Origin of the sequence: Leptolyngbya sp. ST-U4 (assembly GCF_039962215.1) — a bacterium.
In the GTDB taxonomy this organism is placed as follows: domain Bacteria; phylum Cyanobacteriota; class Cyanobacteriia; order Elainellales; family Elainellaceae; genus Leptolyngbya_A.
Genome location: NZ_JAMPKZ010000029.1, coordinates 1 through 43,116, shown reverse-complemented (window position 1 = coordinate 43,116; position 43,116 = coordinate 1). Strand labels below are relative to the sequence as shown.

General features: G+C 50.3%; 29 protein-coding genes and 1 pseudogene. 25 read left to right on the top strand and 5 right to left on the bottom strand.

The features are described 5' to 3' along the window. The first annotated feature begins 215 nt into the window (after positions 1-215). The 11 genes from NDA02_RS23510 to NDA02_RS23460 all read left to right on the top strand — a co-directional run bounded on the left by NDA02_RS23510 (position 216) and on the right by NDA02_RS23460 (position 21,109). On the top strand, positions 216-503 hold the full coding sequence (locus NDA02_RS23510; RefSeq protein ID WP_242067284.1) for a Calvin cycle protein CP12: 288 nt from the start codon (positions 216-218) through the stop codon (positions 501-503). 146 nt (positions 504-649) lie between these two features. Next, complete coding sequence (locus NDA02_RS23505) at positions 650-1,303, top strand: YbhB/YbcL family Raf kinase inhibitor-like protein (RefSeq protein WP_348256036.1); 654 nt, start codon at positions 650-652, stop codon at positions 1,301-1,303. Further along, positions 1,300-2,430, top strand: a complete 1,131-nt coding sequence (locus NDA02_RS23500; RefSeq protein WP_190791566.1) for a HAMP domain-containing sensor histidine kinase — start codon at positions 1,300-1,302, stop codon at positions 2,428-2,430. The genes NDA02_RS23505 and NDA02_RS23500 overlap by 4 nt, the downstream gene beginning before the upstream one ends. A gap of 662 nt (positions 2,431-3,092) precedes the next feature. Next, the gene (locus tag NDA02_RS23495; RefSeq protein WP_348249657.1) at positions 3,093-4,376 is read left to right on the top strand and encodes a response regulator; all 1,284 of its coding nucleotides are present in this window, start codon (positions 3,093-3,095) and stop codon (positions 4,374-4,376) included. A 65-nt stretch (positions 4,377-4,441) separates the two neighbouring features. After that, positions 4,442-4,807, top strand: a complete 366-nt coding sequence (locus NDA02_RS23490; RefSeq protein ID WP_190793234.1) for a response regulator — start codon at positions 4,442-4,444, stop codon at positions 4,805-4,807. Between the two features lie 88 nt (positions 4,808-4,895). Further along, positions 4,896-5,492 carry a chemotaxis protein CheW gene (locus NDA02_RS23485; RefSeq protein WP_190793235.1) on the top strand — a complete coding sequence of 199 codons (597 nt, stop codon included), beginning with the start codon at positions 4,896-4,898 and terminating at the stop codon, positions 5,490-5,492. A 71-nt stretch (positions 5,493-5,563) separates the two neighbouring features. Beyond that, positions 5,564-8,530 (top strand): methyl-accepting chemotaxis protein, encoded by a 2,967-nt coding sequence (locus tag NDA02_RS23480; RefSeq protein ID WP_348249658.1) that lies wholly within the window; start codon positions 5,564-5,566, stop codon positions 8,528-8,530. A 169-nt stretch (positions 8,531-8,699) separates the two neighbouring features. Further along, positions 8,700-12,260, top strand: a complete 3,561-nt coding sequence (locus tag NDA02_RS23475; protein WP_190794477.1) for a response regulator — start codon at positions 8,700-8,702, stop codon at positions 12,258-12,260. Positions 12,261-12,376: 116 nt separating this feature from the next. Continuing rightward, positions 12,377-13,531: a response regulator gene (locus tag NDA02_RS23470; RefSeq protein WP_242067583.1), complete on the top strand. Its 1,155-nt coding sequence runs from the start codon at positions 12,377-12,379 to the stop codon at positions 13,529-13,531. Positions 13,532-13,620: 89 nt separating this feature from the next. Continuing rightward, positions 13,621-16,695, top strand: a complete 3,075-nt coding sequence (locus tag NDA02_RS23465; RefSeq protein WP_190794479.1) for an ATP-binding protein — start codon at positions 13,621-13,623, stop codon at positions 16,693-16,695. A 4-nt stretch (positions 16,696-16,699) separates the two neighbouring features. Beyond that, positions 16,700-21,109 carry an ATP-binding protein gene (locus NDA02_RS23460; protein WP_348256035.1) on the top strand — a complete coding sequence of 1,470 codons (4,410 nt, stop codon included), beginning with the start codon at positions 16,700-16,702 and terminating at the stop codon, positions 21,107-21,109. Between the two features lie 537 nt (positions 21,110-21,646). On the opposite strand, the gene NDA02_RS23455 is transcribed toward NDA02_RS23460, so the two are convergent. The 3 genes from NDA02_RS23455 to NDA02_RS23445 form a co-directional block, all read right to left on the bottom strand. Continuing rightward, a complete protein-coding gene (locus tag NDA02_RS23455) occupies positions 21,647-23,002 on the bottom strand; it encodes a calcium-binding protein (protein WP_348256034.1) in 1,356 nt (451 codons plus the stop codon). A gap of 596 nt (positions 23,003-23,598) precedes the next feature. Continuing rightward, positions 23,599-24,684 carry a class I SAM-dependent methyltransferase gene (locus tag NDA02_RS23450; RefSeq protein ID WP_190794483.1) on the bottom strand — a complete coding sequence of 362 codons (1,086 nt, stop codon included), beginning with the start codon at positions 24,682-24,684 and terminating at the stop codon, positions 23,599-23,601. A 288-nt stretch (positions 24,685-24,972) separates the two neighbouring features. Next, positions 24,973-25,314, bottom strand: coding sequence for a hypothetical protein (locus NDA02_RS23445; RefSeq protein WP_348256033.1), 342 nt, complete (start codon positions 25,312-25,314; stop codon positions 24,973-24,975). Between the two features lie 408 nt (positions 25,315-25,722). On the opposite strand from NDA02_RS23445, the gene NDA02_RS23440 reads away from it, so the two are divergent. The 14 genes from NDA02_RS23440 (at position 25,723) to NDA02_RS23375 (ending at position 42,192) form a co-directional block, all read left to right on the top strand. Next, positions 25,723-32,199, top strand: coding sequence for an AAA family ATPase (locus NDA02_RS23440; protein WP_348256032.1), 6,477 nt, complete (start codon positions 25,723-25,725; stop codon positions 32,197-32,199). Positions 32,200-32,269: 70 nt separating this feature from the next. Continuing rightward, positions 32,270-32,581 carry a DUF4242 domain-containing protein gene (locus NDA02_RS23435; RefSeq protein WP_190794486.1) on the top strand — a complete coding sequence of 104 codons (312 nt, stop codon included), beginning with the start codon at positions 32,270-32,272 and terminating at the stop codon, positions 32,579-32,581. 19 nt (positions 32,582-32,600) lie between these two features. Beyond that, positions 32,601-32,747, top strand: a complete 147-nt coding sequence (locus tag NDA02_RS23430; protein WP_190794487.1) for a hypothetical protein — start codon at positions 32,601-32,603, stop codon at positions 32,745-32,747. A gap of 156 nt (positions 32,748-32,903) precedes the next feature. Then, positions 32,904-33,359: a phosphonate C-P lyase system protein PhnG gene (gene phnG / locus NDA02_RS23425; protein ID WP_348256031.1), complete on the top strand. Its 456-nt coding sequence runs from the start codon at positions 32,904-32,906 to the stop codon at positions 33,357-33,359. Then, entirely contained in the window at positions 33,360-33,932 is a 573-nt protein-coding gene (gene phnH / locus NDA02_RS23420; RefSeq protein WP_348248102.1) for a phosphonate C-P lyase system protein PhnH, read from the top strand. It abuts the gene before it with no gap. 101 nt (positions 33,933-34,033) lie between these two features. After that, on the top strand, positions 34,034-35,263 hold the full coding sequence (locus tag NDA02_RS23415; RefSeq protein ID WP_348256030.1) for a carbon-phosphorus lyase complex subunit PhnI: 1,230 nt from the start codon (positions 34,034-34,036) through the stop codon (positions 35,261-35,263). 7 nt (positions 35,264-35,270) lie between these two features. Further along, entirely contained in the window at positions 35,271-36,173 is a 903-nt protein-coding gene (locus NDA02_RS23410; RefSeq protein ID WP_348248104.1) for an alpha-D-ribose 1-methylphosphonate 5-phosphate C-P-lyase PhnJ, read from the top strand. Between the two features lie 92 nt (positions 36,174-36,265). Beyond that, positions 36,266-37,036, top strand: a complete 771-nt coding sequence (phnK, locus tag NDA02_RS23405) for a phosphonate C-P lyase system protein PhnK (protein WP_348248105.1) — start codon at positions 36,266-36,268, stop codon at positions 37,034-37,036. A gap of 229 nt (positions 37,037-37,265) precedes the next feature. Beyond that, on the top strand, positions 37,266-38,021 hold the full coding sequence (phnL, locus tag NDA02_RS23400) for a phosphonate C-P lyase system protein PhnL (RefSeq protein ID WP_190794109.1): 756 nt from the start codon (positions 37,266-37,268) through the stop codon (positions 38,019-38,021). Between the two features lie 3 nt (positions 38,022-38,024). Beyond that, positions 38,025-39,161, top strand: coding sequence for a phosphonate metabolism protein PhnM (phnM, locus tag NDA02_RS23395; protein ID WP_348248106.1), 1,137 nt, complete (start codon positions 38,025-38,027; stop codon positions 39,159-39,161). An 8-nt stretch (positions 39,162-39,169) separates the two neighbouring features. Continuing rightward, positions 39,170-40,342: an alpha-D-ribose 1-methylphosphonate 5-triphosphate diphosphatase gene (locus NDA02_RS23390; protein ID WP_348256029.1), complete on the top strand. Its 1,173-nt coding sequence runs from the start codon at positions 39,170-39,172 to the stop codon at positions 40,340-40,342. Between the two features lie 70 nt (positions 40,343-40,412). Further along, positions 40,413-41,048 carry a methyltransferase domain-containing protein gene (locus tag NDA02_RS23385; protein ID WP_190794112.1) on the top strand — a complete coding sequence of 212 codons (636 nt, stop codon included), beginning with the start codon at positions 40,413-40,415 and terminating at the stop codon, positions 41,046-41,048. Next, a complete protein-coding gene (locus NDA02_RS23380) occupies positions 41,041-41,568 on the top strand; it encodes a hypothetical protein (RefSeq protein WP_348256028.1) in 528 nt (175 codons plus the stop codon). Before NDA02_RS23385 ends, NDA02_RS23380 begins: the two co-directional genes overlap by 8 nt. Before the next feature lie 48 nt (positions 41,569-41,616). Beyond that, positions 41,617-42,192, top strand: coding sequence for a phosphonate degradation HD-domain oxygenase (locus NDA02_RS23375; RefSeq protein WP_348256027.1), 576 nt, complete (start codon positions 41,617-41,619; stop codon positions 42,190-42,192). Positions 42,193-42,206: 14 nt separating this feature from the next. Here NDA02_RS23375 and NDA02_RS23370 read toward each other — a convergent pair whose 3' ends face one another. Both NDA02_RS23370 and NDA02_RS23365 read right to left on the bottom strand, forming a co-directional pair. Then, complete coding sequence (locus tag NDA02_RS23370; protein WP_348256026.1) at positions 42,207-42,893, bottom strand: O-methyltransferase; 687 nt, start codon at positions 42,891-42,893, stop codon at positions 42,207-42,209. 74 nt (positions 42,894-42,967) lie between these two features. Continuing rightward, positions 42,968-43,116, bottom strand: a pseudogene (locus NDA02_RS23365) (IS5/IS1182 family transposase); the annotation flags it as partial.

Sequence of the window (43,116 nt, the reverse complement as noted above, 5' to 3'; positions counted from 1 at the left end):
GGCGCGATAGGGGAGGGGGGGACGAGGGGCGGTTTTCTGAATGAAAGATTAAACAGAGTTATGGTTTTCCGAACCCGAAATTTCAATTGGTTATGAATATACTGGAAGTATGCAGGAGAGTTAAGAGCTTCAAGTTCTCTCCAATCATGCTTTTTTGCTGGCTTGGCTGGCAGTTTGACTAAGTTCACCATTTCACTTCAAGGACTTTTGCAATCATGGTTCAATCGATTTCTCGTTTTGATCAGTCGGCGGATCGGTTCGATGCTTCTGGGGAAGCAATGATCTCGCTGGATCAAAGAATTCAGGACGCGCTCGACTATGCCCGCACGGTGACGACGGCTCAGGGCATTACTTCAACTGAGGCAGTGGTTGCCTGGGATATTGTCGAAGAACTGATGGCTGAAAAATCTCACCGTCAGCAAAAGGCAAAGCGCGGCACCGCTTTCGATCGCTACTGCGAAGAATTTCCCAGCCGCATCGAGTGTCTGATCTACGACCTGTAGATTGGGATTGAGCGCATCAAGAGCGGATAGCCAGAGTGCGACCGCAGCTTAAATGCCTCGAAATTCGCCTAGTTACGATCGCGTTCAACTCCCCCCAAAATTCGCCTAAGATCGAACCAGAACACTGAATCAGATAGGCAGCAGTAATGATGGGGAGCAAATTCCCTGATGGAGCTATTGGGCGGCGATCGGTTCTGGCAGTCAGTGCTAAGGCGATCGGGCTGGTTGGACTGGGGTTACTAGGCTGTGCGCCGCGATCGAGCCAGTCTAGAAATTCTGCTCAAAATCAGGTGAAAGAAAATCAAGGCAGTGCTGTATCAGGGCAGTCCGGTAAAACGATGACCCTGAGCAGTGCTGCCTTTGCTGCGGATGGCATGATCCCGGCGAAAAATACCTGTGATGGGCAAAACCTTTCACCTGCCCTGAGCTGGGACGAACCTCCGGCAGAGACAAAGAGTTTGGCAGTGGTGGTCACTGACCCCGACGCGGCGGGAAAAACGCACTGGTTGCTGTATGATTTGCCGCCCGATTTGCGCCAGTTGCCCGAAGGGGTTCCGGCGAATCCGCTGCTGAGCCAGGGAGGGACCCACGGCAAAAGTGATTTTGGCAAATTTGGCTATGGCGGTCCCTGTTTGCCGGATGAAACTGTCAGTGGAAGCCACCGCTATGTGTTTAGACTGTATGCTTTAGATAAGTTTCTGGATCTCCCGCCGGGAGCAAGCCCGATCGAGGTCAGCAAAGCAATGGAAGGGCATACGCTAGCACAAGCAGAATTAATCGGTCGCTATCGCCGCCCATGAAAAAACTTAAGACGGCAAAACCGAGTCTAGGATCGCGGCTATTTTTTTCGCACATTATTGTGATGATTGTCGGGCTGCTGACTCTGCTGGCAGTGGGCAAAATTTCATCGCCGCGTTTTTTCGCGCTGTATCTGCGACAGATCGAAGTTGGCGGCTGGCGTGTGGGAGAAGTGCGAACTCAGCTTATTCGTCGGTTTGAAGATGCCTGGAGCCGGGGTGCTCTCTGGTCTGTGGTGGTCGGAGCGACAACGGCAGGCGGACTGAGCTATCTGGTAACCAGGCGAATCGTGAAGCCGCTGATTCAGATGGAGGAGATCACCAAAAAATTTGCTGCCGGACAGCTAGAAGAGCGCGTTCCTAGCAGCGAAATCCCGGAACTTGATCAGCTTGCCACCAGCTTTAACCGAATGGCAGCCACTCTAGAAGGCGTCGAACAGCGGCGGCGCGAACTGGTTAGCGACCTAAGCCACGAGCTAAGAACACCGCTCACGATTCTGCGGGGCTATCTGGAGGGCTTATCAGACGGGACGATCGAACCTTCGACTGAAATCTACGATCGCCTTGCCAAGGAAACGACTCGGATGCAGCGATTGGTGAATGATTTGCAAGAGCTTTCCAAGATGGAGGCAGGCTATTTGCCGATCGATGCGCGTCCGCTCGATTTGCGTCCTTTATTGACAGGAATTGTGCAGCGATTTGCCGATCAGCTCATTGCCGAAGACAGCCCAAAACTTCTGCTCGATGTTCCTGCTGAGGCTCCGATGGTGAACGCCGATCCGTTTCGGGTTGAGCAGATTGTGGTGAATTTGATCGGGAATGCAATCCGCTACACGCCGGAGGGATCGATCGTTGTTCAGTTGCGTTCAGAAGCGGATAAAGTCTGGGTGGCAGTGATCGACACAGGACAGGGCATCGCAGAAGAAGATTTGCCCCATGTGTTCGAGCGATTTTGGCGGGCAGATCGATCGCGCAATCGCAATTCAGGCGGTACGGGAATCGGACTGGCAATTTGTCGGCGACTGGTCGAGCTTCAGGATGGCACGATCGAAGCAGAAAGCCAGTTTGGCCACGGCAGCACTTTCAAGTTTTCGCTGCCGATCGCTAACAAAGTGAATAAGAAAACGTGACTTTTGCTGCCCCGCACAGAGAACTCTATTCTCTTTTAAGAGTTTACTCTTTTAAAATTTACTCAAAATTTACCGATCAGAATCAAGTTCTCATAGAAATCGGGTCATTGCATCTTGCCCATCGCCAGTTCAAGCGAGAAAATGAGGAAGAGTGTGACCGATTCAAAAGCGTAATCACTTTCGTGTAATCGCTTTTTCGTGTAATCACTTTCGTGTAATCACTTTATAAGTAGAAAGCCGTAAAGTAGAAGGCCGTAACCGCTACCTTATCGGAACCGGCTCAAAAATCAGGGCGTTTCAACGATCGTTTTCTACTTTTATCCAGCATTTACCCTTTCGGCATTTGCCGTCTGCCTTTACCCAGTTCATCCATTAAGTAGAAGACACTAAGTAGAAGGCGATTCTTCAAGGTGAGAAGTTTGCCTGATTTGGGCGTCGTGTTTGTTAATCTAATTCAGGCAGAATTGCTGTTGCGATCGCTTCAGCGCGATTTGTTTCCGGGTCTAGATTTGTGTTGCTGTAAAAGTCTATATTACATTCCTCTTTCGATTTACCCTGTTGTAGAAAAGGTTTGGCTGTGTCGTCTTCCTGTTATTTAGTGATTGGTTCTGGTGTTCTTGTTTATCTCTCTTTGATTCACGATGCTGCCAGCAGAAGAAAGGATGCGTCCAAATGCTCTTCCATTTCCTGACTATCAACGACGATACGCTGCAACTAAAATTGTTCGGACTATCAAAACTCTGAAACGGCTAGAATTCAGCGGGCAAGTTGTTTGGCGTGAAGGATCTTCACCCGAAAGAACGGCTTTGTCTGCCGATGGGCGAGAATGGATCGTTTTTCTAGAGCGGGGAAATTTGTGCTACGGGACAGGCGGCAGTCATTCACTTCGACGCTGGCAGCGGCATCTTTTATCCTGTTGTCCGCATTTATTGAATAAGTCGATCGATCGATTGCATCAGGCAAATTCTTTAGAACTCAATCCTTCAGAGCATGCTTCAGAGAACGGAGGAACTTTAGCAGACTGCTGGGAATATCAACAGCTCGATCGCCTGCTGCTTCAGCGACAAATTACACCCCAGAACCACGTTCAGATCATTGAGCAGATTTTAATTGAGCTGCTGTTTGATATTACTCAAGCGGCAAACGTTTCCCACCAGCTCCGGCGATGTCCGCCGCGATCGCCCCTGGGGAACATTGTGGAGCAATCAAGCCCATCGATCGCGATCAAGCCAGCAAAACTGGCAGAAGAAACAATTTTTACCGCAGTTGAAGTGCAGTGGCAGCAGTGGTTTGAAGCAAAGCTCAGCCCCTATTCGCCCAATCTTGCGCCGATCGTCCGTCAGCCCGATTATTTGCAGGCAGAAACGTCTCCACAGGTGTTTAAGACGCTGATGACGCTGCTGGATGGTCAGCACACGCTGCGCGACCTGGCACTCAAAACCCAGCGACCCGTTCAACCCTTTATGGAGGTGCTGTTGCCCTATGTGCAGTCAGGCTGGATTGAGCTATTACAAGCACCTGAGACGCCAATTTCATCTGGGTCAAACCGTTTTGTTTATGCTGCGGAAGTGACTCCGCCAATGGTTGCCTGTATCGATGACAGTTTGATGATTTGCCAGTCGATGGAGCAGGTGATTCGAGCAGCAGGCTATCGGTTTATTGCAATTACCGAACCCGCCAGAGCGATCGCCACATTGCTGACAAAGAAACCAGACATTATTTTTCTAGATCTAATCATGCCCGATACAAACGGCTATGAAATTTGCAGTCAGCTTCGTAAAGTATCGCGGTTTAAGGAAACGCCGATTATTATCCTGACTGGAAATGACGGCATTGTGGATCAAGTAAGAGCAAGACTGCTGGGCGCAACGGATTTTTTAAGTAAGCCAATGGAACCTGCGGTGATTTTAAGCATCATTCAGCGATTAATTAGACAGCGAGTTTAGAGGACATTTGAGCAGTGATAAAGGGTTTGTATCCTAAAGGGTTTGTATCAAAGGAGAACAGCAAAATGAGTACTGTGTTAATCGTTGAAGATAGCTTGACGGATAAGGAAGTGTTGGCAGGCTGCTTAAGAAAGGAAGGCATTCAGGTACAAACAGCACAAACGGCAGAAGAAGCTTTCGATCGGGTGAAACAGCATCAGTTTGACGTGATTATTCTGGATGTGGTGTTGCCCGATCGCAGTGGCTTTGAGATCTGCCGTGAGCTAAAAGCGGAAACGGAAACCAGCAAAATTCCCGTGATTATCTGCTCTACTAAAGGCAGCGATATGGATAAGTTTTGGGGCATGAAGCAGGGGGCTGATGCCTATCTGGCAAAACCGATCGATCAAGATGAGCTGATGCGAACGGTGAATCAGTTAATGGATGCCTGATCGCAATTCTCGATCGATAGCCCCCGTCAAATATTACCCGCGGGACATTACCCAACAGACATTACCTGCCAGATATCACCTGTTAAACATGGCTTCTCAACCCCTCTCTTCTCCGCTTGATTCTGTTCAGTCGTCGATGGCTGCCCCAATGCTTGCCGAAGGGCTATATCTTCAGTTGTTGCTGGATCACTCGCTGCCTGCACTGCTCCCGGCCCCGCATCTGGTGGAAATTCTGACGGTGGCGATCGGTCAAATTGTGCCCATTTTTCATCTACCGCCGTGGGTAATGGGCGTGTATAACTGGCGCGGCGAAGTACTGTGGATGGTGGATTTAAACCATCTGTTGGGATTCTCGCCCTGGTATGAGCAGCCGAACTATGGTGCTAAACATACCGTCGTTGTGCTGCGCGGAATGAACGAGTCAAACGAGAAGGCGATGGTCGGGCTGGTTGTTAATCAGATTGAGGACATGGTGGAATGCACAGCCGATCGTCTCCATTTGCTGTCTGAATTTGATCCTTCGTCAGATCCTTTATCAAATTTTCTTTCCAATTTGCAGCTTGATTCTTTGTCTGCCAATTTGCATCATTTTTTTTGGGGATATTGGCAAAGCGAAACTTCCCCTCGTTACTGGCTGCTCAATAGTGCCGCAATTCTTCAGAGCTTATCTGAACCTTTCTCCTGATCGTTTATCTTCATCTTCAACTAATTGAGTCTGTTCGATCGATTTACCTTCGAGACGCTGAGGCTTTTCTCATGACGCAAATTCCCTTTAACTCTAGCTCTTCTAAGCCGACTGTCGTACAAAACGATTTGCCGCAGGTTAAACCATCCCCTTCTGCTGGAATTCGAGCAATGCTTTCTAGATTTAGCAGAGCAGGGCTTCGCAGTCAGCTTTTGCTCACCGTGTTGCCACTGGCGTTAGCGCCTGTAGCACTTGCCACCTTTGCCGACTATTTGATTACGCAAAATAGAACAGAGTTTGAGTTAACCGAAGATCTGAAAGCAAAGGCACTCCTGTCAGGTGAGGTGATTAGTTCCGGTATCGAAGATGGGCTGGGCATTGCGTCGGTTGTTGCAAAAAATGCTTTTGTGCTGAGTCGAGTTCGCAGCACGAGTAATACGGCAGAATCAGAAAATTTATTAGAACTGTCTACGAATGAACTAGAAGCTCGGCTTAGCCGCACGAAGCTGATTGCCCCAAGCCAAGAACTCAACGATTTTTTGGTAGAGATGGCAAAAGCCGGAGAATTGGCAGAGATTATTGTTACTGATAAGAATGGCTTCAACGTCGGCTTTAATGTTCTGCCGGATAACCTCGTACAGTCCGAGGATGAATGGTGGAAGCAGGGCAGATTTCAACAGCAGTGGATTAGTGCACTAGCCTTTGATGCTTCTGTGCGTCGGTACGGGGTGAATATCAGTCAGCGAATTGTTGATCCCAGCAACAACAGCTTTCTGGGGGTAGTAAAAGTTTTTGCCTCGAATGATACGTTTGCAGAACTTGCTACTCAGCTTGACATTGCTGGCTTTCGTGGTTCCCAGCAGGTTCAGCTCCTTGATACGAGCGCAAACTCTGTGATTGCAGGCTATAGCTCCGAGGGAGAACAGATTAAGATATTCCAGGAACAGCTCCCCCTTGTAGGAGAACAGGTAATTTCAGCCTTGGCAGCGCGTCTGATCGAAGCTCGGCGTTTAGAGGAGAATCTATCGCTCAATGAGCTTCAGCAGCAGCTTCAGAATGACTTTCCGGTGCAAGGACTGGTGATCAGCAGCCGTAATGAAAATGACGAATCGAATGACGAATCGGCACAATCCCGCTCGCTGGTTGCTTCGTTTCGCTATCAGGACAAGCAATATGCTGTGTCCACCGTGCCCCGGCTCGGCTGGGTGTCGATCGCCTCAATGGATGTCGCGGAAATTCAAGGTGCAGGTCGGGAGTTGCTTAACCTCTTCGCGATCATTGCTCTGGCTCTGGCAGCAGTGGGAACAGCCTTGGCAATCGCCCTATCGCGCCGTTTGGCTGCTCCCCTCAACGACCTGTCGGCTAAAGCACAGCAGGTGTCTGCTGGAGATCTAAACATTAGGGTTGATCCGGTCGGCTCGGCGGAAGCCCGCACCCTGGCACTCACGTTTAACAATCTGGTGTTTCGAGTCAAGGAATTTTTGCAGGAGCAAACGCTCAACGCCCGCCGCGCAACTCTGGCTGCTGAAATTACAGGCACAGAACTTTCATCTGCCAAGGATATGTCGTCGCTCTTGCAAAAAACCGTCACCGATGCCCGTGATTTTCTAGGCTCCGATCGCATGGTGATTTATCAGTTTAATTCAGATTGGAGTGGGGCGATCGTGGCAGAATCGGTCGAAGCAGGTCTACCTAGCGCGTTTCTTGAGCAGCTCAGCGATCCCTGCATTCCGGCATCAAGCCGCGAAAAATATCTGGCAGACCGCATTTTGCAAGAAAACGATGTTGTGGAGGCAGATTTTCATCCAGAGCATTTGGCACTGCTGCAAAACCTGAAGGTGAGGTCAATTCTGGGTGTTCCGATTGTGAACCAGGGCAAGCTATTCGGGCTGCTGATTGCCCACTACTGTCACTCGATCCATACCTGGCAGTCCTCTGAAGTTGATTTTATGAAGCAGATCGGACTCCAGCTCGGAATGGTGATCGAACGGGTGCAGCTTCTTGAACAAACCCAGGATCTCGCAGAAGAACAGCGTCAGCTCAAAGAGGCACTTCAGCGCAGTGCCCTCCAGCTTCTCATCGACGTTGACCCGGTGAGCCAGGGCGATCTGACCGTACGAGCAAAAGTGACCGAAGACGAAATTGGGACGGTCGCAGATTCTTACAATGCAACGATCGCCAGCCTGCGAAAAATTGTGCGTCAGGTGCAGGATGCCGCCGAGCAAGTCGCAGAAACCACCAGCACTAACGAATCTGCCGTCCGAACACTGACCACTTCCGCATCAGAGCAGGCAAAAGAAATTTTGGCAGCCCTGGAGCGCGTCGAAGAAATGGCAAGCTCGGTACGGCTGGTGGCAATCAGTGCTGAAAAAGCAGAAGCAGCGGTGCAGGAAGCGGCTCAAACGGTACAGGAAGGTGATGAAGCGATGAACCGTACCGTAGATGGAATTTTAGCAATTCGGGAAACGGTAGCGGAAACGGCAAAGAAGGTAAAACGATTAGGCGAATCATCACAAAAAATTTCTAACGTGGTGAACCTGATTAGCGGCTTTGCTGCACAAACAAATATGCTGGCGTTGAATGCCTCGATCGAAGCTTCTAGAGCCGGAGAAGACGGCAAAGGATTTGCAGTAGTTGCAGAAGAGGTACGAAGTCTTGCCCGCCAGTCTGCGGAAGCGACCACCGAAATCGAAAAACTCGTTGCCAGCATTCAAGCCGAAACAAACGAAGTGGTGCGAGCAATGGAAGCCGGAACCGAGCAGGTGGTCACCGGAACTCGCCTGGTAGACGACACTCGCCAGAGCCTCAATAAAATTACCTCTGCCAGCCGCCAGATTAGCACCCTGGTCGAATCGATCGCCGAAGCCACCGTCACCCAGTCGCAAGCCTCGGAAACTGTAACGGCCACCATCACCACCGTGGCACAAATTGCAGACCAAAACTCTACTGCTGCCGGCCAGGTCTCCGAGTCGTTTGAACAATTGCGATCGGTTGCTCAGGCACTTCAGGCAGAAGTCGGACGATTCAAGATTCGTTGAGATGGAAAGGTGAATGGGTGAGTGGGTAAGTAACCGAGCTAGTGACCCTCTTAGCTATTAGACCGACAACCATCAACACCTGACCTTCCCACCTCCCTTATCTCCCTATCTCTCATATCCTCTCCCCCTCCCCTATCTCTCCCTTCCTTATTTCCCCATCTCCTCCTCTATGGCAATCAACCCTGAAATCCGCGATCAGGCATATCGTTTCTTTGTGGAAGAAGCCCCCGATTTGCTGCAAGCGATCGAATCGGGTTTGTTAACGTTAAGGCAGGAGCACAGTCCGGCAACCATTCATGCCATTATGCGATCGGCGCATTCGCTCAAAGGAGGGGCTGCCAGCGTCGGGCTAGAAGCGATTACAGCGATCGCCCATCGAGTGGAGACGATTTTTAAGGCGTTGTACAGCGATCGGTTAGAGATTGACACTTATGTAGAAAGTCAGCTTTTGCAGGCGTATGACTGTCTTCGCATTCCTTTGACCGAGCAGATTACGCAGGGCCATTTTGATGCGGAGCAGTCTCTTGCAGTAGCAGAGCCAATTTTGAGTCAGCTTGAAGAGCGGTTTCAGGAGGCGATTGCTGAAACGGAGAATTTTATTCCGGGGTCTGCCGATTTGGGCATCGACATGGCAGCTTCGATTTTTGAAATTGATGTGACGCAGGGCTTGGTACATCTGGAACAAGTCTTAGAGCATCCGCAGGACTATGAAGTGGCGGGAGAACTGCGGGCACAGGCAGAAGTGTTTTTGGGATTTGCAGAGCTGCTGAGTTTGTCTGGTTTTGCAGCAATTGCTCAAATGGTGATCGAGGCGATCAATCGCGCTCCCGATCAGGCAGTGGTGCTGACGCGACTTGCGCTGAATGATTTTCGGGCTGGACAGCAAGCCGTATTGGCAGGCGATTCACTGGGGGGCAATCCATCCACAGCGTTACTGGCGTTTGTTGAATCCAGTAAAACGATCGTAATTCAACCGAAGGAATCTAATTTATTAGATTTAGAGTCCCTGGCATATCCAGAATTAGATATTAAATTAAATACCGAATCAAATCCTAAATTGAATTTTGAGTTGAACGCTGAATTAGCAGAGCATCTAAGCGATGTTGAGATTGAAGCAATTATTCAACAGGAACTTTTACAGGGAGAACCCGAGGCTGATCACTTAAAAGACGAATTGCAAACCGAAACTCACACGTTAACATTCAAGGATCAATCAGAACTAGATTCAATTTTTACAGACTCCGTGCCTGCATCCAGCGATCGATCGATCGATCAGTTTTTTGCAGAATTTTCAGATTCAACAGATGAGCAATCAGGTTTCTTAGAAGAATCGATCGCGATCGAATTAGATAATATTCAAAGTAACAGTCTAGAAGAATTAGCCGATATTCAATCAGACTTTAATTTAGACTTTAATTTAACTGAACAAATCTCGCCTGGCTCCCTAAATTCTCTACAATTGGAAAACTTTGAGTTAACTCATGAGGAAAATTGTTCTCCTCAGAATTGGGAAGCCAGAGGAGCAGATAGCGTTTCATTCACAGACATTTCATTCACAGACATTTCATTCATAGACAATGCGACTGATTCTGAAACGGATGCTTTAGGAGACGCTCTACAATCAACCGCTCGTCCAGCAGAATCTTTAGCAGAGCCGATCGTAGCGAACAGCGTAGCAAACAATGCAGAGGTAAATTCTTCGGCGGCAGTGATGGTAAAACTAGCTGCTGGTTCACAATCGGCGGCTTATCCGGTAACCAGTAGTTTGACGGTGCGGGTGGATGCCGATCGCCTAGAGCGATTAAATAAGCTGTTGGGCGAAATGACGATTAATCGAAACGGCCTGGCACTGCAAAACAATCAAACGCGCATGGCACTGCGAGAGCTGCGAAATCGATTTGAACGGATGCAGTCCACGATCGATCAAATCCGTACGCTGTCGGACAAAATGTTGATCGCGCCTGATTCGCCGATCGGTGAAGCTACAACCTATCGTCAATCTGTTGTTGCAGGGGAAGCGCGATCGTTCTTCGGAAAAAATGGCTTTACATCCAATATCACAGCCCTGAGAGACTTCGACTCACTGGAAATGGATCGCTACACCTCGCTGTATGCCTCCACCCAAAGCCTGCTAGAGGAAATGGCGCAGATTGAAGAGGCAGTCGAAGACATTGTTTTGTTTAACCATCAGTCTGAGCAAACGCTAGAACAGCACCGCAAAATGCTGTCTCAGATGCAGGATGATTTAATGTGGGCACGGATGCTGCCATTAGGCGATGTGCTGAACCGCTTTCCGCGAATGCTGCGTGACCTGTCGAACACCTACAATAAGCCGATCGATCTAGTTCTCAGCGGCACTGATTTGCTGATTGATAAAGCCGTGCTGGAAAAGCTTTACGATCCGCTGCTGCATCTGCTGCGAAATAGCTTTGACCACGGCATTGAGTCGACAAAAGTGCGGCGCGATCGAGGTAAACCGCCCACTGGACGCATTGAGATTCAGGCAAGCTCCAGAGGTCGCCAAGTGGTGATCGAAGTGCGAGACGACGGACAGGGAATCGATTTCGATCGCATTCGGCAGCGGGCAATCGAGCTGGACTGGATGACTCCTGTCGAAGGAGCAGCGGCAACTGAGGCTCAGCTTTGTGAACTAATTTTTGCACCCGGATTTTCGACCGCAGCGCAGGTCAGCGAACTTTCAGGACGCGGCATCGGGCTGGATGTGGTGCAGGAACAGTTGCAGTTGCTCAAAGGCTCGGTCACCGTGCGATCGACGCTGTTTCAAGGAACCACGTTTATTCTGACGCTGCCGCTGACCCTGACGATTACCAATCTGCTGCTGTGTCTGGTCAATTCTCGCCCTGTTGCCATCCGCAGCGACGGCATTCGTGAAATTCTAATTCCTCAACCCCATCAGCTCACCCAAACCGAAAACGGACGATCGCTTCAGTGGCAGGATCAGCAAGTGCCAATTTATCGCATGGCAGATCTGCTCACCTATCGCTGCCTGGTTCCCGAACTGCCGCCGAGTCGAGTTCTTGCTGCAGTTCCTGCTCCCTCTAACTGGGAAGCTCCCGTCCTGATTCTTAAGCACAATCAGCAGCCGATTGCCCTGCAAATCGATCGTCTGATCACCGAGCAAGAATTCGTCGTCAAACCCTTCGGTTCTGCGATCGCCCCCCCAGATTACACCTACGGCTGTACTGTCTTAGGCGACGGAATGCTCGTCCCCGTCATCGACGGACAAATCTTCTTAGAAACACTCCTTGCCCCTCCTACTCCCCACCCTTCCCTCCATCCCGCACCCGATTCCACCCTTACCCCATCTACCCTTCACCCCATCCGCCAAATCCGCACCACCACCATCCTCGTTGTCGATGACGCTCTCACCTCCCGCCGAATACTGGCACTCTCCCTCGAAAGAGCGGGCTACCAGGTACTACAAGCGCGAGACGGACAGGAAGCCCTGGAGCAGCTTCAGCAGTCGCAGGGGATCGCGCTAGTGGTCTGCGATATCGAGATGCCCAACATGAATGGCTTTGAATTTCTCACTCACCGTCGGCAGGATACTGCCCTGGCACAGATCCCTACCGTTATGCTCACATCTCGCAGCAACGACAAACATCGCTGGCTGGCAATGCAGCTTGGGGCGACTGCTTACTTTACCAAGCCGTATTTGGAGCAGGAGTTTTTGCAGGCGATCGGGAGAATGGTTGGGGTAGGAGAGTAAGGGGCCTCATGCTACACAATTAAGTATTGTCAACACCAGAATTACCTGATTTCCCTACAATTTACTATGATGAAGCTTACTATTCTGAAGCTGCATGCGAATCAGAAAATTTTTCCTTGAGGAGCGTCAGCTGCCCGTTTGTGCCGTTTATGGACAATGAACAGATTGGACTGCATTTTCAAGTGATCCGGCGATGGATTGCGGCATTGCAACAGGGTGATGCGGTTTCCTGGCAGGAACTTGACGCAGTGCTGGAAGATCTGCAAGTGAATTGTGAGGAGATGCAGAGCAATCTGGAAGCAGCGGAAATCGTGCAGGAAGGGCTGCTCCAGCAGATTCAGCAGCTTGCTCAACGCTATTACCACTATCACGATTTGTTTCAGGCTTTGCCCATTGCCTACTTAACCACTGATTCGGATGGTGTCATTCTGGAGGCAAACGAAGCGATCGCTCAACTCTTGAATGTGCCCCAATACCATCTCCTCGGGAAGCCTTTCACGCTGTACTTATCAGAGAATAATTATTCAACCTTTCGCACTCAGTTGAATGAGCTTTTGAATGAGCTTTCTCATCGGAAGAAAATTCAAGCAATTCCAGAGAGAAATATTCAGGTCTTGCAAATCAATTTATGCCCAAGAAATAGTGAACCCGTTACAGTTAAATTACAGATTGATGCTGTTTGGAGTGACGCTGGTGCAAGTGACGCTGGTGCAATTAAGGAATTGCGAATTGCAGTACAGCCGATGCATCGATTAGCGCATGGCACAACTCTGAAGGAACCGCAACAGGACAATTTCCCAGCTATTCAGCAGCAGTTTCCAGAAGCGATCCGCCTGGAAGGAGCAGGAGGAATGTTTTCCCGGCTTCAGTCTTTGGATGGTTTGCGAGTGCTGGTTGTCGATGACGAAGCCGATATTCGCGAATTTATTACTGCTGTTTTTGAATCGCATGGGATTGAGGTGAGAGCCGTCGCCAGTGCAGCAGAGGCGTTAGCGGTGTTGGAGCCATTTCGCCCAGATGTGCTGTTGAGTGATATTCGGATGCCGGGCGAAGATGGTTATAAACTGATTCAGCAGATCCGCAACCTGGAAGCTGAGCAGGGAGGGCATCTTCTAGCTGCTGCCATTACCGCGTATCAGGATGAGGACAGGGAAAAGTCCCTGAAAGCCGGGTACGAGGCGCATTTACACAAGCTGGCACAACCCAATGAATGGGTAGAGATGGTGGTGCAACTGGCTGGACAGACTTCAAACCTGAAGCTTGATTTCTGAATAAATTTCTGAATGAATCTCTGAACGAATTTCTGAATGAATCTCTGAACGAATCGTGAAAACTGCATCGCCATTAAGGAGAGCTGGGTATGACGATCGCCCCCGAATCCCTCAGTTCCTTGTCTGAAATCCTTTTTGCGGGTGGAGGTGAAATGGGAGCCTTGATGCGATCGCACGCTTGGTTGAACACGCCACTCGGTTCGATCGAGAGCTGGTTGCCCTGCCTTCGGACTTCTCTCAGCACCCTTCTCGCTTCTCGCTTTCCAATGTGTTTGTTCTGGGGGCGTGATTACATCCAGTTTTATAATGATGCCTTCACCTCTATCCTTGCAACAAAACACCCGACAGCGTTAGGACAGCCTGCTTATCAGACGTGGCTGGAAATCTGGGATGTGATCAAGCCGCTGTTTGATCGCGTGATGGACACGGGTGAAGCCGTCTTTGCAGAAGATCAACCTTTTTACCTCATCCGCTTCGGCTACCGGGAAGAGACTTATTTCACCTTCTGCTACAGTCCAGTTCGGGATGAGGCGGGCACAGTCGTTGCGGTATTTTGTACTGCAACTGAAACTACACGGCGGGTAATTAATCAACGGCGTTTGACGATGCTGCGAGAGCTAGCCACTGCCGGAGCGAGGGCAAAAACGCTACAGTCTGCCTGTCGTGCTGCCGCCGATACGCTCAACCCCTACGATATTCCCTTTGCCCTGTTTTATCGGCTTGACCCGCAAAGCAACTCAGCAGAACTCATTGCCTCAACCGGGCTCCCCGAAGAGAGCGTTGCCGCACCCCCCACTATCGCCCTGACCGTGCCTTCAGAAGGTCGAGGATGGTCGCTAACTGAGGTGCTGCAAAGCCATGAGGCACAGCTTGTAACGGATATGGTCGATCGCTTTGGGGCGCTACCGGGAGGAGTGTGGAACGAAAGTCCTAATTCGGCGTTTATTTCTCCGATTCTGATCGGTAACAAACAACAGGTGGACTGTCTGATGATTGCAGGGATCAGCCCCCGGCTTGAGTTTAATGCCGAATACCGCTCATTCCTGGAACTGGTTGCCCAGCAGGTTGAAAGTTCGATCGCCACGGCTCGCAGCCATGAGCAGGAACGGCAGCAGACAGAAGCACTCGCAGAACTAGACCGGGTTAAAACTGCCTTCTTCAACAATGTTAGCCACGAGTTTCGCACCCCGCTGACCCTCATCCTCGCACCGGCGGAAGATGCATTAGCCGATCGCGACAATGCCCTATCGCCCGATCAACGGCAGCGGGTTGAAGTTATCCAGCGTAACGGGATACGCCTGCTGAAATTGGTCAACACCCTGCTCAACTTCTCGCGCCTGGAGAGCGATCGCATTCAAGCCGTTTATGAACCCACGGATTTATCAACCTTCACGATTGAGTTAGCCAGTGTTTTTCGTTCTGCGATCGAACGGGCAAATTTGCGTCTGGTGGTGGAGTGCCCCGCTTTGCCTGAGCCTGTTTATGTCGATCGAGAAATGTGGGAGAAGATTGTGCTCAACTTGCTCTCGAACGCCTGCAAATTCACATTTACAGGTGAGATTACCGTTCGCCTGCACTGGATTGGAGACCAGGTTGAGTTAGCGGTACAGGACACTGGCATTGGCATCCCAGCTACAGAAATCCCGCGTCTGTTTGAACGATTCCATCAGGTAAAAGGGGCACAGGGACGCACATTTGAAGGATCTGGAATTGGTTTATCGCTGGTGCAGGAATTGGTAAAACTGCATGGGGGAACGGTTCAAGTTAGCAGTATTGAAGGAGAAGGCAGTTCTTTTCGGGTAACCCTTCCCACCGGATGCGCCCATCTTCCCGCCGATCGACTTGGAGCAACTCGTCCTCTATCCTCTACTGCGATCGGAGCGGCTCCCTATGTGGAAGAGTCCTTGCAGTGGCTGAGCCAGGAGCATGAAAGCATCGAAGCACCCCAGAACCGGGAAGACGAAAAAATTGCCTTCTCACCCACTGATTCACCCATTACCGATTCACCCATTCCTTCATCCTCTGATAGTCAAACAAAGATCCAAACGAAGCGTCGAATTCTGCTGGTGGATGACAATGCGGATGTGCGCAACTATGTGAAGCGACTGTTGAGTGAACGATGGCAAGTAGAAACTGCTGCCACTGGTGCGATCGCCCTTAATATGATCCAGCAACAGCTTCCTGATTTGGTGCTGACCGATGTGATGATGCCAGAGATGGATGGATTTCAACTGCTCAAGACCTTACGATCTGACCCCATCACCCAAAGTATTCCAATTATTCTCTTATCAGCACGAGCAGGCGAAGAGGCAACTGTCGAAGGACTGGAAGCCGGAGCCGATGATTATTTGATCAAACCCTTCTCTGCCCGTGAACTGATAGCACGCGTGGAAACACAGCTCCAAATGTCCCAACTCCGCCAGGAGGTATCCACAAACCGCTTCAAAAATGAGTTTCTTTTGACCGTGACTCATGAACTGCAAGCTCCCCTAACGGTGATTCTCGGCTGGGTACGCTTCTTGCAAACAAAATCCTTCAACCCGGACACAACCGCACAGGCATTAGCGACGATCGAGCGTCATGCTACCGTTGAGGCAAACCTGATTAAGGATTTGCTGGATGTTTCAAGCATCCTTGCAGGTAAGCTACGCTTGAAATCTCAACTCGTTGATCTGGCTTCTCTGGTACAGAATGTGACGATGACGTTCCGTGAAGTAGTCCAGGCAAAGCACATTCAACTCATTGAAACGATATCGGATGAAGTGCCGAGCAATGTTTTTGCCGATGGCGATCGCCTCAAACAAGTTATCAGCAACCTGCTAGAAAATGCCATCAAATTTACGCCCAAAGGCGGACAGGTCAATATCCGGTTAGAACGCCTCAAATCTAGTGTTCAAATCACTGTCAGCGATACTGGAATCGGCATCCGTCCTGATTTTCTTCCCTATGTTTTCGATCGCTTCACCCAGGCAGAAGTCCCCAGCCGTCATACCCCAGGAGGTGTGGGGATTGGATTGGCGATCGCCCGTCACCTGGTTGAATTACACCACGGTACGATCGAGGTAGCCAGTGAGGGAGAAGGACGAGGCGCAACGTTTACCATTCGATTGCCATTCACTAACTCTGCTCAGCGGAGCGCTAATAACCCTGTGCTGGAGCAATAATGCGATGCAGCGACCTCAGCCTGAAACCATTACCCTCAACGATATCTTGATTACGGAAGAGCTATTCCAACGCTCACCCCGTCTGCCCAACTTGCAGGCAGAGAATCAGGCAATGCGATCGCTGGTTCAGCAGATGGCGCGAGATTCAGAAAGCTTGATGCAAATCTTGGTAGAGACGGCGTTGGAATTATGTCAGGCAGGCACCGCAGGCATTAGCTTACTAGAGACCACAGCGGACGGAGAAGAAACCTTTCGCTGGAATATATTAGCTGGAACTTTAGCGCACTATGGGGGTAGCACTACATCCCGCAACTTTAGCCCCTGTGGAGTTTGTCTGGAACAAGGGACTCCCGTCCTTTTTTCCCATCCCGAACGGTATTTCACCTACTTCCAGGCAACTAACACCCCCATCGTAGAAGGCTTGGTGTTGCCTCTCATTGCGGATAGTCATATCTTCGGCACAATCTGGATTATGTCGCACGATGAGCAGCGGCATTTTGATGCAGAAGACGTGCGGGTGATGACGAGTCTGGCAGACTTTGCAGCCGCAGCTTTGCTCTTGAACCAGCGCCAAACCCAGGAACTGCTGGCAAAAAATGCTCAGCTAGAGGTGGAGGTGGTTGAACGTCAGCGATCGCATGAAGCCTTGCGCGAATCGGAAAAACGTTTGCAGGTGATGGTTGAAAATCTGCCCGGTGGGGCGGTGTTTGTCGTTGACCGCGATTTGCGCTATTTGCTGGCGGAAGGAGAAGCGTTGCTTGCCGCCGGATTCAAACCCGAAGATCTCGTTGGGCGAACCATTTTTGAGGTAATGCCGCCCGAATTGATACCGACTTACGAGGCGCTGTACCGGAAAGCGCTGGCGGGTGAGCCGTTTGAGCATGAACACAATGCTCACGATCGCACCTATGTTTCTCACGGAACGCCGCTTCGATCGCCAAATGGTGAAATTAATGCGGTGCTTGCCGCCTCTTACGACATCTCTGAACGTAAAAAAGCTGAAGCAGCCCTGCGCGAATCCGAAGCAAAATATCGATCGCTGTTTGAGTCGATCGACGAAGGCTTCGCCGTCATCGAGGTTCTTTATGACGAAAACGGTAAGTCTTACAATCACAAAATCATTCAAGCCAATCAAGCATTCTCGTCACATTCCGGCATTGAAGCTCCCGAAGGCAAGCTGGCGAGCGAACTGATGCCGGGCGTTGAGCAATTTTGGAACGAGCTTTATGCACGGGTAATTGAAACGAATGCGTCCGAGCGAATGGAAGTGCATTCGGAGGTTTTTGATCGCTGGTTCGAGGTTATCGTTTCGCCGTTGAATGACGGTTCAACGCACTGCGTCGCTGTCGCCTTCGTAGATAACACCAAGCGCAAGCGGTCGGAAGCAGCCCAGCGCAAATCGGAAGCAAAATATCGATCGCTGTTCGGGAATATCAACGATGGCTTTTGCATTATTGAGCTGCTGTGTGACGACGGACAGCTAACTAACTTCCGATTTTTGGAAGCGAATCCAGCCTTTGAACAACAAATCGGAGTGACGCAAGCGATCGGCAAAACTGCCCATGAGCTTGTGCCCAATTTAGAAGCCGAGTTTTTCACAAACTGTGAAAGGGTTCTGGCAACCGGTGAGCCGACCGAGTTTGAAAATTATTCAGCCGATTTAGATCGGTATTACCGGGTGTTGGCATATCCACACGGCGACCCCCAGAATAAACAACTGGCGCTCTTGTTCAACGACATCAGCGATCGCAAACACACAGAAGTACAATTGCGCCGCGCTGCCGAACTCGATGCTTTTCGCGTCACGTTATCGGATGCGTTGCGATCGCTCTCTGATCCAGCAGCGATCCAGGGAGAAGCGTGCCGATTGGTAGGCGAGCAGTTGAGCATTGATCGGGCCTTCTATACCGAGATCAATGAGACCGAGGGCTGGGCGTTGATCGAGCAGGACTATGTTGGCGACGGCTCGTTTTCGATCGTTGGCGTTTTGTCATTGTCAGACTACAGTTGGGCGCTGCCGGTCTATAACAGGGGTGAGATACTCATGGTCTCAGACGTGGCAAGTTCTGACCTCATTTCTGAGTCCGATCAGAATGCAATGGGTGCGATTCAGGTGGCTGCCGTTGTGGGGATCCCGCTCATCAAAGAAGGTGTGTTGGTAGGAGCCTTCGTTGTCGCTGACTCTGAGCCGCGAGAATGGACAGATCTCGACATCGAACTGACGTGGGAAACTGGCGAACGCATCTGGGCGGCGATCGAACGCGCTCGTGCCGAAGCTGCTCTGCGCGAATCAGAGATTCAGCGGATTCGAGAACAAGTCGCCCGCGAAGAAGAACGCCAACAAGCCGAAACCCTCGCAGAACTCGATCGCGCTAAAACCCTTTTCTTTAGCAACGTTAGCCACGAACTCCGCACACCGTTAACGTTGATTCTGGCTCCTCTGCAAGATGCACTGAAGCATGTGGGAGAGTGGGAGCATACTGATCCATTTACCCATCTACCCATCCACCCATCTACTCTCAAACACGACCTCCAACTCGCCCATCGCAATAGCCTCCGCCTATTGAAACTGGTCAATACCCTGCTCGACTTCTCCCGTATTGAAGCCGGACGCATGGAAGCGGTGTACGAACCGACTGATTTAGCTCTGTTTACAACTGAACTTGCCAGTGTATTTCGATCGGCGATCGAACGGGCAGGTTTACAGTTGATTGTTGATTGCCCACCCCTACCTCAATCTGTCTTTGTCGATCGGGACATGTGGGAAAAAATTATCCTCAACCTACTCTCCAATGCCTTTAAGTTCACTTTTGAGGGCGAAATTACGGTTAGGTTATATTCCACCGAAGGTAATCAAGCCATCCTTCAGATTCAGGACACCGGCACTGGAATCGCCCCCGAACACCTACCCCATCTGTTTGAGCGGTTCTATCAAATCCGAGGGACACAAGCCCGCACCTATGAAGGATCAGGCATTGGTTTAGCCCTGGTGCATGAACTGGTTCGATTGCAGGGTGGCACGATTGAGGTGAGTAGCACCCTAGGAAAGGGAACTTGCTTTACGATCGCCCTTCCTCTGGGGACAAGGCACTTACCCAACGATCGCCTACGGCGCGATGGAGCCATTCCCTTTCAAAATCAAGACGATCGGCTCCAGCCCACTCGCACCCTGGTATCTACCGCAATCAATGCTAATGCCTACATTGCAGCGGAGCTACCCGAAGAGGAAGAGGAGCAAGAGAGCAAGGAAGCAAGAGAACCGGAAGACGTTATCTCCGATGCTCCCACTCCCCGCTGCTCCGCCCCGATTGCCCATGTCCTCCTCGTCGATGACAACACCGATATGCGGCAATACCTCAGCCGTATCCTCAGCGAATACGTTCAAATTCAAGCGGTTGCAGATGGAGCATCAGCACTAGCAGCAGCGCAAGCACAAGTCCCCGATCTAATCTTGAGTGATGTGATGATGCCAGGATTAGACGGTTTCCAGTTACTCCAGGCATTGCGGTCTGACCCTCGTACCCGTGAAGTCCCAATCATCCTGCTTTCTGCCCGTGCCGGAGAAGAGGCGATCGTCGAAGGACTGAAAGCCGGAGCAGACGATTACCTGATCAAACCTTTCTCAGCGCAAGAACTCATTTCCCGCGTCAATGCCCACCTTCAGATGGCACAGCTCCGGGGCGAAGCACTTCAGGAGGCAAGACGCATCATTCGCAGCCGGGACGAAATGATCTCCACCGTTTCCCATGAGCTGAACACACCCCTGGTTTCGATTCTGGGCTGGACGCGCCTACTGCGGAACAATCCTCCTAATCCGGTTATGCTCACGAAAGCACTGGACACGATCGAGCGAAATGCAACACTACAAGCCAAGTTGGTGCAAGACCTGCTCGATATATCGCGGATTACCGCAGGCAAACTGAGTTTGAATCCTCAACCCATTGCACTGGAATCGGTGATTGAAGCCGCGATCGCAACTGTCGCGCAAACCGCAGCAGAGAAAGGAATTCGTTTAACCTGGCAGGAAAATAGGACGGAGCCTGTTGCCGTTATGGGAGATAGCGATCGCCTCCAGCAGGTGATTTGTAATCTCCTGACCAACGCTATTAAATTTACGCTAGTCGCAGGCAGCGTTAGTGTAGAACTGGCAGTGCTTGATAACTATGATTCTGCGAATCGTGCCTATGCCGAAATTCGGGTTATGGATACGGGAATGGGCATCGCGGCTGAGTCTCTGCCCCAGGTGTTCGATCGCTTCCACCAAGCCAGAGCATCTGATGCAGCGAAAGGATTGGGGTTAGGATTAACGATCGCCTGCCATATTGTCGAACTTCATAAAGGCACGATTCATGCTGAAAGTGCAGGAGAAGGACAGGGATCAACTTTTATCGTCCGCTTGCCGCTTCTCTCATGATCTCTCATGAATATTCCATCACGAATCAACTCCACCATTCAACTCCACCACGAATCACCCATGACCTGATTTCCAATCTTGGCGTTGCTGAATAAGCGTGCCCCCCTAGCCCCCCAAAGTTGAGGGGAACCAGAATTCAAAGTCCCCCAGCATTGGGGGATTTAGGGGGCGATGCAGAAGCTAAATTTGCACCGTTCATATCCCGATTCAGCAACGCCCCAATCTTTTAGCATCCCAAGCGTACCCCTGAAACTAGCCCGGAATTTGAAGCATTGAAAGCGCGAAATCATTTTGTCAAGCATTTGATGAAGGGCAGCAATTTTTACGATCGAGAACGGAAATGGTAGGGTTCGTGTCTTTATCAAAGCAAAGGGAACAATAGGTTGAACGAGTGAATGAATTATAGAGGCTATTTCAAGCAATCTAATCGAAAATAGAAAAGAGAGCGTTTGCAGTGGTGAAAATGATGAAAAAATCTGTGATTTGAGTATCTAGATCTGACAGTTTCACACAAAGCTGTTAAATGGAACCGTCCTGTTATCCCGCCAAAGTGGGCACTTCATTTCCCTTAAAACGGGAGAAATCAACCGTGACGAAATCAGCAGCGGTAATCTGATTGGCTTTGATGTTAGAAAGAACTGCAAGCCGCTGATCCCCTACCCCGACGACAACGTTTTTGCCTTGCTGCACCATATCGAAAATCTCAGGGTTTAACCCGATCGCCAGTCCCAGTTTGTCTTTACCGTTCTGAAAATCTTGAATGACCTCTGTGCCGCTGTCGAGGGTCAGCACGAAAGTATCTTTGCCAGAACCACCTGTGTGAGTATCGCGTCCTGCTCCGCCGAAGCTGATATCGTTTCCTGTGCCGCTATTGAGGTTATCGTTGCCTGTACCACCGCAAAGAACATCACTACCACCCCTACCAGAAAGGACATCATGGCCTCCTTCGCCGCAGAGAATGCCGCCAATGCTGCTGCCCTGTATCTGTTGGCTGGTATTGTTGCCCAGCAGCAGCGGAGTTTTGCTGGTGAATGTCGATGCGGATGACGTGAAAACGTTATAGTCTACTCGATAAGTGACGGTTGCTCCTCTGGGACGAAATGAAGCATCTCTGCCTTGAGTCACCAAGCTTTTTCCAGTCGAGTCGCCGCCAGAATCAAAGTCACCCACTGTACCCGTTTGAGAAAAATATTTGGCGGTGAACTTTGACGAGGAGGAGGGGCTGATATCTGCTTCATCATCGCCAACGGGATCAGCATCTTTCACTGCAATTTCAAAAGTGTTCGATTCCCTTAATGGATCAACGGGCTGAATAAAGGTGAAGTTTGGTCTGACATCATCATTATCTTTGTCAAACACGCCGCTGTTACGAGTTTGTCCATTGATCGTAAGCGATGTTTTGAAATCTGCTTTGAACGATGAAGAGAACACCACCTGAGTATCAAAGCGATCGATCGCCGTAATTCGTTCAACCGTAACCCCTAGCTCTGCGCGTGTAATTGGAAGAGCCGCAATACTCAAGACGTAAGGGGAACGAGGTGCGGTGGCAAGGGCATTTACGCCAATCAGATAAGTACCGGGTGCCAAATTTTTGAAGCTGATCGAATCAACCGCAGTGCCAGGTTTAAAGGAGTGGGCGATCGGGTTGCCTTCGGGTGAAGACATCAAAACTAAGTTTGCATTTGCAACCTGCGGGGCAAGTGCTACACCAAAACTGGTGGGCTGAGTGGTAGTGAAGCGATAGATATCAAAGGTATCGGTAATCCGCAGATCAGAGGAACCAATTGGAATGAGTTCTCCCATGTTCCCCTCAACGACTAGACTACCTGCTAATGTTCCAATATTGTTTGCAAAGCTTGGACTATTGTTTGGTTCACGGTCTAGAAATACCATCGCTGAGTTTTCTGAATAAAGGGATACTGGAAATGGGTGGTGAGCGATTTAATGCTGAATTCAAGCAGAGGAACGGTTAGATTGAGTTGAGCTTGACTTAAATGGTGGTCAGATGGTCGATTCATTGGGAACAGCGTTGTTCGAGCCATGCCCGTACTTCTGTCTCTAAATCTCTGTCTCTGAATCAAAGAATACTCTGCGTCCTAGCAGCGGATCGTGAATCGCCCAATAAGGATTGCCAAATTTATCTTTGCGTGAATAAATTTTGGGTTCATTCGAATGCGGCGATCGAGTTAACGATTCCATGCCAAATTTGTTTCAAGATGGATGCAAAGCTAGATCTGGTTAATTCGTCAAATTTTTATCGGCTATAAGTTCTAGCTCTTGGTAATTTGCAGATTGGTTTTTTATAATGATTTTTTCTGAGCGATCGTAACAGGTTGACTTTGAGACGAATCGATTGATGGTTTTCCCGTAATCTCAGCTGCAAATTGACTGAGATCAAAGACAAGCGAATCCTGACGAGCAAGGGTGTACCGTGCCGCAATCGCACAAAGTTTGCACATATCGTTTCTCTGAATTTGCTACTTGTGAATTTACTTGTGAATGATGTAGTAGTCGTTCACGATATCCTGCGGTAGTCGTTTGATTTCCACCTGCTTAAATCCAGCTTCGGCGAGCATTCGCAATGCAGTTTCCTGTCCCCACATTGCTCCTAAACCCATGCCGCCATAAGCAAGCGAAACAGTCATACAGTGCATACAAGAAACCGTGTAGAAGTAGGGAGCCAACGGGTTGTCTAGGTTGTCCTCAACATTCGTTGCACCCCGAATTTCCTGCATCAGGTAGATTCCATCAGCACGTAATGCTCGGTAGATGTTGTGCAAGACCTGATCGGGTTTTGCCTGGTCATGGATGGCATCAAAGGTTGTGATGAGATCGTAGCGATCGCACTCCTCGATCGTGGCAGCATCCCGAACCCGGAACTCGATATTGCTCAGCTTGTGCCGTTGAGCTTCAGCATTGGCAGTTGCGATCGTTTCACCTGAAAAGTCGTAGCCTGTGAATCGACTATTGGGAAAAGCTGCTGCCAAAACATTGAGTACTTTTCCACTGCCGCAGCCCAAATCTAAAACATCAATGCCTTGCTGGAGTGCTTCACCCAGTCCAGAAATGAGCGGCAGCACCTCATCGATTAATGGCGCAACCGTTCCTTGATTAGTCACTTCTGCCATCACCGTATGAAAGCGTTTGAAGGCAGAATAGGGAACCCCGCCGCCTTGATAGAAGCAGTTGATTACTTGGTCTTCGACGGTCGCTAGCATGGGCGGGAACTGGGCGATCAGGGCAAGATTATTGGGTTCCGCAGCACGGGTGAGAAATGCGGCGTGTTCTGTGGGCAGCACATAGGTTTTGGCGATCGGGTCATACTCGACAATGCGACCTGTCACCATCGCATTGAGCCACTCGCGCACATAGCGTTCGTTCAGTCCAGCCGCGTTGGCAATTTGCTGGCTGGTGGAGGGCGGCAGTTCTGCCATTGTGTCGAAAAGTTCGGTACGATGTCCGATCGAGACCATCAAGTCGATCGCACTACTGCTAATAATATCCAGCATCCGTCCTGCAAAGGCTTCGGCTTTAGCGTGGTTGAATTGGGTTGGGTTGAACAGTTGGGTTGTCATGGCTAGCTCCTTCACTAACTAAGGAATAAATGGATCGTGGTGGATCAGTTTGGGGGGTGAAGCAAAGCGGCGTTTCTCCACAGCATTGTGCATCGCTGGGATATTTTGAAGCCTGTTTTTTAGACACTGCCTGAGTCTGTCTAGAATTTTGGATTCTGGTGGTTCAGACAGTGTCTTGGGACAAGAGCGAGCTGTAACATTCGGATCTTCTTTCGATTCAGTTTGCAGCAGTCGCGATCGATTCAGTAACACGGTCAAAAACAACTTTACTGTTACTGGTCGTGCAAGTTAGGCATCCAGTGTATCTTGACGCTCCTTATCAAATCGTGAATTCGTTGCATTCAACGTCTCTTGATGCTCTTGCACCCAACGATTGCTCATAGCATTCAACGTGTCCTGATGCTCTTGCTCGAACCGATCGCTCATAGCATTCAATGTGTCCTGACGCTCTTGATCAAACCGTGAATTTGTTGCATTCAATGTGTCTTGATGCTCTTGCACCCAACGATTGCTCATAGCATTCAATGTGTCCTGACGCTCTTGCTCGAACCGATCGCTCACGGTCAGGGAGGGGGCTGCAACGGCACTGAGTGCCAAAACGGATAGACTTGCAAGGATAAAGCGATTCATGATGTTTTTTACTCCGATTGTGAATTGAGTTGATGTGAGTTAACAGAACTGAAAAGTGGAATTGAAGTGGAACTAAGGAGCCAGGAAGGGAGCGTTGTTTGTGTGCTTCACTTGCTCTCACGTCCTACAGATGCAGATTTGTTTTCCAACCCATGAATACAAGTTAGCGATCGCAGCGTTCCCAAACCGTTCCCAAATCGTTCCCAAATCGTTCTCGTCTCAAAGCCTGTTCTAAAGCTGCATTTAGAGGTTGAGGGCTTGAGCGAACACAAGGACATCGGGGGTACATTGCTCAGGTCTGAATTAAGCTCTGTAATGAAATTTGGAAGATCCGCCGAAAATCCTGTAACTGGGTGTAAGCTCAAGGAAAAATGGACAATTTAGAGGTAAATGGGTGATTTAAGAGCAATGCCTCTAACCTTACAAGTCAGATTGTTAGGTGAATGGTCTATCACCTACGGCGATCGCGTTGTTCCGGGCATCAACTCAGCGCGATCACAGGCATTGCTGGCTTACCTGATTCTCCATCGTCATGCGCCCCAACCTCGTCAATGGCTTGCCTTTCATCTCTGGGCAGACTCTACTGAGACGCAGGCGAGAACGAATCTTCGCAAAGAGCTGAGCTATCTGCGTCGAGATTTACCCGAAGCTGACCAATTTCTTCTGACTGACTCAAAAACGCTGCAATGGTCGCCAACGGCTCGATTCACCGCCGATGTCATTCAGTTTGAGCATGAATTAAAGGCAGCACAAACTGCTGATGCTGGGACAAAGCGATCGCGGTTAGAACAAGCGGTTTCTCTTTATCAAGGGGATTTGCTGCCCAACTGCGAAGACGAGTGGATTATTCCCGAACGCGAGCGGCTCCAGCAAATGCGAGTGAACGCTCTAGAACAGCTCATTAATTTAATGAAAGACCAGCAGGACTATCGAACAGCGATCGTCCATGCTCAGCAGTTACTACGGGTTGATCCCCTGAATGAAGCAACTTATGCCTCGCTGATGCAGCTTCATCATTTGAGCGGCGATCGATCGAATGCCCTGCAACTTTACCACCGCTGCATGACGATGTTGCGGGAGGAGTTAGGCGTTGATCCCAGTGCCGCAACCCGCGATCTTTACCAGCAGATCCTCAACGAGGATGAACCCCATCCTGCCAACAATTCCCCTATTTCCCTTACACCTCCGACCGTTCCCCCTACTCTCCCACCCCCTATCTCTCAGCAGGATTGGGGCGAAGCGATCGATGTTTCTGTATTTTACGGGCGGGAAAAAGAGCGATCGACTTTGCAGGAATGGATCGTCAATTACCGATGTCGGATGGTTCTGCTTCTGGGAATGGGCGGCATTGGCAAAACCTCGCTTGCGGTCAAAGTGGCGCAGGAACTTGTCGGAAGCGAAGGAGCGAAGGATACATCCCCCGATTCCCCCACCTCCTCATCTCCCCATCCCCCTTTCGAGTTTGTCATTTGGAGATCTCTCCGCAATGCGCCTCTACTCGAAACCCTCCTGACAGACTTGGTTCTATTTTTGTCTGAGCAGCAGGACAACAAAGCCGAGACCGGGCGGCTGATTCACTGGCTCAAGTCCCACCGCTGTCTGGTTGTTCTGGACAATGTGGAAAGTATTTTTTTAGAGGGCAATGCGAAGCAGTTTCCGCTGCGGAGTAGTCCAGCTGGTCAATATCGTCCTGGATATGAAAACTATGGAGACTTATTCAGGTTGTTGGGTGAGGTGCAGCATCAGAGCTGTGTGCTGTTGACAAGTCGAGAAAAACCTGCCGAAATTGCGCTTTTGGAAGGAACAGAAGCCGTGCGATCGCTGCAATTGGGCGGAGTTCCAGAAGCAGCATCAGCAATCCTGGAAGCCAGGAAATTAATCGGTTCTGAGGAGCAGAAACAGCAGCTGTGTCAGCGGTATAGCAATAATCCCTTAGCGTTAAAAATTGTTTCTACCTCCATTCAAGATTTATTTGACGGCAGCATTGCAGATTTCTTAACTCAAGATACAGGCGTTTTTCACGGTTTGTATCAGCTTTTGGATCAGCAATGTTTAAGAAGTTCTGTGTTTGAAAAAAGTGTCATGTTCTGGCTGGCAATTAATCGGGAGCGAACAACGCTTGCAGAACTGGCTGCTGATTTCGTGCCCGCTGCTTCTCGTGCCGATTTTTTACAGGCTTTGGAATCGCTAAGCTGGCGATCGCTCCTGGAAACCCAGGCAGGAGGCTACACGCAACCGCCGATCGTCATGCAATACGTGACCGATCGCCTGATTGAATGGATCTGTGATGAGATCGAAGAAATGGCAGCTAGCGAGGAACAGTCATCTCTTGCTCCGGCGACTCATTCGACGACGCAATTCGCCTGTTCCAGATTGCCCAAACCTGAGTTTGCTGTTCCCTTGCTCCATAGCCATGCTCTGCTCAAAGCCCAGGGGAAAGATTACATTCAGGAGATTCAGATTCGCCAAATTGTGCAGCCGATTTTGCATCAACTTCAGATGCGGCTAGGCAATCGCGCTCAGGTTGAGCAACGGTTGACTCGAATCCTGGTCAGCCTGCGTCAGGAAGCACCGCAGCGATCGGGATATGCAGCGGGAAATCTGCTGAACCTGTTGATTCATTTGAAAACCGACCTGACGGGCTATGACCTCGCTGATCTTGCCCTCTGGCAGGCCGATTTGCGGAATGTCGGGTTACATCAGGTCAATCTGGCAAATAGTGATCTGTCGAAGACCGTCTTTACGGAAACCTTGAGCCTGACGCTAGCCGTCGCGTTTAGCCCGGATGGTCAACTGCTGGCAACGGGCGACACGAATCGGGAACTGCGGATCTGGCGAGTGGCGGACGGCAAAAATTTGCTAATTTGCCAGGGGCATACAAACTGGATCTGGTCAGTTGCTTTCAGTCCCGATGGTCGGTTGCTGGCGAGCGGCAGCGACGACAAAACGATCAAGCTGTGGGATGTACAGACCGGGCAGTGCCTCCAGACGTTACAGGAAGCTCCTTATCAGGTCTGGTCGGTTGCCTTCAGTCCCGATGGTCGGTTGCTCGCGAGCGGCAGCGAATCGTCTGTTGTTAAACTTTGGGATCTGAAAACAGGGAAATGCTGCGCCACCCTGGAAGGACATACCAACTGGGTGCGATCGGTTTCGTTCAGCCCTACCGATCAACTCCTGGCGAGTGGCAGTGAAGATGGAACGGTGAAGCTGTGGGATCTCAAATCTGGCAAATGCTGCAAAACTTTGCAGGGACACGAAAAGGGAGTCTGGTCGGTTGCGTTTAGTCCCGCTGGTCAATCCTTGGCAAGCAGCAGCAGCGATCAGACGATCAAACTGTGGGACTTTGAGTCTGGCGAATGCACTAAAACGCTGTGCGGACATACGAACTGGATTCGATCGATTGCCTTTAGCCCGGACGGTCAATTTCTGGCGAGTGGCAGTGAAGATCAGACCGTGAAACTGTGGCAGGTGGACACCGGAGAGAATTTCCAAATTTTGCGCGGGCATACCAGCTGGGTGCGATCGGTTGCCTTTAGTCCCGATAATCAAACGCTAGTGAGTGGCGGCGGCGACCATACGGTCAAGTTTTGGCACTTCCACACTGGACAATGCTGGAGAACGCTCCAGGGCTATACCAATCGAGTCCGTGTCGTTGCGTTTAGCCCGACCGAACCACTGCTCGCAAGCGGCAACGACGATTACACCGTTAAACTCTGGGATAGCCGCACGGGGAACTGCCTGCATACGCTGAGAGGTCATACGAATCCGGTTTGTGGTGTTGCGTTCAGTCCAGATGGTCAGCTTCTAGCAAGCAGCAGCGATGATCATACCGTCAAGCTCTGGAGCATTTCGAGCAAACAGTGTTTGCACACCTTATCGGGACATACGAGCCGCGTCTGGTCGGTCGCGTTCAGTCCAGATGGTCAGCTTCTAGCAAGCAGCAGCGATGATCATACCGTCAAGTTCTGGAATGTTCAAACCGGGCAATGCCTGCACACCTTGCAGGGACATACCAGTTGGGTCTGTTCAATCGACTTTAGTCCCAATGGTCAAATGCTCGCGAGCGGCAGTTACGACCAAACGATCAAGCTCTGGAATGTTCATACAGGTGAATGCCTGAAAATCTTGCAGGGACATCAAAATTGGGTTTGGTCCGTTGCGTTTAGTCCTGATGGTCAAACGCTTGCTAGCGGTAGCGGTGATCATACTGTGAAATTGTGGAATACGATGACGGGAGAATTTTGGCGATCGCTAGAAGAACACAGCAGTCGCATTTGGTCGGTGGCATTTAGTCCTGATGGTCAAACGCTTGCCAGTGTCAGCAGTGACCAAACGGTGAAATTGTGGGAAGTCGATACAGGTTATTGTCTGCATACGCTTCAGGAACACACGAATCTCATCTGGTCGGTGGCATTTAGTCCCGATGGTGAAACGCTTGCGAGCGGCAGCCAGGATGAAACGATTAAGCTCTGGAATATTCGCACTGGAAAATGTTTGCACACCCTGAGAGCCGATCGCCCTTATCAGGGAACTAATATTGCAGGGGCGATCGGGCTAACCGAAGCGCAACGAACGGCATTAAAAGCATTAGGAGCAGTCGACCGGGACAGCACCGTAAACGACTCTCCTACGCCCCACTCCCTCCCACTAATCGGACGCGACCAGGAATGGAGCCTGCTGCACAGTTGGCTAACCTCGGATCACAGTTCAGAAATCCTGCTGCTATTGGGCGAACCCGGCATCGGCAAAACTCGCCTGCTGGAAGAACTGGCTGCCACCGTGCGAGGTCATCAGGGCCAAGTGCTGTGGGGATTTGGATTTGAAGCAGAAATGCTGCGGCCCTATGGAGCCTGGGTGGATGCGCTCCGATCGCTCCCTGCCCCATTCCTGGCAGACTTGCCCTCAGAACTTCGATCGCTGTTTCCAGAAACTTCTCCGAAAGCAGAAGAGCCGACTGATTTAAAGCGATTATTTGATGCGGTGGTGCGTTTGCTGTCGCAGCTTGCGCTCAATAAACCGACGATCGTGATTTTGGATAATATGCAGTGGCTCGATGAAGCCTCAAGCGCGCTGCTGCACTATGCGGCTCGCTTACTGGGTCATACGAGAGTACGGTTTGCCTGTGCTGCCCGTTCCCGGGAATTAGCAGTCAATCAGCCCGTTTACAAACTGGTGCAATCCCTGCGCCGCGAAAATCGGCTGCAAAGCCTGGAACTGCCGCTTTTGAATCAAGCCCAGATTGTACAGCTTGTTCAGCAAGTCGATCGCTCGGTCGACGGCAACCAGATCTTTGCTGAGAGTGGTGGGAATCCGCTTTTTGCACTGGAAATTGTCCATGCCATTGCTCAACACGGAACAGCTTGTTCTGAGAGCCTGGAGGCACTGATTCAGGATCGACTTCAGCAGCTCAGCCAATCCACAAGAGAATTTTTGTCCTGGGCGGCAGTTCTGGGGCGCAGCTTTAACCCCACGACGATCGCTGAAATTGCCGATTGCTCTCCAAACAAACTGTTGATGGCGATCGAAGAACTGGAGCAAGAAGGCATTATCCGTCCAGGAGCAATCATTCAAGGTGAAACCCAATACGACTTTGTGCATGATATTGTGCGTCAGATTGCCTATCACCAGCTTTCCAACCCGCGTCGCCGTTTAATGCATCGGCAAATTGCTCAGGGATTGAAAACCTCTTTTGCCACGGAAGATTCCTTTGCCAGCGAGATTGCTTACCATGCCTCACAGGGCGGCGAACACGGATTGGCAGCATCTGCTTGTATCATCGCGGCGGAACGCTGTTTGCGCCTGTTTGCCTATGCCGAAGCTTCACAGTTAACGCAGCGAGGACTGGAGCACTGCCAATATCTGGATCACTCAACGCAGGTACGCTGCCGCATTGAGCTACTCAAGCTGCATGTTTTAGCAGGCGTGAGCAAAGATCGATCTGTCCAACTCGAAGCTGAATTACACCAGCTGATTGAGGAAGCCCGTGCTTTGGATTTGCAGGACGAAGAAGCAACCGGATTTGAAGTGTTGATTGCGCTGAATTATGAGCAAGGCAATTTGACAAGCGTTCAGGAACATTCACTGCGCGCGATCGAGCGGGGTCGGGCTGCGAGTTCCACCACAACGGCTCGAATGCTGGCTTACACAGGCTGGTGTCTGGCGGAAACCGAGCGTGAGATGTCTCGTGCAGAAGCTTTGCTGCTTGAGGCACAATCTCTAGCTGCCAGAGCTGGCGTGGAGCTCATTGATATTCCCTGCGGGATGGGCTGTGTGCGTCGTCATGCAGCGGATTATGCGACGGCTCGATCGCTCCTGCAACAGGCATGGCAGATGGCGCAAGCAGAGCAAGATCACTGGCGAGAGTGCGCTTGCTTAACCTATCTGGCAATGACGGAGCTAGAAGCCAACAACCCGATCGCCGCCATCACCTATTCGTCTGAATTAGCAACCGTTGCCGCCAAAATTAGCGGAGAGGGGAGTGAAGGAGCCTTTGCTGCCGCCCTCGATGCCCTTGCTCGCTATTCGATCGGACAAAATGGCGCAGAGCTGATGCTGGAGCAAGCCCTGTCCGCCCTGCAACAAATGGATTCTCAGCGAATGCTGGCTTATACGTTGACGTTCGCCGCAGAGATTGATTTAAAGTATCATCGAACAGAACTGGCGATCGCTCGTGCCGAAGCTGCTTTCAGGGCAGCTCAGATTGTGGATCATCCCAGTGAAATCGCCCTTGCAGGAGCAACCCTGGTTTGCAGCAAATTTGGCAGTGGCGATCATAAAACTGCACTCGAATTATTTAAAAATCTACAGCAGAGAATTAATATATATCTGATCAGTGAACGAGCGCGAACCGCAATTCAACAGCTAGCAGAGCAGTTAGAGAATTAAGTCCTTAGGCGACTAGCTAATCAACATCAAAGACGGTTGTGTGAACAGTCAAGAATATGAGGAGAAAGAGATGGTACGAGTTCTAGTTGAAAAAGTTTTTGAGCCGCCTATCACAGAAGAAAAATGGAATCAGGATGTGAAAAAGGCAATTCCCTGTCACAGTAGCCATGATGTACATTGGATTCGCTCGATGATGTCCCGCGATCGCAGTAAAGTGATCTGTGAGTTTGAAGCTCCTGACGCAGAAACAGTACGGCGATCGTTTCGCAAAGTGGGTTTACCGTTTGTGCGAATATGGACGGTAGAAGTGCTGGAACCTGTTGTAATAGACGACGCAGGGACGATCGGCACAAAAGGCTGGCTGGTTTGCGATCGGCATTGAACTTGTCTCCCTACCAGGAATGCGCGAGCGCAGAGAGCGGGTGTTAGCTGTGGTACAAGAAGGGACGCGACCGGGCACCGATGCCCGCAGCCCTGCGGGATCACCCCAGCATGCAGAATTTGTTCTGCGGTTGTCTGCGATCGACGATGCTGCCAAATCCAATTGAAATAACTCACCCCGAATCGTGCCATCCCCTTCGTCTACCGATTACCCCTTACTGATTGTGCAAAAAGTAAGCTGAGCGAGTTGCGAGAAATCATAACTTAGCTCATAATTTGTCTAGATGTCTAGATAAATATTAAGCGTGGGTTAAAAACCGTTCATGAACTCCCTAACACAGCGTCAATTCTGGATAGCAACCCTGGCGAAAGCAGAGCTTAACAATCTGGAGCAACAGATTTCGGGATTGGAATCTTTGCCAGATTATGGGTTCCTCCGTCGTCCGGAAGCTGGGCTTGTCATGGTCAGCGGTCGAGCAGGGGGAACGGGTCAGCCGTTTAATTTAGGGGAAATGACGATGACTCGCTGTGTTGTACAGCTATTTTCTAATGACAACGCTCGGATCGCTGGATTTGGATATGTTGCCGGACGATCGCAGCGTCATGCAGAACTTGCAGCATTGTGCGATGCCCTGCTTCAGCATCCTGATTGGCACAGTGCTGTCTGGGCACAGGTGATCGAGCCACTAAAACAAGCTGCCCAAGCTCAGCAGGAACAGCAGCGGAGACAGGCGGAAGCCACGCGCGTTAACTTTTTCAGCATGGTGCGAGGAGAGTAAATGATCACTCAGCTACCCGGTTTTTCCGATCCGGTTCAGGACGCTCAAAACACCTTTCGATCGCTGCTCAACGCGCTGGCTCATCCGGGAGAACCCTATCCGATCGCAGCAAGGCTTATCCCACCTACAGGTCTTAACGCAGTTTGTGCAGCCGCTTGTCTGACGCTGTTTGATGTCGATACTCTCATTTGGTTGCAGCCCGGATTGCCGCCTGAAGCCCAAGCTTGGTTGCAATTTCACACGGGATGTCGATTCACATTCCATCCAGATCAGGCTCAATTTGCAGTGATTTGGCAGGCTAGCTTGCTCCCCGACCTTTCGACGTTTCATTGGGGAACAGCAGAATATCCAGAGTCTTCGACCACGTTGCTGATTCAAATTAGTAACGGAGTGGGCAAGCAGGTGACGGCGCAAGGACCGGGAATTTTAGGGGAACGCTCGATCGCGCCTGTTTTACCTTCCCAGTTCTGGGCTCAGTGGCAGATGAACGTTCAAGCCTATCCTTTGGGAGCTGATGTATTTCTATGCAGTGAGACGGCGGTTATTGGTCTCCCTCGCACGATGAGCATTTAAACAGAAATACTCAAAACAGAATTGCAGGATGAGCTAAGCCACGGTTTGAAGAATGACAAAAAGACAACGAGAATACGTTGTATAGCAGGAGGAACCAGTAAATGGCATACGTTGCGGTGAAGGGCGGTGAACAGGCAATTCAAAATGCTGAAAGTTTGCTAGAAGCAAGGCGAAGAGGTAATCTTGAAGTTCCAGAATTGACGCTAGAGCAGATTCAGCAGCAGATGAAACTGGCGATCGATCGCGTAATGTGTGAGGGTAGCCTGTACGACACTGATTTGGCAGCTTTAGCGATCAAGCAATCTTGGGGTGATTTGGTTGAGGCAATTTTCTTGCTAAGAGCATACCGTACAACCCTGCCCCGCTTTTATTACAGCCAGCCGGTTGATACCAGCCAGATGCACCTTGATCGACGAATTTCTGCCATTTTCAAAGATGTTCCGGGCGGGCAACTGTTGGGTTCTACATTCGACTATGTGCATCGCCTGCTCGATTTCAAGCTTCTTGCAGAAGGAGAAACATCGATCGCGCCTGAAGCAGAACCTGTCGATGAACTGACTCCGCGTGTGATCGATACGTTGGGACAAGAAGGTTTGATTCAGGAAGAAAAGGCTTTTCTTGCCGCCCAGGGTTCGTCTGAGCTGGAAAGAGAGCCCTTTGATTTGACTCGTCAACCTCTCACCCTACCCGCCGATCGCTCGGCACGACTGCAAAATTTAGCCCGTGCAGATGAAGGATTCTTGCTCAGTCTCGCCTATTCAACCCAGCGGGGCTACGGCAGAAATCATCCCTTTGCAGGGGAAATTCGAGTCGGTGAAGTTGAAGTGGTGATCTGCCCCGAAGAGCTGGGGTTTGAGATTGGCATTGCCGACATCACGGTGACCGAAGTGCAGATGGTCAACCAATTTCAGGGCAACAAAGAAACGCCACCCCAGTTTACGCGCGGTTATGGGTTAACGTTCGGCTACAACGAGCGCAAAGCAATGGCAATGGCACTGATGGATCGATCGCTGCAATCGAAGGAACTGGGCGAAGAGATTACCGCACCTGCACAAGACGAAGAGTTTGTGCTATCTCATTCAGACAATGTAGAGGCACAGGGGTTTGTACAGCATCTCAAGCTTCCTCACTATATTGATTTTCAAGCAGAGCTAAACATGCTGCGACAAATGCGGCAATCGGTCAATCCATCAGTAAACGCTGCTGAAGATGCATCCTATCATCTCGCTGAAAATCCATCTGAAGATTACTCAACGAATCAACCTGTAAATTCGATGATGACCGATCGGGCTAAAGCCGAACCCACTTTAACGGCAATGCAACAGGAGTAAGCCACCCATGATAGATTCAGAAATTCCCGAGCAAGCGGTCATTCCCCAGACTGCTGCTCCTCAACGCTCATCCGCTCCTGAATCGAACTTCAACTTTGCTTATCTGGATGAGCAAACTAAGCGATCGATTCGGCGAGCATTACTCAAAGCGGTTGCGATTCCAGGACACCAAATTCCGTTTAGCTCTCGCGAAATGCCGATGTCCTATGGCTGGGGTACAGGCGGCATTCAGGTGACGGCTTCAGTTATTGGACAAAGCGATATTTTGAAAGTTATTGATCAAGGCGCAGATGATACAGCAAACGCCGTGAATATTCGCCGTTTTTTTAAGCGCGTTTGCGGTGTAGCAACGACGGAACGAACCGAAGAGGCAACCCTGATTCAAACCCGTCACCGTATTCCTGAAACTCCCTTGGAAGCAGGACAGATCATTGTCTATCAAGTGCCCATCCCCGAGCCACTGCGCTGGATTGAACCTTCTGAGTCTGAAACTCGCAAACTCCACGCGCTGGAGGATTATGGGGCAATGTATGTGCGGCTGTACGAAGACATCACCCAGCATGGTCAGATTGCCACTGCCTATGATTATCCCGTGATGGTTCACGATCGCTACATGATGCGCCCCAGCCCCATTCCTCGTTTTGATAATCCCAAGATGCACATGAATCCGGCACTTCAGCTCTTTGGAGCAGGACGGGAAAAGCGAATTTATGCCGTGCCTCCCTACACACGAGTCAAAAGTCTCGACTTTGAAGATCATCCGTTTACGGTCGAGCGGTGGGATAAAACCTGTGAGTTGTGTGGTTCGACGGCAAGCTACTTAGACGAAGTTGTGATCAACGATCGCGGCGATCGGATGTGGATTTGCTCGGATACGGACTACTGCAATCAGCATCAATCCAATCATTGATTACAGCCTTGTTCAGGCGATTGAAGTACAAAAAATGGGGTGCAGCCCCTGCACCTTACGTGAGTGAAAAACGCTGTAGGTCATTCTCAATCATGCAACCCCTTCTGACTGTTCGGAATTTAACCAAGTTCTACGGCACAATCTGCGCCTGCGATCGCATTTCCTTTAATCTTTATCCAGGACAGGTGCTTGGGATTATTGGCGAGTCTGGTTCTGGCAAATCGACGTTGTTAAGTGCGATCGCTGGACAGTTGCCTGTAGACAAAGGTGAACTGCTTTATCAAAATCGATCGGGTGAAATCTTGAATTTGCGGGAATTGCCGGAAGCAAAACATCGGGGACTGATGCGATCGGAATGGGGCTTTGTGCAGCAGAATCCGAGAGATGGGCTGCGAATGAATGTCACTGCTGGAGCCAATATCGGAGAGCGGCTGATGACCATTGGCGCAAGGCACTATGGCAACATTCGCACAGAAGCAATGCATTGGATGACGGAAGTAGAAATTCCGGGCGATCGAATGGATATGCTGCCCCGAACTTTCTCTGGTGGCATGCAGCAGCGATTGCAGCTTGCTAGAGTTCTCGTTACTTATCCCCGCTTAGTGTTGATGGACGAACCGACTGGAGGACTGGACGTTTCAGTACAGGCACGCCTACTCGATCTGATTCGCTCTCTGGTTCGCAATTTACATTTGAGTGTCGTTTTGGTCACGCATGATATTGGAGTTGTGCGGCTTCTAGCACATCGGCTCATGGTCATGCAGCAAGGACAGGTCGTTGAATCCGGGCTGACTGATCAGGTGCTAGACGATCCGCAGCATCCCTATACTCAGCAGCTAGTTAGCGCAACCTTAACGCCGTAAAGGATGTTTGACAATTACCCACATTACCTGCCCCCCTAGCCCCCCAATTCTGAGGGGAACCGAACCTCAAAAACTTTCTTTTGTGACCGGGATGTTTTGTGACCGGAATGTTTAGAAGTTCAAAGTCCCTCCTCGCTCTTTAAGAGCGGCAACCAATAAATTGGGGCATTTAGGGGGCGATGTAGAACACGAAACACTCATCAAACCAACTCTTGATCGGAGCATCATCATGAATGTTTCAAACCATACGCTCATTCCTCATCCATTCCCTCCTAATGCACCACTCGATCGCGACTCTACGCTAGTTCTCCGAGCGGAGCAATTGTACAAAGGCTTTACCCTGCATCATCAAGGCGGCATTCGTTTACCCGTTCTCGCAGGCGTTTCCTTAGAGCTGCAGGCGGGTGAATGCGTTGCGCTCGCTGGTGCATCAGGGGCAGGAAAATCAACGCTGATTCGATCGCTATACGGTAACTATCGAACCGATCGCGGTGCAATCTGGGTCAAGCATCTGGGGCAATGGGTTAATCTACCGCAGCTAGAACCCCATGAATTGCTAGAGGTGCGAAAAAAAACGATCGGCTATATTAGCCAATTTCTGCGGGTGATTCCGCGTGTTCCGGCTCTGGAAGTGGCGGCTGAACCGTTGCTGGAGTTAGGAACTGCGCCAAAGATCGCCTATGAAATTGTTCGAGGGTTATTTATCCGGCTCAATCTACCGGAGCGGCTCTGGAGCCTGTCACCCACCACTTTTTCAGGCGGGGAAAAGCAGCGCGTCAATATTGCCCGTGCTTGGTCTGTGCCCTATCCCATTTTGCTGCTCGATGAGCCGACCTCCGCTCTGGATGCGACGAATCGGGAAGTTGTGATGCAGTTGATCGAAGAGCGTAAGGCAGAAGGCTGTGCCATGATTGGCATTTTTCATGATGATGAAGTCCGCAGTCGAGTTTGTAATCGTCGCTTAACCTTAGGGCAGGATGATTAAAGCATGAAAGAGCAAATTTACACGAACTACCGTTTGCAGCTTCCCGACCAGGAAATTTTGGGGACGCTTGTGGTGCGAAACGGCAGAATCGCAGACATTCAGCCGGGAATGGTGAGCCAGGGTCAGGACGGACAGGGAGATTACCTGCTACCCGGATTGGTCGAACTGCATACCGATAATCTGGAACAGTGCCTCACGCCGCGCCCCAAGGTGAAATGGCCCCTCGATATGGCAGCTTTGCACCACGATCGCGAACTGATTAGCGCCGGGATTACCACCGTTTGTGATGCAATTGCGATCGGGGATGTCTTGCCTAATTCTGCCCGGTTAACGCAGTTTGCTCCGATGATTGACGCGATCGATCGCGCTCACCAGGCAGGAAGATTTTCAGCCGATCATCGGTTACATTTGCGCTGCGAGTTGGGTTACGAACACGTCTACGAAATTGCAGAACGATATGCGAATCATCCGCTGCTGGTGCTGATTTCGCTGATGGATCATACACCAGGGCAACGCCAGTTCGTCAACCTTGAGAAGTATCGGGAATACTACATCGGCAAGCATGGGATTACCCCGGCTCAAATGGATGCTTTCATTCAGGGACGCATTGCAGATCAGCAACGCTATGCCGAACAAAATCGAAAATTACTGGTAGAACTCACTCAGGCTCAGGAGGTGTTCCTTGCTAGTCACGATGATGCCACGATCGAACATGTGCAGGAAGCAGTCGAAAGCGGAGCCACGATCGCAGAATTTCCGACCACGCTGGATGCGGCAAAAGAGGCACACCAACAGGGACTCCAGATTTTGATGGGTGCGCCAAATCTGGTGCTGGGCGGCTCACACTCTGGCAATGTCTCGGCAATGGAGCTGATCGAGCGGCAGTTAGTCGATCTTATCTCTTCGGATTACGTTCCTCAAAGTCTGCTTCAGGCAATGTTTTTGATTGTACGTCGGACTGAACAGCCCCTCTATGACATAATGCGCCTCTTTACCCTGAATCCGGCAAGGGCGATCGGGTTAGACGGCGATCGAGGCAGCTTGGAAGTTGGCAAACGAGCAGATTTGATTACTGTGCACGATGATGGCATTGTGCCCCGGTTGACCGCAGTAGTCCGAGAAGGAAAACGATTTGCGTGAGGTCGCGGATGAAAGAACAACAAAAGGCTAAAGTTCTTCCCAAAATCGCCCTACAGGGAGCCGATGTCCTGACTCCAAAGGGATGGCTGCAAGATGCAACCGTGCTGATTGAGGACGGTAAGTTTACCGAGATCGGTCACACCCTGAAACCAAGCGGTTTTGTCTCGATCGATGTCACAGGGCTACAGCTTTTGCCAGGAATCGTAGACATTCACGGAGATGCATTTGAGCGCATGATTTGTCCGCGCCCTGGTGTTGCGTTTCCGATCGAAATGGCAATTGTGGAGAACGATCGGACGCTGCTCGCCAATGGCATCACCACTTTTTACTATTCAATTACCGATTCATTTGAACCCGATTTACGGAGTCGGGATACGGCAAGACAAATGATTGAAGCAGTTCAGAATACACCCGGGCAAGGTGCAAATCGCTGCATTCATATTCGCCATGAACAGGCAAATACTGCAAATCATGACGAGTTATGTGATTGGCTAGAGACTGGAACAATACAGCTTCTATCACTCAACAATCATTTGCCCCCGTCCACCGACGATGCAACGCTGGCTCGCTACACAAAAGGACTCCAGCAACGCATTAAACTGTCCCAGGCTGAAATTCGCGTCCTGATTGAGGCGGCGCTCGATCGTCAGGCGGAAGGACTTCAACAGTTTGAACAGCTTGTGGATCGGGCACACCAGAGGGGCATTCCGGTTGCCTCCCACGATGATGAATCTGAGGAGATGGTGCAAATCAGCGCGAAGCGGCAAGTCTCGATCGCAGAATTTCCAGCTTCGATTGCCCTGGCAGCCCAGTCTCAGGCTTATGGGGCATCAGTGTTAATGGGCGCGCCGAATTTGGTGCGAGGTGGCTCCCATGTGGGGTATATGAGTGTTGCTGATGCGGTGCAGGCAGGGGTCGTGGATTGCCTCTGCTCCGATTATCACTACCCTTCGCTGTTTCATGCTCCGTTTAAGCTGGCACAGATGGGTTTGCTGCCGTTTGAGCAAGCCTGGAAACTCGTATCGACCCACCCAGCCCAGGCAGCGCGGATTGGCGATCGAAAAGGGGCAATCTCACCAGGTTTGGATGCTGACTTCCTGCTGATTCAGCCTGAGAATGCTCTGCCTTCTGCGATCGTTTCTGTTTACATTAAGGGACAGAAAGTTGCCTGCTATGATTGATTGCTGTGATTAATTGCCGTGATTAATTGCCAGGATTAATTGTCGTGATTGATTGCCAGGATTAATTGCTATGTATTCTGATCCCGTACAAGAAGAGTATTCCCGTCTTGCATCTGTGTACGATCGTCGTTGGTCGTTCTACATTAATGCAACGATTCAGGAGACAATTAATCGCTTAGAGATCAAGCCCTATGAACGGGTCGTAGATATCGGCTGCGGTACGGGAGCTTTGATTCAGCAGATGTTTAGTTTAGTTCCAGAGGCGGAATTTGCTGGGCTAGATCCCTCGATCGAAATGCTCAATATTGCTAAGCAGAAACTACCCAAATCGATCGAGCTGTGGATAGGCAGTGCTGATAATCTTCCGTTTCCCAGCGAAAGTTTTGATGTTGTGATTTCAACGAATGCTTTTCACTACTTTCGTAATCCTGCTCAAGCCATCCAGGAAGCAAAAAGAATTCTCAAACCAGATGGTCGTTTGGTAATTACCGATTGGTGTCATGACTATTTGACCTGTCGCGTTTGTGACTTTTTTCTACGGTTATTTAACCGTGCCCACTTCCAAACTTATACCGCAAGTGAATGTCGGGATATGCTTCGATTTGAAGGACTACAGGAAGTATCAATTGAAAAGTACAAGATTAATTGGCTCTGGGGCATGATGACTGCAAAAGCCTCAAAAAAGATAGTTAACAGATATGGGTGAATTGATTGTGTACGCCTGTCCGATCGGTAAACTCGCTGAACAAATAGAGAATTATTTTGAGCAAAGTCAGCGAATGGTGGGGAGGAACGCTGCACACGCCTATATGCCGCACTGCACGCTCACAGGCTTTTTTCACGATGTTGAAACGGCAATTCCTCTCTATCTTCAGGCACTCGATCGCGCGTTGGCACAGCCCTATCCACAACCGGTCATCACGATCGTGCAAATGACTTTTCGCCCTGACTGGCACGGTTTAGAACTGCGATCGGATTGGTTAACGCAGCGGATGAGTGATTTTGCCAACCTTGCTCACGCTCCCACCCGTCGCGAAAATCTGCGGCTCAAAACCTGGCTCCATCTCAGCTTTGCCTATGAATTTCAATCGGAACAGGGTGAGCAACTCGCCGATCTTGCAAGGCAATTGATTTGTCCTGAAGCCTCTGTTGACTGGGAAGTACGATTCTATCAACGATATCCCGATCGCACCTGGAACTGTCACCAATCCTGGCTACTCAAATGATGTCTGGATCCCATACTTGAATCCCATACTTGAATCCAAGGAGCAAAGATGCAACCTACTCTCGACCTGATCCTGCAACTCCTGGCAACCCAAGGAAACGCTCAGTACGGTGGTGAAGCCGTGAGCCAGCTTGAACATGCTCTGCAATGCGCCACGCTTGCGGAAACAAACGATTGTAGCTCCGAACTCGTCACTGCCTGCTTGCTGCATGATATCGGGCATCTGATTCACAATCTAGGCGAAAACACTGCCGAAAACACTGCCGAAACCATTGCGGAACAGCAAATTGACGATCGCCACGAATATCGCGCCATTCCTTTCCTGAAAACGCAATTTGGGGTAGCCGTCACAGAACCCATTCGGCTCCATGTTGAAGCAAAACGCTATCTGTGTGCTGTGAATTCAACTTATTGGGACGCGCTATCGGATGTCTCAAAGCGCAGCCTGGAACTGCAAGGCGGTATTTTTTCATCCGAAGCCGCTCAAGAATTTATTCAGCAACCCTATGCCCAAGATGCAGTGCAGCTAAGAATTTGGGACGACTGTGCAAAAGTGCCGCAGCTCACAACGCCAACGCTCGATTATTTTGTCCCTATCCTTCGTTCCTGTTGTAGAACGCTTTAAGCAAACGTTGCTTTTCAGCAATATTGCGACTCATCAGACGTGACCAGAGCGATCGCAAAGCCATCATATCCTTTGCTACCCACCGTTTGGATTGCTGTTGCAGTCACACGTGGCTCAGAGCCGAGCATTTCGTTAAAACGACGTACTCCTTGAATCTTAGGATCAGTGCTATTTGCCTCAATCACAGCTCCATCCCGCACAACATTGTCAGCGATAATCAGGCTGCCTTGGCGAGAAAGCCTCAGTGCCCATAAAAGGTAATCTGGATTGCTTGGCTTATCTGCATCAATAAAGATCAGGTCAAATGGATGGCAATTCTCCGTAGCCAATTGTGCGAGCGTATCTGCTGCTTTGCCAACACGAATTTCAACGGTATTAGTCAAACCTGCATAAGCAATGTTGCTATGAGCAACTTCGGCGTGCTGAGGATCAGATTCAAGGGTAATCAAGCGACCGTCAGCAGGTAATGCCCGTGCAAGCCAAATCGTGCTGTAACCACCCAATGTACCAATCTCTAAAATGTTGCGTGCTTGATGGATCAAGGCTAACAGCATTAGCAGTTTCCCCTGATTCGGTGAAACGTGATGGGGTGGTAAACCAGCCGCAGCGCTAGCTTCAAGCACAGCATCCAACACTGCATCGGGAGGCACAAGCATATCCGTGATGTAGCGATCGACGGCAATCCATTTGTCTTGAGTCATTAGCCCTGCCGATTTTTATTAGAGTTGTCGGGAAATAAGAACAGAGCTAGCCAATGCGACCTTTCAAGTTCTTCCTATGCCGCAGTCAGGTAGAAGTTCCATAATCCTGCTGCGGTTAGCATAAGGTGATCATCAAACTCCGCTTTTCGATTGCGATAGATAGCGCTCACCGCATTGTAACGCTTGACTCCAGCAAACGCATTTTCACAGACCACTCGCGATT

Coding starts and splice junctions, on each gene's coding strand:
- NDA02_RS23510 (WP_242067284.1), top strand. CDS start 216: ATGGTTCAATCGATTTCTCGTTTTGATCAGTCGGCGGATCGGTTCGAT.
- NDA02_RS23505 (WP_348256036.1), top strand. CDS start 650: ATGATGGGGAGCAAATTCCCTGATGGAGCTATTGGGCGGCGATCGGTT.
- NDA02_RS23500 (WP_190791566.1), top strand. CDS start 1,300: ATGAAAAAACTTAAGACGGCAAAACCGAGTCTAGGATCGCGGCTATTT.
- NDA02_RS23495 (WP_348249657.1), top strand. CDS start 3,093: ATGCGTCCAAATGCTCTTCCATTTCCTGACTATCAACGACGATACGCT.
- NDA02_RS23490 (WP_190793234.1), top strand. CDS start 4,442: ATGAGTACTGTGTTAATCGTTGAAGATAGCTTGACGGATAAGGAAGTG.
- NDA02_RS23485 (WP_190793235.1), top strand. CDS start 4,896: ATGGCTTCTCAACCCCTCTCTTCTCCGCTTGATTCTGTTCAGTCGTCG.
- NDA02_RS23480 (WP_348249658.1), top strand. CDS start 5,564: ATGACGCAAATTCCCTTTAACTCTAGCTCTTCTAAGCCGACTGTCGTA.
- NDA02_RS23475 (WP_190794477.1), top strand. CDS start 8,700: ATGGCAATCAACCCTGAAATCCGCGATCAGGCATATCGTTTCTTTGTG.
- NDA02_RS23465 (WP_190794479.1), top strand. CDS start 13,621: ATGACGATCGCCCCCGAATCCCTCAGTTCCTTGTCTGAAATCCTTTTT.
- NDA02_RS23460 (WP_348256035.1), top strand. CDS start 16,700: ATGCAGCGACCTCAGCCTGAAACCATTACCCTCAACGATATCTTGATT.
- NDA02_RS23455 (WP_348256034.1), bottom strand. CDS start 23,002: ATGGTATTTCTAGACCGTGAACCAAACAATAGTCCAAGCTTTGCAAAC.
- NDA02_RS23450 (WP_190794483.1), bottom strand. CDS start 24,684: ATGACAACCCAACTGTTCAACCCAACCCAATTCAACCACGCTAAAGCC.
- NDA02_RS23445 (WP_348256033.1), bottom strand. CDS start 25,314: ATGAATCGCTTTATCCTTGCAAGTCTATCCGTTTTGGCACTCAGTGCC.
- NDA02_RS23440 (WP_348256032.1), top strand. CDS start 25,723: ATGCCTCTAACCTTACAAGTCAGATTGTTAGGTGAATGGTCTATCACC.
- NDA02_RS23435 (WP_190794486.1), top strand. CDS start 32,270: ATGGTACGAGTTCTAGTTGAAAAAGTTTTTGAGCCGCCTATCACAGAA.
- NDA02_RS23430 (WP_190794487.1), top strand. CDS start 32,601: ATGCGCGAGCGCAGAGAGCGGGTGTTAGCTGTGGTACAAGAAGGGACG.
- phnG (WP_348256031.1), top strand. CDS start 32,904: ATGAACTCCCTAACACAGCGTCAATTCTGGATAGCAACCCTGGCGAAA.
- phnH (WP_348248102.1), top strand. CDS start 33,360: ATGATCACTCAGCTACCCGGTTTTTCCGATCCGGTTCAGGACGCTCAA.
- NDA02_RS23415 (WP_348256030.1), top strand. CDS start 34,034: ATGGCATACGTTGCGGTGAAGGGCGGTGAACAGGCAATTCAAAATGCT.
- NDA02_RS23410 (WP_348248104.1), top strand. CDS start 35,271: ATGATAGATTCAGAAATTCCCGAGCAAGCGGTCATTCCCCAGACTGCT.
- phnK (WP_348248105.1), top strand. CDS start 36,266: ATGCAACCCCTTCTGACTGTTCGGAATTTAACCAAGTTCTACGGCACA.
- phnL (WP_190794109.1), top strand. CDS start 37,266: ATGAATGTTTCAAACCATACGCTCATTCCTCATCCATTCCCTCCTAAT.
- phnM (WP_348248106.1), top strand. CDS start 38,025: ATGAAAGAGCAAATTTACACGAACTACCGTTTGCAGCTTCCCGACCAG.
- NDA02_RS23390 (WP_348256029.1), top strand. CDS start 39,170: ATGAAAGAACAACAAAAGGCTAAAGTTCTTCCCAAAATCGCCCTACAG.
- NDA02_RS23385 (WP_190794112.1), top strand. CDS start 40,413: ATGTATTCTGATCCCGTACAAGAAGAGTATTCCCGTCTTGCATCTGTG.
- NDA02_RS23380 (WP_348256028.1), top strand. CDS start 41,041: ATGGGTGAATTGATTGTGTACGCCTGTCCGATCGGTAAACTCGCTGAA.
- NDA02_RS23375 (WP_348256027.1), top strand. CDS start 41,617: ATGCAACCTACTCTCGACCTGATCCTGCAACTCCTGGCAACCCAAGGA.
- NDA02_RS23370 (WP_348256026.1), bottom strand. CDS start 42,893: ATGACTCAAGACAAATGGATTGCCGTCGATCGCTACATCACGGATATG.